Source organism: Acerihabitans sp. TG2 (assembly GCF_035013185.1).
In the GTDB taxonomy this organism is placed as follows: Bacteria; Pseudomonadota; Gammaproteobacteria; order Enterobacterales; family Enterobacteriaceae; genus Acerihabitans.
Window position 1 is genome coordinate 1 of the sequence record NZ_JAYGJO010000020.1, and the last position, 57,671, is coordinate 57,671.

Below are 57,671 nucleotides of genomic sequence, written 5' to 3' on the forward strand. Positions count from 1 at the left end.
ATATATCAGTACGTAGAGGTACCAGTTTGTAAGCACCTCAGTTGCTACAAAACTGCCAAATAGTGGTGTCTAATAGGAAGATGTCACCATATATCTATATCAGTATATTGATGCGCCGGTTAGCAAGCGCATCAGTAGGCGCAAAGCCTAAAAATAGTGATGTCTGCTGTGGGGTATCAGTAAATGGTAAAATCAATGTGTGGTGATATCAGCATGTAATGATATCAGCATGTAATGATATCAGCATGTAATGATATCAGCATGTAGATACATTGGTTTGTAAGCCAATCAGTTGGGACAAAGCTTGAAAACAGTGGTCTCTGCTAAGAGAAATATCAGTATATAGGTATATAAACATATGTTGATATCAGTATATACTGATATCAGTATCATAGAGTTTTAGCTGGCACCAAAAAAAATAGAGGTGCCTGCTCAGGATCGATTATGAAATCCAAGTCAGCCGATCTTGATGACACGATATAAATCATAAACATTGCATAACTTGTTGAAAAATATCATGTGTGTAACTATGTGATCCTTAGTGATATATAGTGTTATATTGTGGTTAGTAGTGTGTTTTGGTGTAAATAAATGCATTATAATGATGAAGTGTGATTGTGGGTGAGGTATAGTGCCATTGACGTATTGTCTTGAATCGAGGGGGCTTTATGCAGGGTAGGGCGCACTGGAGTAATGGAGCTAAGTCTCCAAAATTTTTCTTTTTGCCAGCGGCAACAGTTTTGTTTGTGCTTCTCATTCTCTTTTTCCCTGGACTAAAGACATTTCTGGTCGGAATGTCGGGGATAATCTTGACCATCTATATCTATTCGATAAAAAAAACCACATATGGTGCTTTTTTCAGAAGTGTAAAAATGTGGATTACCGGTGTTACTGTAACCACTGGCAGTGTGTTGAAAATTTTTCGTAAATAATTAAAAAGGAAGAAAAAATGGCAACTAAAGTGACTGAATCCATAAAATATGCGGGTGTTGATGATGGTTTTTTTTCTATAAAAGTTGTTGATGAAGAAGGGAACTGCTTCTCAATTCCTTCTTGTGCTTCGCATGATGTCGTGATCGGTGATATGGGAAATGAATCTGATAAATCATTTATTTTTGAAACCAACGGTAGAAAGTACACTGTTGATGAAAGTGTACCTTCACCGCTTGATACCAGAAATTTAGCGCAGCCTTATCCGCTAAGTGATCTAAACCGTGTCCTCGTTCATGCAGGTTTGCTGTGTGCTAGGTTTGCAGGTGAGAATGTACAAGTAACTACAGGTTTACCAGTTCGTGATTATTACCTACCAACTACCCTAAGAAATGAAGATCTAATCAACAAAAAAATTGAAAATCTGAAAGGTGAAGTTGCCTGTGGTATTAACAATGAGCTACCAATAGCCACAATCGTAAAAAGTTCTGTATGCTCAGAAGGTATTGCGGCGTATATAGACCTTCTCATTGATATCAAGGGTAAACCAACTGCTGAGGCCGAAAGTCTAAAAAACGATCTAACTGCTATAGTTGATATCGGTGGTCATACTACAGATGTGGCTGTGTTGCTTCCCAAGATGAAAATAGATATTCGCCGCTCTGGATCTGCCTCTGTTGGGGTGCTCAGTCTGTATGATGAGTTACAAAGAGTGCTAGCAGCTAAGTTCAACACTAATCCTGGAAACATCACAAAACGACAAATCGAGATGGCTATCACATGCGAAAAAGTGCTTATCAGTAGGCAGGAAGTAGATGTTAGTGAAATTGTCACTGCCCAAAAGTCCGCGCTTTTTGAAAGAATTGTAATGGCCGTTAATCAAATATTGGGCAATGATGAAGATATTGAACACCTGGTTATTGTGGGTGGCGGTGCGATTGTGTTCGATAAAAATCTTAAGGATCGTTATAAAGGTTGTATTATTCCTGAAAATCCTGAATTTTCCAATGCGCGTGGAATGATGAAACTCGCTAAATATCTTCAGTGATCGGTAGGGGGTTAATGTGGCAATCAAGCGAATTACTTTTGGCCTGAGTTTGAATGAGTCGGTTCAAAAGAAAAATGCCGAATACTTACGTAATCTTGCCGGTTCAAACCGGCAAAACATTTTACGGCTACTCTTGATCATAGGTTCTTCAGCTGAAAGGCGAAATGCCGAAAGTAGGGGGGACACTGATGGTTGATGATTATGAACGGTTTGAGGTGCAGCTAAGACTCGGTTTTCCTCTTGAATATGAGGTTTTCCGAGTGTATGAAAAACTGCCTCCAAGGAGTCGGAGTAGTGTTTATCGAAGGCAGATTCTTGCAGCACTAACACAGATGGCCAGTTTTGTTGAGAGCGGTGATGTTCCAGATGCATCGAGTGCATTATATGTCATGGCTAGACGAGTTGGGCTAAGTGATATTGAAATCAGTATTTACTTACCAAATTTTGACTTTGCATTAATGCAATCCTATGATATTTCAGAAGAAAATTTGAAAGACAATGCTACGCAAAATCTGAGCGTAAATGCAGGGATAAACCACGCAGATTTACCACAGCACTTGCATCTAGAACAGTCAAAAACAGATATTAAGCCGCTGACTGGAAAATTCAATACCAGTACTAATAATGCTAAAGAATCTATTGAAAGTGAAATTGACAATAAAAATAGCGATATGAATAAAGAAGATGATTATTTAAGCGGTGTTCGCAACTTATTAGGCTGGCAAGATTAAACGCTATAAAGTAAATTAAAGCCAGCCATTGCTGGCTTTAATTTAATGAGGTTCAATATGAACGATGCGAATAAAAGTGGCGGACAAGAAAACGAAGCCGCCTTGATGGTTATACCGTTATTGGGTTTTATACTAATAATTATTTTCTGGATGACACAACATTACTATATATCAATGGTATATGTTTATATTAGGTATGCTGAGTTGATTATACCAGCAACTATTGGAAAATTTATTGAACTCCCACCTTTTAGTACAGCTAAAGACTGGGTAGATAATTACTGTCAGCCAAAAGGTTGGGGATTGATTGGTGTTTGCTCTAAAGATTTTAATGCGATTAAATTTAAAAGTATTGAGTTAAGTACATTTGTAATTAATTTATTTTTGTTAATCCCTATTTTTTATATCGCCGGGAAAGGCTTTTTGAAAATTCAGAAATTTCATCCTTTTTTGATTTTTCGTAAAACACACGGAATTAAATCATTTATGGAAGAAAAACAATTAGAATACCCTCATCTTAAAATGTTTGTATACTTGGACTTGGTTGCGAAGGATTTAAGCGACCCACTATATGGAATGCCTCTTTCATCAAGGGATTTTGTTAAAAAATACGGTTTAATTGAAGGATGGCAAGAGAGCAAAGATGGAAAAACGTTTACTCCAACTTTAAATATTAATAAGACAAAAAACGTGTTAATTGAACAGTTAGGGAAATTATGGACTGGTAATAATTTCATGGAGCTTACAAATTCAGAGGTATTGATGCTTGCTATCTCGATACCTGTCGTAGCTGCTACTGATACCAAACTAAGTGACGACGAGTTTAAAGAAATAAAAAAAGATAGTCAGGAAATGATTATTTATTGCTGGAATCAGTTCATCCCGCCATCTAAAATAAAAAATAAAAAAGAAAAAATAAACACCAGTGATTCCATTAAAAAATCAGGTCAGTTCTTAAAAGAAGAGGAACAATGGTTAAATCCTGAAATTGATATTAGCAAAGCAAGAGATATAATAGTTAAGTATTATAAAAGAAGTGAAGAAGTTAAAAAAATATTTAAAAAGCATGCATATGTAAGTACAATTATTTATGGCTTGTTTAGTGAGGCACGTAGATTAGGTGTGTTACCTGCGGCTGATGTGCGTTGGCTTCGCTTCTATGACCGCCGGATGTATATATTAATATCAAATATTGGCAGACCATCTGCACACCCTGAAGGCTGTGCCATCCATGCGCATTATCTTTATGAAGCAACCGGTAATGTAGGTTATCCCGAACCGCTAGTTAACAAAGCAATTGATGCTTTACAGTCACAAATACAAAGCTTTAAGTATGAGGCAGAGCATGTTTCGCAATTTTAAATAAATTAAGGTTTAAAATGAAAAAGTCATTAATAGCTTGTAGTGTTATTTTTTCCATTTCGTTTGTACCATATATGGCTAAAGCTAGTGGGGCTGCGCCTCTGGTGTTAAATAATGAATTAAACCTTGAACAACAAGTCCAAACAAATAATCGTGATATTATTTTAAAAGGAGCGAAATTAATTTCTAAGTTTGGAGTTGTTGAAAAAATCTACAGCATTTCTGTTCCAAACGAATTACCAAGCAAAGAAATCATCATTGCCTGGCTAGTAAGTAATGGCACAAACAAGAAGGTGATATTTAGTAATGTAGGAACCGGCTATCTGTGGATAGGGGACACCTGGAGTAGCCTGAATGGACAAAACATCACTGCGTCCATCACAGTCGATTTTATGGAGAAGAATGGCTTACCGTTTAGCCAAAATGATGAAGGTGAAACCGGGATAAACCTCAATGCTGTTATGGGTAGTCCGAACAAAAATAACACAACAAGTGCTAGCTACATTTTGAAAGGTTCATGGACAAAAGCTGTTCCCGACATTATGAAAACGTTGGATTCATTAGCTTCTTTTAAAGAAGGCCCGGGTTCAATAGGTGATACAGTTTACATTTTTATCGATCCTAAATGTCCTTGGTGTCACAAAGCATATAAGAATACACGAAATATAGTCGCAAAAGGATTTACGATTAAATGGATTCCAACCAACCTTAGAGGAGGGCAACGCTTATCCTCAGCCATTCTCGATTCAGAAAATTCAAAAGTATTTAGTCTGATTATGAGTACTCCTATTAGCGAGCTTGATAATCTTGAAAGTAAAATGCCAAATACTACTACGCCCATCGAGGCTTTATATAAGAAAATTGATGATAACGGCCAGTTTTTAATGAATATTTTTCGCGAGCATCCAGAAATTGAATTACAAGGTGTACCAGCTGCATTGATGCTTGATCATACTACAGGCCGACCTCGTTTAGTAATGGGAATCTCGGAGCAGGAGGTGCTAGAAAATGTTTTCGGTAAATAGAAAAGTTAAAGATTTTAAATGTAACTTTATGATTGCAGAAATTAAAAGTAAGTTATATTTAATTTTCAAGACAGACAGTGAGTATGACCTAAATTATAACTCTGGTGTCACCATAATTCCATTTACAGAGGGTTTCTACTCAGCTGAAAGAGATCATATAAAACTGTTTGTTCGTAAAAATGATCAGCCAAGTATTGCTGAAGGAAAATTTATCTATGATATTGTTTTTGATCTTGGAAAGAATGGTCAAAAGATAATTCATAGTATTCATATGGAAGATACCCTGCAATTTCCATTTTCTAAAATAAAAAAAACAATTGAAAGTCAGTTTTACAATTCCCTCACTGAGTTTTTAGGTGTGAATTCTGGCGTTAAAAAAATCATAGAACTTGATGTAAAACAAAAAACTGTCCTAGAAAGTACGAGTGCCACTAATTATTTATCTAACACAAAATTCATAACAGGTGTAATTTCAGCAATTGTTTTTGGGTTTTTAGTCATTCATTTCAGTACTGAAAAATCCGATGTGCAATCAGAACCGACAGCCAGCTATGATTTATCAACTAAGTCACAGCCTTTTCATGAGGCACTTAACCCGGCTGCGCCAGATCAACAACCTGTTAAAACCAAATCAATAAATAATGTTCATGATGTCGATACAACGAAGGGAAAAAATTTGAGTGATTTTTTGCAAAACACGCCTACTTTATCTGATGTTAACAAGGTTCTTAATACTCCGTTCCAGGACGCTGATGCCAGTAAGCAGCAAGTTGAGTTAACCTCTCAAGTTCTTGACCGTCTTAAGCTACCTCGCGGCCCACAAACGGATACAGGTTGTTTCAGTGAGTAGGTTAGATGCCTTTTTCCCCCATGCACTCATAAGTTGTGACGAAATTTATGAATGGGAGCATGGACTCTTTTCTCATTTGTTGAAAGTTCTGCCAGATACAATAAATAGTTATTCGGATAAACAAGGAAATTTAGAACACTGTTGCTTGATGTTACAACGTCAGGGACTTTCATTAACTGAGATAGTCAGTTTGTTGTCGAGGTAAACTAACCTTGCTACTCACATGCGATATTAATAAACGGAAAATTCAGGCTACACTATTAGACATTGATCCAACCTGGAGTTATCCTGTTGAACACTCAAAGTTAGTCGTAAGAGCAATATTTGAAATCGTTCTTAGATGTGAAAAGAATGTTGCGGTAAAAGCTTTGATTCAATCTCTATTAATAGAGTTACCAGGGTATGATGAAAGAAATTTAATTACTTGTGTTGTGGCATGTATTTCTTTATTAGATATTGAAATAAAAAAAATTAGGGGAATATATTATTTATGCCTTAGACAAGACATTACATCTAAACCTGATTTGACGAGATCCTACAATGATTTGATGACAGGGTTGTTTGAGCAATCAAGCGACACTGCTCGCAAGAGTTTAGAAATGAACTTCAGATATCTTTGTTCAGTTATTAAATTACTTAACGTCATTGAAAAAGTACACTTAATTACATCAACAGGAAAGATTTTAACTAAAAGTGAAGTTATTAATCAATATAAATTAAGTGAGCGTGAATATAAACGCTTCAATAAATTATATACTCATGTGTCAACTTCTTTTGTGTTGAAGCGTACAGGGATGAATATAATTTCCATCCCAAAAGCCAAGGCTATCATACGGCATGATTTGAGACAGTTCAGCCTGAGCGATCAAAATTTACAAAAAATTAGAATTTATTCTCAAATATTCAAAGAGTCGGATGAGCACACTTTAAATCGTGTGGTGAGAGAATTCTTTTTCGTTCAGGAAAAGACTAAACGATTAAGAAAAAAAAGAGGTTAGTATGGGTGAGAAAAAAAATCCAGTTGACCAGTTAAGCAAACAAGATAAGGCTCGTTTGAGCAAAGCTTCCTATCTGATCTCAGGCATGTCCCTTTTTATGAGGTGGGCATCTTCCTTTTCACAATACGAAATGAAGGATCACCCTAAACACAACCAGGTTAAGCTATTTTCACCAGTTCAATCTGGCCGCTTTTGCTTAGCATTTAGTGAGGGTCAAGCCTGTTTAGGTGTCCAGCCTAACGAGGCGGTATGGCTAAAAACTATTCCTTTTGACTATGGAATTGCTGATGATAGGCTATACCTTACTATTCCTGGGGTCGAAGCTGTTGATATCAAGTTTCCATCAATTACGCTAGGTATATTAATTGAGAGCAGCAGTTCATTAGAAAATCTAAAAAACGCAGATATGTTATCTTTTGCTGAAGTAAAAGTGCGTAATGGGTACATTTCTGAGGTGATTGGAGACTTACGTGAGCCTGTGCCGCTTCTAACTATTGGTTTGAAAGATGGGTTGAATCATCGCCAGTCCATAGCTAATGCTCAAGTGACATATAACGATTTCCTATAAAAAAAGCCCTGCCAATAGGGTAGGGCTTATATAAATGATTTATTTTATAGTGACAGATCGCTCCAATCATTATCATTCCATTCATCACTACTGGAAAATGGTTGTGAGCGTTCTTGCTGACTGTCGCTTGATACCCATTCTTTATCAAGATTGTTACCCTGAGCGATGTCTTCGAGCATCAGTTCCTTTGAGATCAAGCTGTTCATTAGATTGCTGATTTTCTCCTGAGGTAACGGCTTATAATCAGCAACCATATCCTGTACAACATCTGGAGGCATCAGTTGAAGAGCTGACTTCAACGTCGAGCTGTAATCAACTAAATTACTTTGCCGCGAAGACAGTGCTTCTTTACCATCTGAAGAGTAAAGGGCGGTCATCGTACCTCTAAAATCGTTTTCATGAAGCTTCATTGTAACTCCTTAAATGTTGAGACCAGAGTCATTATTTTCGGGATCATCAACGTCATATGCCGCGAATACTGATGCCTGCACATCTTGCACATATAGAGTTTCAGCTATTTTCATCAACATATCAGAAAGTTGTTCATTTCCAATTGCGAAAAAAATTTCGTTTCGAAGTGTACTTTCTAGCGAATCGCCAACTTCTTTACCACTATTACTGGCTTCAATTTTATGAAAAGATTCTTTTATTGCATCTTGTACTTTTTCTTGTGCCAGTTTACTACCGGCTAAATCTTGAGCAGTCAGTCTTGCTAAAGATGCAGCATGCTGAATACTGCTTGCTGCTTCTATAAACTGATTATTTTGTTGTTGATTCTGTAATGTGTTTAACAGTCTGGATTCGGTTTTCCCATTTTTTAAAATTGATTCCTGAATTACACGGTACGAGTCCCCATTACCTGTGGCTGACATTAAAATTTTGTCAATTGGCGGGATGCTGCCGTGTCGGTCTGCATACCGGTTGCGAAAAACTGATGCTCCTAATAGAGCTTGAGAGGCTTCCTGAATTGAAAGTGACATTTGTGTCCTCTGCATTAGTAATTTTATCTATCATAACATGTCTGATGAAATCAGGAATAGTAACAGTGAAATAGACACTTATCCTTTATCTAAAAGATTCTACTTAACTCTTTAATATAGTAACCTGTATTTAATTTATTATCTTTCTAGGTGGCATATATGACAATGCCTTTTTCGCCATGTACCTCTGTGGGTACTGGTGAGTGCCAGGATATTTCTGTAAATACTCTAAAGCAAGTATTTGGCCCAATTATAGATCAACTTGTAATTGGTGGTGATCCTAATAGTATTTCTGCAAATTCAAATGTACTTGCCTCCATGTTTTCAAGCTTCAACAGCGCTGCACTTGTTCTTGCCTGTTTGATTATTACAGGCTCACTATTTGTTGGTGTTGCTAATACAGCTAATGATGGTGAAGCTATGGGTAAAAGCTGGTCTTCTGTCTGGACATCAACAAGGATAGTGACATTCGGAGGATTGTTATTACCTACAGGTAGCGGCTATTGTTTCTTACAAACCCTCGTATTAATGATCGCTTTATGGGGGGTAGGGGCAGCAAATACTGTGTATAGAGCTGGCGTTGGTGTAGGTATCGTTTCTCCTAATGCAATTGTAGGAGGCATTAATAAAACTGGCGCATACTATGGTTTGCGCGATTTGGCTAACAAATATCTTGCTGTTTCATATTGTGCAAGGTTAGCAAATAATATTTATGCAAGTGACACTGTAAAGCCACAGGTAGAATTAAGACATACCAATTCTAATTCAGGGGATATCTCATATGTCATGGCTGATTCAAATGGCTCATCTAATCTAGCCGGAGGCCTTGGCTTTTGTGGTGGAGTCTCGCTTAGTAGCTACGCTGCCAAAAATTCTGATGACCAATCTGAAAAACTTCTTGAACAACTTCATCAAAGTCTACAAAAGGTGAAGCAACAGACTGCATCTCAAATGATCAATAATATCGATAGTTGGGTTGCAACATGGCCTTTATCATTGGATTCTCAGGACTGGAGTAATGTTGATTCAGCAAAACTGAACGACATTATTGCTACTGCTGAAAATGCTGTTGTGGGTGCATCACTAAGCCAGGGTAGTCAGTCTGGCTCTAGTTTAAACAACATTATGAAGCAGTATGTTGATTCCATCACTAACAAAGGATGGGCCGATGCTGCGGGATGGTTTCAGCGTGTTGGGGCAATTCGAAGTGCTATTTCAACGGTGACGGCATTACCAGCAGGGCAGGTTGTTCAGCCCTCTTATGTCCTTCTGCCAGCTGATAGCAGGACGAGTGAATTAGTAAATACAGTTAATACAGTTACAGAAACTATAATCAAAAAGGCAGATGAAAAAGATGCAAGTAAAGACAAAGCTGTCGCTCCAACGGATATTGTAAATTCTATACCTAAGAGTGCTGATTCAATAGATATATCTGCTCTTCAAAATGATATTGACGATAAATTAAATAACATGAGTGGTCATGTTATGAATGCCATTGTAGATACGCTTATTGACGCCGATGGTAATTCAACCTATTTGGGTTGTGGTACGGCTGGACAGATTGGGGGTTCACTCAACAGGATAAAGTGTGTTGGAGATTATTTAGCAGTACTTCAAGCAAGTACCAGCGCGAGCATTGTTTTGATTAAAACGGGGGTATCTGCATTGCGCGTTACAGCAGGGGCGGCTTCTTCTGTCAAGATTATGGGGATCGGGGTTGATGCTGATAAAGTAACCACACCTCTATGGGATTGGGTGCTTAGCGTTGTCGTAAATTCCCTGGCTACCTTCAAACAAGCACTGTCTTGGATGGCATTATATTTTTCAGTGCTAGTTCCTTCACTGCCTTACGGCATATTCATGATCGTTTTTGTTGGTTGGTTATTAGCGGTGTTTCAGAGTGTTGTGGCAATTGTTCTTTGGGGTATCATGCATATGACTCCAGAACGAAGCTTTATTGGTTCTCAAACACAGGGCTATTTGTTGCTTGTCGGCCTGTTTGTACGTCCGTCTCTTTCCGTCCTTGGTCTATTCGCTGCGATCTTGATAAGTGACCCGGTCATTGACTACATATCTCAAACCTATTTTTCAATACAAGGTGCTGTGTCAACATCAACCGGTGCGATAGGAAGCATTGCCCAATGGGTAACATTTCAATGGTGGATGGGCGGCTATGCTTTCATCTTACTATCAGTGCTCTACATGGTTTTTGCACTTCCGCAGATTTTGCCTGATCACGTTCTTAAATGGATAAACATTGGTATTAGCGATTTAGGTGAAACAAGTGCATCCTCAAATATGCGCGGAAGACTTGAACAGATGAGCATTATGAATGCTGGTTCGCCTGCTAGTGCTCCACTACAAATTGGTAGTCAGAAAGGTTTGGAACACGCAAATCCAAATGGCACAGATACAGTTGGTGCTGGTAGTAATCAAAGGCGGGTGGATCAAGTTATTGAGATGTCTCCGGGGGTTAGCTCATCGGGTAATTCGAATAAAGATCGAGATTATTAAAAAAAAGCCCTCATGTAAGGGCTTTTTTATTTACTCAAAATAGTGGCGAGAAACTTATGAGTCTTTGGAGCCAGTTTTTGAAATGAGGCCGATTTCACAGGATCAGTCCTGATGTCGCCATTATCGATTGCTATCTGTGAGTGCTTAACATAAAAGCCTCGAAATATCTTTGCTATTAGGCTGAACGCAGCGGGATTTTGTGTAACCACTGCATCGAGTGTATCTCTTGTGGCGCTTAATGCTGCCATCGCTGTGTGCAGTTCCATATCCTTTGTTGCTAAAGCTGCTTCAAGATTACGGATGTGGTTTGCCTGTTCTGCGTTAAGATCATTCAGGTAGCGAATGCGACGGTTTGCTTCTTCTGTCAGTTTGTCGAGCTGAAGATTAGCTTCCAGTGTTGCCTGGCGGATACCAGCCTGACGTCCATAATGAAGCTGGGTATTCGCGAAATCTTCTGATTTATAGTAGTCGGCCATTTCATGCTCCAGCTTCTGTTTCTGTGTCCATGGAGAGACTTTAAACCAGACTTTTCCGCGACGCAACAAAAATTTAAAAAAAAGATTGAAAATATTTCTTTTATATGATAGCGCCCTCTATTAAGGGCGCTTCTCTTCGGCGGCTGTGATGGCTTTGTCTACAGGCAGATTAAATGATTGTAGGCGATATAAGGCTGACAATATCCAGTCACCGGAAATAGCGCTGTTGGTGAGGACAGACTGCAACGTTATGATCGGTACACATTGTTCAGGGTTACTGTCTACATAATACGCCCCGCACCAATCCGGCAGCATAAAGGGTAGGTCACCTCGCCGCTCTATTGTGAATGTAAGAAATAGCTTACCGGGCATATCGACTACACGGTTGCTTCTGATGCGATCAGCTATCCAATGAGCAATATATCTGAGTTCACCGCTCCCAACGGTCAGAATTAGAAGACACTTCGTGTTGTCTGAGTTCACATAGACTCCTGACAATAAACTATTTACATCTACCAGTCTATCCACTGTAAGCGGAAGTGTTCTTACCTCTCCTTTCTGTTCCAGAACATAAGAAAGAAGTGAATAGCATTCAGTAACTGCTGGAATATCGAGAGAAAATGCCTTCCCTTTTTTATACATTAGTTGAATAAGACCAACATGATCATTTTCTGTGTAATCTACTACATTCTGTGATAGCGCTGTCTTGCACTGATCCTCAATAAAATCGCGTGTGATTGAAAAATCCATAAGAAACTCCTGGCCAACTCATCATGATTTCCATTATACCACTCTATCTCTTATTCAAAATAATCAGGTTAAAAAATAGCTCATTTTGACACTTTTTTGACAACCTTCACCACGGGTTGCGTGCTATGTCTGATCTTTGGTGGCCGCGAGGAAGACGCGCAATGATTTTTCACCCTCTTTTGCGTCATTCCGGACATGATAATCCTGTGAGATGACGGTTCCATAATTCATTTATTAACAAGTATGGTGATTGTCATTTTTGACGACCCTAAACACATTTCATTTTTAGCTTGGCTGTTAAAGGCCATTTTAAGCGATCTCTAGGGTGGGTGTAGTCATGACGAACCTTGAGATAGTTATCTTATGTTCAATATAAATGAACATTTTTCATTTACAGACATTAGCTGTAAAGGATGTTCAAGATCGACCGATAGTGATTACTATGCTTATTAATATTAAACATTTTAGATGGAGGGTTTAGTTCTGATAGCACTTTTATGACTTCTCAGTAGAGCCTTTTTGGCTTACATCTTGAGCAATCAAACGAGCAGTAAGCGTCTTAGGTTTTTTTCATTAATTTTGAAAAAGATCCATTTTCTATTTGAATAAAATCTGAATAGCATCAATTGAAAACCCAGTGTTTTTATTCAATATTTTTTTATGATAATTTGAAAATAAATTTAAAAAACATTGACAGATTGACTGTTTGGCAAGTTATACTAGCTCACCCCCACCAAGTGGTGTATTCAAACTAAACTTTCTTTTGGCGAAGGAATAAAGTTATGTATAACGTAGAGCTTAACATTGAAAAACCGGTACAGAGCCTAAGCGGCTTCATCCGTGAATTGCGTAAAGTTAACGAAGAGCTGGGTTCTAAAACTGATGCCGGTGTTCGTCTTTCCCCGAAAATTATCCAGATTGATCCAGGCTATAACACTCGGTTTGAGGGCTATAGCTCTCCAGAGGAATATTTTGCTGTACCGCTTAATCGTCAGTACTTGGAAAAACTCAAAGCTGCTTATCGTGGCGATCCAGACACCACGTTACCGCCGCCGATCCAAATCGAGATCATCGATAGTGTGCCTTACAACCGTGACGGTAACTCTCGTTTGTTCGCTATAAAGGAGCTGTACGATGAAGGGTTCGAAGTTAAGCTGCTTGATGTAAATGAAGTAAAATGCGAAAGCGGGGTACAGCGTGATCTGCTGTTGCTGCGCGCACAGGATGGAAGTAAGTTTTCATCTTTAGCCATTGGTGCTCTTCTTTGCCGACTTCTTAATAGCGGCTGGTCGCGCCAGGCTCTTGCTCAAGAGCGCGGTATCACAGTGAATTCGGTGAACAACTTTATCGAATCGTACCGTTTGCCTCAGCAAATTAAACGCTGGATTGCTGACGGCATTATTTCGCAGACTTTAGCCCTCGAACAGGTTCGTAAATATGGTATTGCACCAACTACCCAAAAAATTGAAGAGGCTATGAATCGCCGTTTTGCTGAAGTTCAGAAGGAAGAAGAAGCCAGACGTCAAAAAGAAATTGAAAAGCAAAAACGCCTGGAAGGTAACGATCAGGCTGAAGCAGGAGACCGCACTGAAGTTCAGGGTGATATTCCGGGTACAAATGCGCCATTGGTACTTGATGGCGGAAAAAATGAAAATACTTCAGACCGTGCTTTATTGCGTCCTTCTGATCTGAAACCTAAATCTTTACCGAAAAAAATTGCTGAGTCTTTCCACAATTCTCTGTTGGATTTAGTGTCGCTGGATGATGAAGAGCGCTACTGGCGTGATGAAGCAAGTAAAACGGTTGTAGTCACGTTGCAGGCAGATGAATTCGATAAGTTACTCAAAATGCGCCAGGACTCTGTTAATTTTGATAACGAAAATTTCAAGCGGCTCGGCGGTACGATCGACGAGACTGTTAGCGATGTAGATGAGTTAGATAGTGCTGACACGCACAATGCCGAGGCTGAACAATCGACCAGCAATACCGAAGTTTCCCAATCTGTCGCCTGACCTTCATTATCAAGGAGAGAGAAACTTCTCTCTCCAGAACAAGTTTCCAAACAATTGTTTTAATATTTTCTAAGGAAATATAATTAATGAATTGTTATACATTGCGACTGGCTTGCCTGGGGTTTGCGCTTCTATTACCTCTCGCAAAACCAGTGTTTGCTTCAACCAACGAAGGTGCAGGAGAGTCATCATCCATTGCCCAGGGCTGTCCAGAGTGTGTCTCTTTTGATGTGTCTGTCTGGAAATTTACGCCGACACGTCCTGATGCTCTCAAAAATATTATTCACTCGCTTAAAGGACTCTCTGGGGACGGGCTGGGCGATGGAGATGGTCAACGGGTGATTTCGCCTGGCCAGAGTGCAATCGTTGCCGATATGTTCCGTCAGGCAGGGGCATTGGAGCGGTTGCTATACTGGCAGGCAGTGTCGGTTCAGGGGGAATCAGTGCCGATGGAATCAGTATCGCGTTCCGGTAATTTCAGCGCCGTACTCAAGATAAACGGCGTAACATCATCACCTGTCGTGACTTCATCACTTCGCGATTTAGCGCCTCCGGCACTTTTGAACTTTTCTTATAAAGCAGATCAGCCAGGAAATAGCAGCAGTGGGTTTAATACCTTTGCTGGCAGCGGTCGCGTTTTGTTGCGAAATGGTGGTGCTCTACTTAATATCAACCGCCAGGAGCACTGCTACCTCATCTGGCTTGTTCGCGTAGCTTATTAAAAGTGACATCGAACCAGCGCGGGCCGTCAGTAAAGCAAAGCAGCCCGCTTCTGTCATATCCTTTTAGAAATGAAAAGGCCACAACCGAAGCTGTGGCCTTTTTCTTTTGGCGAAGAAAACCTAGTCGATTTTCGATGCATGTTCGAAATATTGACTGGGGAAAAAATCCTAACGCATCATTTTGTAGATAGCAATAATTCACTGCTTAATCAGATTAATCCGTATGTTGATTCAAGGCGGCTAATTTTTCAGCGTCTTCTTTTCTGTGCTTACTGGATGTTTTGGCATAAATCCGTGTTGTCTGAATACTGGAGTGGCCAAGTTCATCGCTGGTACTGTGAAGGCTGGCTCCTGCCATAAGGCGATGAGTAGCGTTGGTATGTCTTAACCAGTGAGTAGTCATGTTTCGTATCTGCTCCCGGATGTGTGGGTCATCACACCTGGAAACCAGAAATTTTGATATTTCCCTAATCAGACCGGACAACAAGCGGGTCGATAGATGTCCTTTACGCCCCGATTGCACGGAGCGGAGCAATGGTGATTCCTCTCCTGGTGAAGGGTAGTCGGTAATCAGACCTATAAACCTTCTGTACCTGACCAGCTCCTGCATCAGGACGCTGTTAAGCGTTATATATCGTGCTTTGTTACCTTTCCCCACTACGTGTAGTGACCAGACACCATCGCTCTTTTTAATGTTGGCCATAGCTGCGTAAGCGGCATCTTCAGCTCGCATCCCTGTATGGTAAAGTAGAGCAAATACCCAGCGGTATCGTACTGCATTACGAAGCAGGCTGTTATCGCCAGATGAGGCACATTGAAGCTCATAGTTCACTAGCTTACCCCAGCTCCATTGCCATGTAGCAAGATCTAGATATCGTTGCTGTGTCGTTTCTTTGATAACGCTCCGCTCAGCCGTAAGGATGGGGGGATTTGTCATAGCGTAACCCGCATCCTGTAGATAGCGGTACAGGTTAATAAGCACGCGTCTGGTATATGCGATGGAACTTTCAGAGAGGCCTTCTGGCTTAAGCAGCCTGGTCGTGAATGATTGGTCATCCCGGTGCCTGGATTTAGGCTCATGCCATGAGAGTGGAGGGCGACGGAGTAACTTGAAATACGACTCTATATCTTCAACTTTAACTGAGGTAAGCGACAAGTTCTGTGTAATGAGCCAGGTCATAAACCGGCGCAATTCTTTCTGGTATGCCCGATATGTGTGTTCGGACTTCCCGGAACGAGAAACCAGCCAGGTCATTGCGGCATCGAGGTCGTTAGTTGCAGAAATCGCGATGTGTGGGCTACCAGGTGCGGAGCTGGACACAATACCCTGACGAAATTGAGCCATTAAAGCAGGGAGCTTTTCCAATTTAGACCTCGTATCAAATCTCGACTGATACGATACCATAACGGATCTGTGTACCAACCCTTTAGCAAAAAAGAACTTTTATTCGGCATTGACCTGGACGCGCACCGGCAACCCCGCGTCATAACACACTTGATACCAGGTGGCCACTTGTAGCGCTGGTAAGCTGGACAGGGCAGCTGTACCGAAGTGATGAATTGATCCCTGCTGGCCGTCTTGGCGGCCAGTGATCTGTTGTGTCGTGACAGCGGCTCACCTTGTCACGATTATTCTCTATTATCTGTCGGAAAACTTCATATAGCCGCATTTTATTAAATAGGGTTCAACTGAATAATACGCCCAGAGTGCAGCTAACGTAGGGAGAAAATTTTCTCCCTTCTTAATATACATATCAACAAGCGCTGATTGTTTGTCTTTTACCAGCACGTCATTGGCCAACGCCTGGCGCATAGCGTCTTGAACGTTATCGGGTGCCGATTTATATATTTGGGACGCGAATACATTTTGTGTCAGCGCTATAGACAGCTCATTATAATTTTTACCATCCCCTTCAAACTGCATTACCGCATCTGCGGCCGCCTGGGTTAATGGCAGCGCAGTGGAGTGACAGTAGTGTTGGACATCAGTCAACTCGCTATTTTCAGATGCCGTCACGCTAAACGCGAGAAAAATTAAGGATGAAAAAAATGCCTTCATAATCGCCTCATTTGTTTACATTAGATTGTGGATCATCGGCAGGATAGTCAGTTTCATGAGGGAAAATTTTGTTCTCAATGGACACTCTGTGCTGATCACCCTCTGTTTCCCCTGTTGTGCAAAATCCCCGTTGCTGTTAATGTCAGCGGCTTAAGACACTACATGCCGTGTTTCCAGGGCTTCTAGCCCGCGCACGCGGCGCGGCAGCGTTTTTTCTTCGGAATTATGCTGTATAGCATAAAATATCTGAAACGATGATCGGTCAACTAATGATTATTGTTAATGCCGGAAAGGGCAGTTAGCACAGGTTTTTTCATTTTAAAAAATTTGTTTTATGGACTTGGCCATAATGTAGTTTCCACTTGTTTTATCGGCAATTCCTCAAATTGTTCTCATAAAGCTGTACATGCCAAAGCTGTTTAACCCTCGCAGCCTCTTCGTGATTATCAAAATGAGCCAGGGGATAGATGTCTTTGCCATACTTGCCAAACACAACGTAAGCATAGGGTTCTGTGGTCGTTAATTGACCGTCTTGATTGATAGATGAGATATAGAATGCATCATAATCTGCATTGGCACCCAAAGGGAGGTCATGAATTACGCCGCGAAGTGGACGCACGATCTCTTCGGTTGATGCACGGCAAATATTTTCTAAACTTTCTGGGAATAACGAGCATAACTCCCGCACTTCTATTTCTGAATAAGGGCGCTGGCTCATCTCAGACAGTAACCATAATGCACCTTGCTGGAATGCCTCATTTTGAGAAATGGCGAAATTTATATCAAAGATAATGCACATTTTGACCTCGTTGTGGGTAAGTGGCCTAGTTAGTAACTCTGTTCATGACGTTATAATCGAAATATGAAATTTTATTTAATTTATATAATTCAGCGTGATTGATAACAGTGTCTGCTAATTCTTTTTTTTCTTTGCAGTTAATATGGTTTCGTAAGTGTTTGGTATTCACTTCGGCACTTAGAGAAGAAAAGGCTAACGATTGAGGAAGGCTAACATGCGGTTCTCTCAGATTAAGAACATAATAATGCTCATCTGCATCAGGGTTTGCTGCCGGTTGAAGCTGTTCAACAGGAAAGTGTTCCAGATACTCCTTTGTAATGTTAAAGCAACCTGATTGTAGGATGCCCTTTTTCATTAAGGAGTAATAAGCGATCTCAATCTCTTCCTCAATCCCACATACATCGAGTACAGTCTGAGTGAACACAGCCGCACTCAGCGGTGAGAAAGAATATGCAGAATCAACCCTATCCGGCGTATAGAAACTTAGCTGGAGTCCTTCTCCACGCTTGTCATGCACATATGAGCCAATAAAATTGAAACCCAATGCATACTTAATCAGGTTAACGTCACGGAATTCAGTGAATCTACCGTTTTCTGTTATTATCGACGAAAATATTTGTGTAGACAGTGATTTTTTCCGTGAAGACAGCTCAGCAAGCATATTGGGAGCATAAGCCACACGTTTAATCATTTTTAACGCATAACGAGCACTGTTGGCCTGCATAATAGAGCAGGGGATAAACCAGGTTGCCCCAAAATATGAACTTTGCATTGGTCTGTCCTGACGGGAAGTTATCTGTAGCTGGAAATATAATCCAGCGACAAAGTCTTGTCAATGAAAAATGTATACTCATTAGATATACTTTTAGTTATGTCAATAGGTAGCGCCTCTTTTAAAAGATATACTCATTGAGTATACTGGCGGAGTTGTTCTTTATAGGAGAGTAAACCCTTGTCTGACACATTGATCTACGAACGAGAGTTGTTGCCATGGGGAAACGTAAATGGTTTGCGTATACCGAAAGCAGCCTGGATGAAAGCTGGGCTTGAACCTCTCAAACCGCTCGTCATCGACGTAAGCGCCGAGGGGGTGTTTATTCGATCTACAACCAAACCTCAATGGGAAGGCACTGTTGTCACACATTTAGGTAGGCTTACGCGTTGGGGCAATTCTTATGGGGTTCAGTTGACAGGCGTAGCCAGGCTAGTACCCGCTTTCTTGCCAGGGGAGTTTCTTAAGATCTATGCGTCAGAGTACGGACTTTTAGTAAAAAAAGTCGTTAGTAAAGTTAAGCCATCTGCATAAGAATTATTTTATAAATAATTAATAAAGGTCAGGTTATGGATCTTTATTAAATTAGTCAAATTCCTTGTTAATTGCATAAATCTCACCTTTTAGTATCGCTCTTATTTGTTTATATTGTGTAGCACACAGTATTAATATTAGGTTATGTCTATGTACTATCATATCGTTCCACGACTCATAAATGCTTTAAAAAATAGATGTAAGCTAATAAGCATCGAAGTTCCAGAATTCAGTTTCTCACTCCCAGCTGACGATATCAGCACGGTTAGACCTTTTCCTAATAAAAATTTCTTTGTGGGCATGAAAAAAGGTCGGAAAGCTAAGGTCGGACTACTAATCGAATCCCCAGTGGAACATAAATCATTTACAGTTATATCCAAATGGTATGTAGAGAATGTCGGAACCATTACCCATACAATCACTACGTATGTTTCTGATTTCAAATACGACATGGTTTCACAAGATACGATGCTGTGTGTTGGTTATGGCGGTGGTGATCCAGAAATCTGGGGCTATCGAGTTCACCCCGATTATGAAGGGGCTGCACCGGGTGTCATCGACCCAACGGCTGAGACAATTCGAGGTCGTGAAAGAGACCTTAGTCATGATGTATGGACGCCTTATCCATGGGGCAACTTCCTTAATAGCAGAGAAGAAGCATATTTGGCTGTTACAATACCATCAGCAAGGCTTAAAAATGAATACGGTATTTCTTTTTTTGAAAACATGCCTCAACTTGAAAGTGCTCATAAAATCTAAATATGACTAATTCGACATTTTTGATAAAAAATCCTTAATTTTTACTCGCTGACATAAGATTGCTGAGCAATTATTATAAATAATGCACCATTCTTAATAGTATAATCTAATTCTCATAAGTTAAAGTTGAATAGTACTGGCGGATTATTTAATGGGTAAACTAACTCTGGTAGAGCAAGTATTGCAGCTTCATAAAGAATACTATGGTGAAAATAATTTCGGCACTGTAGTAAAAGATTATGATTATTATCCTAAAGTTGCCGAAATAGTCATTAATCGTAAAAACAAAAAAATATATTCTAATCTTGATGTTGAGCCGATTAAGTCGAGTGTCGTCCACACAGGTAGCAGCCCTGTTATGACAAAAACAGGCAGAATTAAAAAACTAATGTTCAAAGATGGTTCTGGAGCATATCGAGTCCATCTAGGACAAAATGAAGTAGTACACATTATTCGTTTTATTCTTAACTCCAAAGTCAGAATGGAATATGCTGTAGGTACAGCAAAGAGCATGTCCATGCTTCATAATTTATGTGAGGCTGGTAGAGCGAAGCTTAACCGTAACTTACCTCGTAAGGGGATTTGGAAACTCGGAAATTATGAAGGTGTTTTTTATCATGGCAAGGCGAGAAAAGATGAAATAGAAAATGCTGCACGTTTTGCTGTTCACCCAAAATTTCAGGAATTAGAGCGAGATTTCAATCAATTCTTTTCTGATATTGAATTTTACACCCGCTATGGTCAGTCAGGAATGCGTAAGGTACTTTTTACTGGCCCTCCAGGAACAGGGAAAACTACTATTGCGAAAGCTTTAGGTGCTAAATATCAAGATAAATATGTATTCGTATATGCTGATGATTATTTCAAAGAGGTATGTTATGCAGCTTCGCACAAAAAAATACCTGTTATCATCATTGCAGAAGAAGTTGATGAACTTTATCGTGCAGATGCTGGTACGTTGAGTTTTCTTGATGGGGCTGATTCCCCGAGAAATGTAGCCGGTACATATATAATTTTTTCAACAAATTATCCAAAGCGTATTGATCCCAGGATCAGAAAGCGCCCTGGTCGTATTGATCGGGTGATTTCTGTGGGAGCATTTAGAACTAAGGATGCTGCGAATTGCGCTCAAATGTATTTACCAGATGATGTCCTTCTTGATTCCAAGGAACTAGGTGCGGCATTGGATAGAACTACTCCAGCGGAAATTAAAGAAATAATCAACATTGGTATAGGGATGATTCGAGGCACAAAAACAGACCTGTCTGTTGATATAATAAAAAAAGCGCGAGCTTTTCTTAAAGGTACTCTTGATATTAGCGCAATGGAAGCTGATGAGGATATAGATGAGCGAGAGAGTATTTATAAAAATAATGGGCCTCGCCCAGACTATGAAAGCTATCTTGACGACTAACCTTTTATTAATAGATGTACAATAAAGGCCAAATACTGGATCGTATTAAAAAAGCCCTAAATAAGGGCTTTCCTTAATAATCGTTCTGGTTGAACTGATAACCTGCCAGATTATCAAAACGTGAATGCGCCCCGTTGAATAGCAATCTTACTCGGCCAATTGGCCCGTTACGTTGTTTTCCAATAATTATCTCTGCTGCGCCTTTATCTTCACTGTCATCGTTATAAACTTCGTCGCGGTAGATGAACATGATCACATCCGCGTCCTGCTCAATTGAGCCTGACTCACGTAGGTCAGAGTTAACAGGGCGTTTATCGGCGCGTTGTTCAAGCAAGCGATTGAGCTGTGACAAAGCAACAACAGGGACGTTTAGCTCCTTTGCTAGCTCCTTTAATGCACGCGATATCTCTGAAATTTCCTGAGTCCTGTTACCGGCATGTTCAGGCACTCTCATCAGTTGCAAGTAATCAACCATAATTAGGCTAAGCCCACCGTGTTCACGGTGTAGGCGTCTCGCACGGGATCTAACTTGCGTCGGTGTGAGTCCGCCTTCATCATCAATATGGATATTGTTTTTTTCAGCAAGGATTCCAACGGTGCTTGCTAGCCTTCCCCAATCCTCATCATCAAGCACGCCAGTGCGAATTTTGGTTAGATCTACTCTGGACTGAGAAGCGAGCATTTTCATGGTCAGCTGTTCCGTAGGCATTTCAAGGCTAAATATCATTACAGGCTTGTCATTTTCCATCGCAGCGTTTTCGCATATATTCATTGCAAACGTTGTCTTTCCCATTGAAGGGCGAGCAGCGATAATGATAAGGTCTCCTGGCTGAAGTCCGGATGTCTTTGCATTGATGTCTGCAAAGCCTGTATCTATGCCTGTGACGCCGTTGTGGGGCTTACTGATAAGCTCTTCTATTCTGTTGATCGTAGCGGTCAGTGCGGTACTTATGTCTACCGTGGTTTTATGAGAATTGGCCCGGTTTTCTGCAATCTGATAAATTTCTTTTTCAGCGTAATCAATAAGCTCATCACTGCTTTTCCCTTGGGTATTCATTCCTGCATCTACGATACGATTACCGGCGGCGATCATTCCTCTTACCACTGCGCGTTCACGCACAATATTTGCGTATGTTAAGCAGTTGGCTGTACTAGGCGTGTTTTTAGATAGTTCCGCGAGGTAGGCAAATCCTCCGACAAGCTCTAACTGTTCTTTTTGTTCAAGCGAATCCGATAGGGTCAGCAAATCTATGGGGCTTGATTTTCTAACCAAGGCACCCATTGCGGCCAGGATAATGCGATGGCCCCTGTTAAAATAATCGTCTTCAGAAACTATTTCAGCAACGGAATCCCACAGCTCGTTATCCAACATCAAAGCCCCTAATACAGCTTGTTCAGCTTCAAGGCTGTATGGTACAGACTTGAGTTGTTGAACAAGCTGTTTGGTCAGAGTATTCGGATCGTTGTGGGATTCGCTCATTTTGCTGCATCCTTTGAAGTATTGTTTTATTGCTTTAGTATATCATAACGATAGCTCAACTTGATACGCAACCTGTTTTTCTGATAAAATTTATCACAACTTGATTCTGGTGCATTTGCAGGTTTTAGATGGAAAGGAAAAATTTTACAGTAGGGCTATTTGATTTCTACCCGACAGACGGCCATGAGAACACCGCTGAGGCTTTTTACTGTGGGCGCTATGTCACAACCGTCAACTTAACGCAGCCAGACCGGATACGGGACGATGAGTATTGCGCGTTACGCGAATGCTTTATTTCCCAGGTCAAATCTGTACTGGTTCGGTCTCAGTATCAACTTATTGATTCTAATGCTAATCTCCTCGCACATTTCGCCGCTCATCGCTTTGTGTCATCAGATATGAACCTGACAGATGAAAGTAGGCCAGAGTCCTATAATTTACTTGTTGATGGCCAACTGATCGGGCCAATCTCCATACAGGCTTTTGCAAGGCTAGATGCTCTCTTTCGTGAGCAGAACAATGGTTTCATCACTAGCCTGCTTCCGTCAGACACTCTGACCAGAAATGCTGATAAGTGGCGCTCACCCACACGGTTTGAGATAATGCACGTATCTGGGATGCATAGCCTCACCGGCATCACACACGATAATGCTGCAAACATTGCAGGAATAACTCCCAGCAGTTATCGTAAATATGTTGCGTCAGAAACAGCAAAAAACCGGGCAACTATCAGCTTTGCAACCTGGCATTTTTTGCTGATTCGTTTAGGGATCACCGGAGCCTACGATGACTATTCAGCGTAAACCGACATGTTCTGCCTTCGAGCAGATTGATAATGAGTCTACTCTGGGAAGGCTTAAACGACGTGCTTTAGCCCTTAATAAACTGACCGCTGAAATGAAATCATACCTGCCACGTTCGACCAGAAACTTTACGCGCGTAGCTAACTACAATGGTGGAAATCTCGTGCTTGAAACAGCATCTAACAAGGCCAAACTTGATATTTCAATGCATCGCGATGAATTGCTCAAAAAAATGAAAGTATCGCTGCCAAAAGTAATTAAGATCACTGTAATTGTTAACCCTAATCTTCATAAGAAAAACGTTCAGTCAGTGGGGAAAGGCCTCTCTTCTCAAACCGCTGAAATGCTGATTTCAATCTCAGGTATAGTGAAGCCAGAATTGCGCGAAGCACTGCTTAAACTCGCCAACGTAAGTAACAAATAAATAGGATTAATATGGTGTTAAGAAAATATAGTGAGCGATTAGCTGAGTTTGACATGCTAACCAAACGGCTACTACTTTCTTTTCGCTCTCAAGACGATCAGGAGATAATTGCTAATATTCATTGTCTTTCCGGCTTAAAACTTTCTTTCTCCTATATTGAATCAGACTTGTTCTTTCACTATTTCAGCTGTTGTGGATACCTTAAAAAACCCGATTTCATTGTCTTTGCTTTGTTAATTCAGAATGGAGTGACTATTTCTGGAGAGGCGAGGGCACTGTTTAGTAAATTATATCTTGAAAATAAATCTTTCATGGATATTAATGATGATGTTTTTCAGATAACAAAAGTCATCAATAGATGAGTCCAATACTCGTCATTTTTTTGCCAATACCCCCTCAAGTTGTGTTTATCACACGTCAAATCAGTATGTCATGAAATGCTGATATCAGTACAAATAGGGTCGTTTTTCTATCACCGCTCTCAATCCCAAGGTCATTGAAGGGGTATCCTTGAATTGGATTTCATGTAGTAATTCTTATTGTTAGCATTAATAATAGTATATTTAATAACCTATTGGGGATTCATTCGCATAAAAAAAGGCCATTGTGAGTCGCGAATAGAAGAAACTTGCTCATGTTCAATATTTTCAAACAAAACCCTTCCAACATTTTGCTATAAGTTCTGTCAATTGAGAATGTTTCACGTCTTAAGAGATAGTGGTCAGCACATCAAAAAGTGTTGGCGTTTAACCAAAAACCTGCCAAAGAACGCTTTGATGGCTGGAAAGGTAGGTTTTGAACCTAATAAACGTCATTACATTACCGATACTCAAACGGTGAAGGTCTTTGTGCAGGCATATTTTTAAAGACCTTATGTGACACCAACTATGATCGGTAGACGGTTGAAAGCTGCTAGAAAGCTGAAAAAAATATCACAGGAAAGATTGGGACTTGAAGCAGGAATGGATGTCTCTACGGCCCGGTCGCGGATATCTCAGTATGAGAATGACTCAGTAAAACCTCCATTCGAATTAGTTTGTAAATTTGCTGATGTTCTAGGTTTTCCTGACAGTTATTTTTATACCAGAGATAATGAGTTCGCAGAGCAAATTTTAGATATTTATAAAAATAAATATGAGAAAAAACAGATTGGCAAAAAAAAATAAAAATAATGAGATGAGCGCCCGGCAATGCGTATGTTTAGTCGAGCGTTCTAAAAAATAAATGATTTAATTTTAACTTATTCTTTAAAAGTTAAACATTTTTTATTCGTTGCACTTTAGATAGATAATTTTCAGCTAGTCGTTTAATGCCACCACTGTCTGTTTCCAGCTTTTCAAAAAGATTGCTGTTTGGGTCGCGAACCCCCTGTATCTGACTGCGTTTAATACCAAGTATGTCAGCGATTACAGGATCAGACCCACTATCAGCAACCGTAAAATAGGCTGCTATGCTTTTGTCTTGTCCATCTCTTGCTAGTCGCCCTATGCACTGTTCGTGTACTCCTGGCGACCAGTCAAGCTCGCCAAAAACAGCAGTACGACACCTTGGATGGTACTGAAGGCCATCTAGTCCAGCGCCAGCGCGCAGCGAAATGATTATCACCTCACTCTCTTCATTCAGAAAGGATTGTTTGGCTTGTTCCTTCCTTGCCGGTGATTCTGAACCGGTATACATCACCGGTTTGTGTTTAGCTAATCGCTCAAGCCATATGTTGTAGACTTCTCGGTGCCAACCGTACAAGACTACAGACTCACCGCTTTCAACCAGTAGGCTTACAAACTCTGCGACATATACCGCTTTGGCGATCCCCGTTGCCTGGCGCATCATCACGTTGAATTCTTCTGTCGCACGCATCTTCTGCCCACGGAAAGCTTCATTGGCGCTCAAGATGATTTTTGCTAACTCAACTGCACTACCTGTAATCTGATCAAGGATCGTGGCATCACTCTCCACAGGGAGCACAATCGGTTCTACCGGCGGTAGCTCACGATTTACTTCCGCTCGCGTGCGACGAAGCATCAAGCCTTCCGACCTCAAATATGCGCCGAAGGCTTTCGGATCTTTAATTTTCTTTTCCCCCGTACACCATTCGCGCTGAAATTCGTCGCGTGAGCCTAGGCATCCAGGCCGAAGCACATCGAGCACGTTAAAAAATTCCGCGCCCATGTTGTAGATTGGTGTGGCTGAAAGTCCAAGGCGTAAGTCAGCACCACTCGCAACATGCCTGGCGGCATGATACTTCTGGGATTCTTCGCCAGTGCGTAACTCCTGAATTTCATCAAAGACAACATATCGAATGAAGTGCTTGAGGATTTCAGCCCAACCCCGGAGTTTAGAGTAACTGCAAAAGATGACATCTGGCATTGGTTCGCCGGGTTTAGCAAGAGGGTAGGGTGTGCCTTTTTTGATAATGTGCGGTCGGTGATTAGGCAGAAATTTTGCCAGTTGAGCCTCCATTTGACGGGGAAGGTTAGGCAGAGTGACAAACAGAGCAGGGAGATTCTCTGGTAAACACATTGCCAAAAAGCTGGTCAGCGTTTTCCCTAAGCCAACATCATCTGCAAGCAGTAAACCTTTAACCGTGAGAAGCATTTCGCTGCCGGTTTTTTGATAGTTCCGTGCAGGCTGAGCAAGTTCGAAATCACGTAATGAACAGTTGTTATCTAGTATTGCGAGAATACTTTTTCCCAGGAATACGTGATCGTTTGCTCGCTGCTTCAAATAGTCAATATCTTCGATATCCATCGGATAACGTTCCATAAACCATAGCAAATCTCGGCAATTTTCGATGTTATCGCTGATAGTTATCGTGTCTGAAGCATACTGCGTGACCTGAGGAAATACCCGGCGCATACGATTACGAACGTTAGGCTCGCACTGAATGAACCATTGATTTTGTTCCCGAGTAATTTTACCAACTAATTTCGTGCTCATCTCAATAGGCTCCCAATGCAACGATGACTCCATACGGGTTTATTATTTAAAGATAGAGGTAATTGATTTATAAAATAAGGCGTCCCAGCGACTAATACCCCAAATATTTCATTATGGTTGAGATAGCGATTTATCTGACGTAAAAGCGCATTTTTAGTTCCTCCTGTTTTTATTTCAAGTGCAACTTTCCCACAGTCAAGCTCAAGGACGAAGTCAGGCTTATCTTTTGCGGACAGACGTACCTCGCGGGAAAATCTAACATCTTTTGAAATAAGCAATTTTTCAATAGCATCTTGTAATTCAATCTCATCAGTAAAGTTAAAACAGTACGCGTTGAATAGCGCTTCAATTTGAGTAATGTTTAAGGTCATTTTTATTCTGCCTTTAACAGATAAAATTAGCTCAGGAAGTGAATACATTCATAGATAAGAAGTTTGATTGATAAATTATATAATGATGATGGTATTAAATGAATTTAAATTTACTCACAAAATTTATTATTTGAAGCAAGTTATACTGTGATTGACTGTCATAGGGGGTATGTTAAAATTTAGACAGAAACATTCACTGTAGAGAGGAAGTAGCTATGAGACCTTCAGATGTACTAAGAGAAAACAGAGAGCTGATTCTTAAAATCATCTCGACCTATCCAGTTGCTAACCCTCGCGTTTTCGGTTCGGTTGCAAAAGGCACTGATACTGAGGAAAGTGATCTGGACATCCTGGTTGATACCCTACCCAACACCAGTATGTTCCATATGGGCGGTTTGTATCAGGAGCTGCATGATGTCCTTGGTATCGAGTTAGATGTGCGCTGTCCAGGTGACATAACTTCGCATTTTCGCGACCAAGTTCTCGCAGAGGCACGTCCTCTATGAGCAAGACAGAACTAAAGGTGCTGATTGATAACATTTTGAGTTCGGCGCAAAAATGTCAGCTGTATATGGATGGTCTTGAGCAGATTGATTTTTTCTGTGATGACAAAACACAAGATTCAGTCCTGATGAATCTGATCGTGATTGGCGAGCAGGCGTCTAAAATCATAGCTTTCTACCCTGAGTTTGTTGAAGCCAATAACGACATACCCTGGCAACCGATCAAAGGCCTCAGAAATAGGGTAGCGCATGGCTATTTTGACGTTGACCTCGGAACGATCTGGAACACTGTCAAAGATGACTTGCCTTTACTTAGAGAAAAACTTTGCAATCCAAATTACCCGTCACCTGGCGAAGATCCTACACCGTAAATATACAGCATTAAAATACCGAATATTTTCAAATCCCGTGACCTTTATCTCTAATTTTATTTTTTAGTGCTTGGTCAGCCCATATATTAAAATCGGTGTAGGTACTAAATTTTTTCCCAAACACGCGCCGTCTAGCTGAATTTCCAATTAGGATAACGGGTAACTTATCATTAGGTGATAAGGGGGGAGTTAGCCCACTTCTGTCGGTGAGCAACCAATTTAGATAATAGAAAAAACAAGGTTTCCGCAAGCCAATTGTACCCGCTACTGCACTGGAAGCAAGGAACTCGCCAGTATTGGTTACTATCGAAGATGGCTCGACAAGAGTTTGAGAACGGGGTAGAACGCTAGGCCTGCATACACTATCTTCATATATACTGAACTTTGTTCTAATATTATTAGAAGACGTGATGTCTTCACCCCACATAATATAATGGCACTGCCGATGCCATGATCTTATTTGAGGCGTAGCTATGAGCCCTTCACAAAGTTTGTAAACTGCTGTTTTTTTTGACTCGTCCTTTATGTTATATATTCGAGATTTCATTTCGACGATAAAAAATATATCGCAGGCAGTAAACATATTGTCGGCATTGAAATCACGGTCACTACCATTGAATGATAAAGTTAGGTCATCTATTCCGTTAAGCATGCAAGATAAGCGTAGTTCATGCCCAAATATTTCCGTGACGCTACTTTCAATTCCACGTTGTTTCATTTTTTTTACTCAAGCAGTCTTAGATGGAGTCAGCTAATTTGTTTATTTCTACAGCCAGCACCCTAAGGAAATCAGGATCACGAGGAAGCTGTATTGTTGAATAGCTGTCCCCAGCCTTGTCCCCGGCATAATTCATAAAAATTGTCTCGTAATCCCATGTAAGATACAGAGCTTTAGCATCCATATTGAAACGTTTTCCTCGCTGATCTGAAGCTCTAACTGAGTAGCTTTCATTGGGGAAGGGGACATAGATACCAGATTGGTTTTTTTTCATCTTGTTGATCTCATCTTGATAATAATCTGATAATTATTATCAAGATTTGCTACCTAATTCACAAGCGACTGAATGCAGAAATTGGCATTAAATACTAAAATTAACCTGATTTTTCAACATTTTGTCATTCCGTTTAACAGCGGGGCAGCAAGTATGGCTAGTAGGACTGGAATACATAGGTAAAACCTATCCATCCAGGGCGGCCGTGCCTTCAAAACATAACCCTTGGTTCTTGCCTTAAATATTTTAATTGAGGTCACAAAGGTTAACTTGATCATTCCATCCTCGAGTCTCAACGCGCTTAAACTCGATAACCCAGACTCACTGGTTAGCCTGCCAGCTTTCGGCGCCATAAAGTAACTGCCAGAGACGGCTAAACACTCTTGGTACAGACATGATTACGCGGGAACTGTGTTCTGAGTGCGTAGTGTGTAAAAGCCCGATTTACGGCCTGCGTTGATGTAAAAAATCTTAGTGGCAATGCTAGGATAAACATTTCCAGAAATCATAAAACCTCCAAAAAATGCAGATCTGAATCAGATTGTAGCAAGCACAATAACTTCTGATAATAGAAGTTATCAGAAGTTTTATATTTTGTACATTACAAATGTAATTTTATACGTACATACGTTACACTTATGAAAATCTTAAACATCCCACCTGAATGCTCACTTCATGCGCTGAGTGACCATAAAACAAGCGGATTTATTCAATTTAGTGATGTAATATGTACGTATCCGTATGCTGGAGGCTCGAATGCCTGTTAAAAACGAAATTAAACACAAGCTCATACGTGAATTCTCTAATGCAGATGCCTATTCGGGCATGAACGCCCTTGAGCTTTCTCAGAAATGTTGTGAGCAACTGGCACTTCTAGGAGAGCCATTGCCAGGCTGGCAGGAAATCAGGGAAATTATAGGTAAAGGCTCAGCTACTGACGTAAACAAAGGAAAGCACCTGTATCAGGAACGGCAAGGAAAGCTACTCAGTCAGCTCGCTGAGATGCCTGGCGTTACTGAGGACATGGTTGAGTTGATGATGCAGCTTAGAAAGCTGGCGTTTTCTGTAGCCACGAAAAGCTTTGCGGAGAAAGTCCAGAATTGGGAATCTCTCGTAACAGAAGCTAACCGCCTCGCCGACGAATCTGACGATCGATACGAAGCCGCTATCCGGGAGCGTGACAGCTGGCAAAGGCAGACGCAAGACAGACAGGCGCTAATTGACAATCTGTCAGAACAACTTGAGGACAATAAGCGAGCTAAAAATGCTGAAGTGTCACGGTTGGAGACTGCACTTCGCGAGGCAAGAAGCCAGGCAGAAGAAGCAAATCAACTACTTGAGAATGCCCTCAACAACTTAGAAACTTTGAAGCAAAAAAGTGAAGGAACAATAGATCGTCTCAAAGCTAACCTAACTGAAAATGAGAATGCGTGTGATCGATTAAAGCGTGATAAAACCCATATCGAAGAAAAATTCGCTGCACAGGCCACTGAACTAGCTGAGCAAAAAGCTATGTTGACCATGTCAGAACAAAGAGCTAAAGAGCTTGAAATTTCTCAGAAAGAGCTGATTACTTCAAGTCTACAAAAAGACGAGAGAATTGCAGAAAAAGACCGCCGCTACGAGATCACGCTCCAACAACTTGATGAAAGTCGTCAGGTGTGTTCTACGCTTGAAACCACTCTTGCAGCTGAGCGACACTCAAGCAAAACGCTGACTGAAAATAATGATGCACTCACTAAACAGATCAAAAAATCAGAGCAGCATGTGAGCAAATTGCTTACAGCTCTAAATCCAAAAAACACAAAGTTTCAAACAAAATAAACTGTTAGGAGAAAAATAATGATAAATCAACAGATAGTCAACTTGAATGCTCAAGACATATAGAGGATGTATAATGAATAAAAACTATTCAAGATGCCGATTAGCACGAGGCGAGGCAAAATGCGATGAGACTTTACATAATAGGAAACGGGTTTGATATTCGTCATGGTCTGCCTACAGGGTACAAACACTTTCAATCATACGTAGCAGAGCGTGACAAAGAACTATATGACGCGATAGAAGAATACTTGCCTGCTGGAGATAAGTGGAATGATTTAGAACGTGCTTTAGGTCAAATCGATTACGACCATATTCTAGAAAACAGCGAGATGTATTTGGGTTCGTATAATTCCGAAAATTGGAGTGATGCCTACCATCACGATTACCCGTATGAAGTAGATAAAATCACACGACTGTTATCTGATCGCTTGAAACAGCACTTCACTGATTGGGTGAAAGGAATCGACATTACTGATGCACATACACCTACTCAATACATACCTCCCCTCCCAACGGAAAGCCTTTATTTTTCATTTAATTATACTAACACCTTACAGCAGGTTTACTCTATTCCAGCGTCGCACATCACACACATCCACGGTAATTGTAGTTACGATGATGACCTCAAATTAGGTCACAGCTTTACAGTAGACGAGTCATTGAATCCTTATACAGGGCCAGATCAGGATACAAGAATTGCAGAAGCATACAACAACATAGACGAATATTTCGGCACAACATTCAAGCCTGTAGCGGATATTATCAAAGAAGAGAGCGATTTTTTCACTTCGCTTAAAAATGTGTATGAGGTCTTTGTTTTAGGCCATTCGCTTGCTGAAGTTGACGGCGAATATTTTGCCAAAATCAACAAAAGTATTCAGGAAAATGCTCGATGGGTAGTTGCCCTATACAAAGGTGAAGAAAAGTCAGGCAGCCTAGATGACTACGGTATTAGAGTCTCTAACATTTCCTTTGTGCAGTATGAAGATATCTGAGGATGAGATCTTAAAAAGGAAATGAAGCAGCCAAAATACCCGCAAAACTGCGTATAGCGCGGGAGCACACCCTATTGCGATAACGGGGTCTGTTCAAAATCAGGCTTACCGTACAATATTTTTCGATATCCAAACTGACCCCAGACAACACATTCTGTCCAGTTATCCCGCACTTATCCCCCGTTTCTGTGGATAATCAATATGTAGTGCCTCATGTGGTTGACTGGAGCACAAGATATTGTGTTTAGCTCCCCGCCTGCCTGATCCACCGTTATTACGCGTTTTTAGCCTAGACGTTGCGGCATTGAGTGACAGATACCCGTTTCCGATATCGCTGGATGAAATCTGGCTCAGTTCGTGGGGTATTATGCCCAATTTTTTAATCTCCGCACTCGGTCAAAACCCCCCAGACGCGCCCGGGAAAACCGCCCCGGACTTGTCCAGCCCCTCCGCGCCCAGGACAACCATGTCCCGGCCACGTCACGGCTCCCGGTGAAAAACCCCATCGCCCTAGTATGGCGCAAAGGGATGCCCTGTCCGATCACAATAATTCCCTTTTGCCCTTGCGGCAACTTGGACATTTTTTCCGATAGTGCCGTTTAGTCCAGTAAAAAAACGGCGGTCGGGAGCGCGTCGACGCCCGTCTTGATCTGCAAAACCCAGATGTAGGCACGAATGTGGGGGTGGGCACCAGATATGGGGCCAGTATGATGCATGTTGTAACTACTGTAAGTCATAACAAAAGATGGACAGAATTACCGGAATGTCTAACTGGAGGGAGAATTATTAATGCGGGAACGTATCCGGGCAACGGTAAAACCATTCCCGGACTTGTCGGAACATGCGGAATGAGGTACGTCTGCCCAAAGCGACTACTTACCGTTTGGCACGGCGATAAGGGTCGGACGACGCTGTGTGCGCTTGAACTTTTCTACCGCAGCCCGGCCAGCTGCAACTGACGCGACATCAAGCATTTTTCCTAAATACTGATCCATACCGCCGTTCTTGCTGGCCAGGTAAAGCGTGGCGGCGTTACCGTGTAAAACGGTCTTGTCCGGTTTTACTACTTTGTCTGAATTACTCATGTCGAAAATGCCTCTGGTTATAAACGCGACTACAGCAGCCGTGTCATTACCATGCATTACCCCTCTCGAAAGCGCAACGTAAATTTGCAAATTTAAAGTACGTGGCGCTGCTTAACTGGAATGGCGTACAGGGATATGGGCAAATAGCGTTGCCGACGCGTAACATCGCCTGAGGCCGTTAATAGGGGGATTTGGATGTGTTATAAAAAGGCCACAAAAGTGGCCTCGGACAAGAGATTCAACTCTGAAAGTTACGGATTAAGCTCTGAAAAGAGCCTCAAGCCAAGCCGTTACGCGGTCATAACCTGCAAATAAGCGATCCTGATTGGATTGCTGAAATGGGGTCGGTTCACCAACGGTGGCGTGAGCCGCGAGTGCGTTGCTGTAAAACGCCTGTGCCGCCTTAAGCGCTGCGATTAGTTTATCATTACTCATTAAATAATCTCCTTATGTGAGTAGTTTATGCTCAGACTCCATGTCTGGCTCTGGCAGTATAGAACACATCTGCGTTTTGTTTTACGAGAAGTATAAGTATAAGAGCGGGACATCATCATTTTTGATAAGAGTGGCAGTTGGCTGCCGCAATGAAATGCCAGCAGATTTAAACTTGGTTAAGCGGCTGCAAGTTCAGGTAATGATGGTGCTGGTCTGAAGATAGGGTATATCTGATCCGGGAAAATGACACCCCCGCGTCGGGGTTTCGCAACCGGAATCGGTTCGCCAGTACCGCCCCGCCACGTCCGGGCGCGTGGGGGATCTTGTTCAAATAAACTGGGCCGGTCGCAGCTGCGAAACGGCCTGGCCATCCCGATCTCAGGGTTGCCGGCGTTTTGATGAAGTGTTGTTTTACAGTGAGTTAGTTATCTTTTTGTGCCAAATATATCGGTGAGTATTTTTGATGGAGCCAGTAACGGCGGTACGCTACGTGAAATCTGGCGTTGAGTTAGGGGGAATGATCTGTAAGGCGTTGCTTTTATACTTACATTCTAATAAATTAGAATGTGTATTCTATTTAAATGCCAGCCTGAGTGGACAGAATAACCTTAGTGTCCAGGTGGCGCGGGAATTACGCTTAAACACGCGGGGAACGCCTGGATGCTCCCCGGATGGAGATCACATTAATAAAATACAAAAAAGAATTTACATACTGATTATTTCAATGCTGCTCATTTTCTCAATAGCCTTTTTATATTTTAAGCCTTTTGGCATTGCTTGCATTATGTGTTTTCTAACTACATCGTTTATACGGCACCCAAAAATTATTGACTCTATAAAAATTGGGTCATAAGAGACTTTTATGAATTTTTTTCCTGCCTGGATAAAACCAAGACCGTGAACTCTATATTCTGATTCATATTCCCATTCATCAAGTTTTGTTCGCAAAGCAACTAAAATTTGATTCCCTAAATCCTCACCATCGTCGAGTCCAAAGAAGGGACGGTGCATAGCCAATGTTTTGATTTTCGGGATTGTTTTCTGATAGACCACTTTTTGAGCAGGCACATACTCTGATTTAAACTCTATACAAAATCCAGTGTGAGAGCCTGCATAGTGAGACCACATCAGATTGTTGGTCGCATTGCTAGAAACAGAAAAGAACGGATAACTATCAATAAGCTTGTTGAATTCCTCCTCTATTTTTTTGACCATCTCCTTTCCCAGTGGTGTAAATTTCCCCTTGTCAATCCATTCCGACAGATATTTTTTATCTTCATTTTTAACCAGTTGTCTTAGCTCCTTAATATCATGTGGCGTAGGGGTAATTAGTTCTATTTTTGAATCAAACAGGTCGTTAAAGTTTTTTCTACTGGAAAAAACTGATTCATTATTAACAAGTGCTTCTATCGCGTAATCTTTAGACAGGTTTTCGTTGTTTGAAACATTTCGGTACTTGTAAAAAAATTTTGGAAATTCATCGCTCACAGTTTTACCCTTCACGCGAATTCTTTATTGGAAGTAGATAACGGTTTTTCTCTGATACGCGCTGTACCAGTGGCTAACGTCAACGTGAGCAGACATATCTGAATAGTTAGAATAAGTAGATCTGCCAACCATCCGAAACCGTTGATTTGTAGATCGCCCAAGCAACGGACACGCTTACCTCTTTTGTAAGCAATTAATAAACCATCATAAATTAGTCTTAATTTACAAGGCTTTCAAGAGGTATCGAAAATTGCTTATGTAGTTTTCTAATCATCGGTAGTGTCAAATTGCGTTTGCGGTTTAACACTTCTGATACCCGCCCAGAACCCCCGATGGCTGGTTCTAAATCCTTCATTGTAAGGCCCATTTGTTCCATGCGAAATTTGATGGCTTCGACAGGTTCAGGCGGTGCAATCCGATAATGCTCATTCTCATATGCTTCAATGAGTAATATCATTATTTCCATATAATCAAATTCTGGCGAACCAATTTCTGGTTGATTATCAAACAAATGCGAAACTGATTTTAGCGCCAGCTTGTGATCCTGTTCATTTCTGATGGGTTTAATATCCATTTTGCTACTCCAGATCTATAGTGTTAGCGTCAATAGCATCATATTGCTTGTGTGTACCTATGAATTTCACATACATCCAACCAACTGGATAGAAGATAGAAACAATTAGTCGATAGTTATTCCCTTTAATGTTAAATACCACGCGATTGTTTTTAAGGATACTAGCACTTCGGTATTTTTCTTTGATATCTGCTGGCGTTTTCCAGCTAGCCTTCTTGGCCTCATCCACCCATGATCTGATCGGCGCTTCTGCGTCGGGATAGATTTTCCAAAATTCTTTAAGAATCGCTACTGAGATTATCTTCATGCAACTAAGTTTACTCCCACTGTGGGAGAACACAAGAATTTATCCCGTGGTGGGAGAACTTTTTTTTAAATGACTTTGGAAGGTATAGGGTGCTCGCGGGAAAAACTTAACAAGGGGAAACAAGGGAAGAGCACGGCGCGATCGGTGACGTTGCCCCGAGGCCGTCGCGCCGTTGTGCTAGCGGCGGTTAAACCTCTAATACGGGATGATTCTATCCAATCTCGGTCTGGAATGGAAGAGCTTGTCTGGATACTAAAGACTTGTCGATTATCTTGAACTGCAACTGAATTCATCAACACTCAATAAGATGGTGAAAGTCAGTAGTGGCGACTCATTCGTGGAAATGCCAGATATCAGTGAGAAATTCGTGCAACAGACGATTGCTATGCAAAAAGATGAATCGTTGTTACTGAGTGCGAATGAACACCTTTTCCTGATTATTCCTTTCGTTCAGCCCTGAACATGAGCCAGAATAAAGCACCTGTATAAGAAGGTACTTTTTTAAATCAATTATTACCGCGCTATTTGGCTCTACTGCCAAGGTGCTCATTTTATCCATCACTAACCTCTTATTTCACTAGTCTCCATACTTCTTTCGGAACGTTTTCATAATACCGTCCAGTAGCTAACTCAGCTAGCCGATGGTCAACAGCGCTTCTGAATACAAAAAGATCACTGCCCACCAAATCTCTTTCAAACCCCGCGACCATCTTGTCAAAGGTATCCATTTTAGTACAACGTCTTAATTGCATCACATAGTCAAATTTTGTCTTTACGACAGTAGTATCCATATAGCCCTCATGGCCCGTTTATCACAAATTATTTAAGGTGCTTAAGAAGCGGTCACTAGCCAATTACATCCAATTAAAAGATTACAACACCTAGCACAATAATATAAAATAAGTATCTCACAATATAATTCAGGTTAGAATCATGTCACTAAATAAATATTTATCTTTATCAATACTAATTCTAATTAACTCTTGTTCTTCCTTTAATTCTGTAGCTGGCCACAATGATAATGAATATAGGCTATCACAAGCCGTCACCTGTCAGACTAATACGACCCCAGATGAATTTATTGATCTGCTTAAAAGTCAACACGGTGGGAATTTGATTTCAGGAAATCAGGGCGCAGAAGAGGATGGTGAATTTACTGTATCTAATCCCGTTGACATCTGGGGTATAAAAGTCCGTCATTTTTCATTTCATAAAGGTAGCAACGAAGATGGCGATTTCACCGAGTATCGTGCAATCGTGCCTGCAACATCCAATACGATTTCAGCTCAAAGTTTAGCCCAGATCGGTAATGTACCGAAAATCGCAGATGGATATTTCTACAAATCAGTAGGCAATAATGACCTGTTTATCCGTCAATACGGCGACGATATCGTTGTCAGCTGTGCTAATGATGTTCGCACAACCCGCAAATCAATAAATCGATTCATCCGTAATGTGCAGGAGAAAACTGAATGACAATGCGCATCCCTGCTCAGGCAATCAATGCTCTAAAAGCTCTTAAGGAGTACTCTGACCTTACTGTCAAAATAATTTTGTCACCTGTACTGCGTCCTTCGCTAATCGGTGACATTGATATTGCCAAAACTCGGATATACAATAATCGCCAATGGGTTAAGTCAATTATTGCTCTCGCGCAAAGCGAAGACTCAAACATACATGCCATTGACAATCACTGGCTCGCAAACAAGCTAACTCAAAGTGCGCGAGCCGCAAAACGCCACAGCCCTACGCAGATCCCAACGTCACAAATTCTCCGACCACATAACTCTGTAAGAATTGAGGCCATGATAAAGGTATCGGATACTGTCCAGGTAGAACACTCTTCCATTTCCATTATTCATCCTGATGCCATCAATGCACTGGCTGGCTTTTGCTTGCTAAATTTCGAGCCAATACAGGGTTTTCAGCCACTTCTAGATGCTGATGGTGCCCAGGTAATCAGTTGCTCCCTGTCAGCAGCTGATTTCGTCAAGTTCGTGGCCTCATCAGCGCAGATGATCTCTGAATCTGGCGTCACAGAATTCCTTTACAATGCACAAAAGTTGGGCGATCAACTTGCCAGCTTTGATATTAATTTCCCTTACTGAACGTTGTAGGCCAAAATGAAATTTCAGGTAAATGTGAGCAACGCTCTAAACGGCATTGCTTTTTTTAATGGTGAAGTTCTCATTGATAACGATGTTATTGATAGTGATAGCAGAAGTGAAGTTGAAGTGATTAAGGCAAGTATCAGGACTAATTTTTATAAATTATACGGTGCTGACATGGTCGTTGCCGTTGAACGATGCTGATGAAGGATATAAATGAATCGTAGTAGACTGGTCGATGCGATGGCCATCCGGTTAACTGAGACTTTTCCTTTAACATGGAGCCAGCTTACAAAGCAAGATAAGGCCGACATTACCCCTCAAATGGCTGAGCAGCTGCTCAGGGCCACAGATGAAGTCGGTGCTACCCGAACGCCAGTTAAAGATGCTTACGTTCTTAGCAGCGTTTCTAAGTGGGTTAAATCACCTTTATCAATCGTTTTAATGCCACAGGCTATGCCGACTCTCTCAAATACTGACTTCCTGCTTGATTTGCCAGTAAGCTGCCTGGATGCAGTTGCATACATGAACCGCACTTTCCTGTTAAGTTTTCCACAAACAGCACACCATGATACAGGTAAATTTAGTGAGTTGATCGTCACGCTGATTAGCAATTCCAATTCCGCGCTTTCCCTTGAGATCATCAAATTTAGTGCACTACGATCGCCTAAAATAATCCCTGTACCCCTTATAAAAAATACAATCAGAGAATCTATAATCAGTACGGCACTATTGGACGCGAATATCAATACAACTGATGCATTGTCAAAAAACACCACTGAAATAATAGAACTAATTAATATTGCAATCACCGGAATGAGCGCGTTGCGGAATACGGATATAACCTCATTAAAAACTATATATTTAGATAAAAAAGATGTTGAAGTAATGCATTTTTAACTCTAATATATATTTATTACGTTCCTTCGCCAATGTTAAATTGTACTCACCCACCTTGAGTAATTCAACGCCCACTTTAGTGGGCTTTTTTTTATGGTTTAAAATATTGTCTTTTACCTTCTCCTTCATTATCAGCCACACCAGAATTAAACTCTGAAATAAGTGCGGCTTCATTATCTGCAACATCATCGTAATATTCATTATCCCCTGTCGCACAAGTAATACTAAAACCAACCATTTCTAGCTTTTTAACAAAGTCGAATAAGAAAAGATGTGCCTGAATTGTGTGGCTTTTTGACCAGGACTCAATTTCGCAACGGTCACTTTCCTTGATATAAAATTTATAAAATGGTTGTGCTAATGGAACTAATAATTCTGATTTAACTTTAGTGTTTTCATCACACGCTCCTTCTTGTATTATATAACCCATTTGAACAAGGCTTATCTCCATAAAATTTAAGAGGGATGAATAAAGCGGCACTTTCTTATGGAGAATAATTTTCTTTGCCACACCATCGGTAAAAACTTCATTTTCTACACAGAAAAGCATTTTTTCACCTCAAGAACATTATATTTTTGCGCAATCCTATTCTGAATAATTAATTTCAGATCAAGGCTGACTTGATTAAACGGACACACCCTGAGATGTGTCCTCTGCGAGGTATATTTTAAATTGAAGGGGAACTGTCAACCGTTAAATCCAGTGCATTTCCCAACGGCCTGAGAACTTCCTCATCTACTTCCTGATTTTGGCTGCGCCCTTGCACCGGACTTGCTGGCGGTTCATCAAACACTGGCAAAGCACCGTTAAGCTCATCAATGTCGGATTCAGGTTCTTTTACATAGGGAACATCATCATTTTCATCATCCAGATCATATCGATTACCAGATGGCACAGATGGTGGCATTTCTGTCACTTCTGGTTTTTCTTCTGCCGGATAATGCCGTTTTTGCCACTCTGTAAGCAATTGCGGGGGGACATGCCCCATTACAGCACATCGGTATGAGTCGATGCTTACAACAGGCTCTCCCTCAGACATGAAGGCAGAACGCATTAGTTTACCTATAACGTCCTGGTGATGTGATAGATCGGTACTGCGTTTAACAACTTCAGCCACTTGAGCGAAATCTTTGCGGTAGGCTAAAACACCATGCAGAAAAGCTTCACGCCCCTCACCTGCGCCGTCACCGATAATGGACTCATCAGCGTCCCACAGGGTGCGCATTTGCTTGCAGAAATCCCCCCAATACCCGTGGATTTCACTCGCCCGCTCCCATCCCTGAACAACCTTGGAGGCATATGAATCAACTTCTTTCTCAGTGATATTGTCCAGTGTTTTCAGATGCGCCTCAAACATATCTTTTTCGCGCTCTTTTATCTGTGTAACGTACTTATCGCTAAGATTCGCGTCCATACATTTACTGTGGCTGATTTCACAGAAGCGTTGCCAGGCATCAACTGACGTTAGTACAGCAGCCGAAATTTCAACTAAAGACAGAGGTTCAGGCTGAGTAGTAAAATCAGGAATATCGATAGGTTTCACTCCATCACTCTGGATTTGCTCTTTAACCTGCCCGTTGTGCAGATTATTGGCTTCAATGATATTTCCCTCCAGTATCTCTCTGAGTTCAGGATCGAATTCAAAAAGGTAATCAATGATCGCCTCAGCATCTTTTGCTGCTTTGAAGAGAACGTGCTTACCGCCATTCTCTGCGCGCATAAGATTCAGGTAATGCGTCGTGTAAGCCGCATGACTTTCAACGTCAGCTTTAAGACCAAACATAGAGGTGAGGATGCATGAGCCGATTTCAGCTCGAAGCTCTTCTGTCGCATATTCAACTGAATCATGGCTACGGGTTTCACCCGGTTCCCGTCGACGAAGGCGATCTGCGTGACCTGTCCAGTGGCAAAGCTCATGCAAAAATGTTGCATAATAAGCATCAGCACTTTCAAATGCACCTTTCGGCGGCATAACCAACATATCATTTACATGGTTGTAAAAAGCAGCATCTGTTTTAAAGTCTTCAGCCAATGCCGTTACCGTTCGATGCTGGTAACTGACGCCTGAAGCAGCGATAAGACGCTCAATCATTTCATGAGGTTCAAAATCGGGGCGCTCGTAATAAAGCTCTGGAAGACCTTCAATATCAGCCCCGTTAAACTCTGCATAAAAACGGGAAAACATAATTTTTTCGTCTTCATCGTCAGCATCTGATGATTTGTTTTGCGGTTCATCAAGACCCTGCGTCTTTTCTTTATTTTTGTTATAGAAGCTCCAGTACTCGACATAAGCAGCACTTGATCCTTTGTTTAAACGTAAACCGGACTTTTTGATTTGTCCAAACGTCATCCAACGTGGATCAATAGAGGATTTAATTGACTGTTCTAACAGTAAGTTAAGAACGTTTCCGCCTTTAAAGCGAGTGCCTGAGTAGGGATTAAAAGGTCGAACCATGACATTGTCCCATTTCTGACGCCACGGCGGGGTTTCACCATTTTCAAGGATTTCAATCACACGGTCTGTCAATTCTTTACGTATGTCTTTCTTATTACCAGCCATACAACCCCCTTTATTCACTTATTTTCGTTGTGGACGACAAGAGATTTCCCATCAAATTCAACAGAGCAATTAGATGTAATAAATCCACTGTCCTTTTCGAGGGAAAATGGTAATTCCTCACCAGTATTAATAATTTCAATTTCGTCAGAAGATAGATTTAAATCAGATAAGTCATACGCTGTACACATCATATAAAACCCTTTTAGTAAAGAATGAACCGTAAAGAATGAAAGCCCATGCATTTACATGCATTGATTAGGGGAAAAGCAGCGCGAGGGGAATTAACATTCTGCGCTATTAATATCAGAATATAATATCAATAGCACAGAAAAAACAACAGAAAGGAATAATTATTAGTCACGAAAATTAAAACTAATTGCACCCGTTTTTTTATCTAGATCAAGTGCTGTGGTAAATGTACGACCCGCTTTACTTTTGTATCCAGCACGAGCATCTAAAGTACCCGTTTCAATAAGTTGTTTAATTTCATCATCGTTCATTACCCGATTTGCAACTATACCATTAACCAAAAAACTACAGTTATTGCATCTGAATTTTATAAATGGATTAGTTAATTTAATTACATCGCCGCTGCACCCCGGACAACTACAAAATTTATCCCCCTCAACAATACTGGCATTGGAAGATGAATATGGAATTAAAGGCTTACCCGTAATTTTAATAGCCCGGTTTTTAATGATCTGGACACATTCTCGAGTCTGTTCGGCGATGCCAAACATAAAATCTTGCTTACGAATGCTACCATCTTCAATCAGTGCCAGCTTTTGCTCCCACTGCCCGGTAAGAATGGGGCTGGTGAGAATTGAAATGCCCGTTTTCTTCAGAAAGGAAATAAGGTCAATGGCTTTTGATGTTGGCACAAACTCCTGTCGCTTGCCTTCACATACCATGTACGGTTCCATGGATTTGCCACCCGAAGTTTTATTTTTTTGAAGCTGCTCAATGATCCCTGCACGCGTTGCGTCAGTACCGAGACCACAGCCTTTCATCGCTGTCGCTAGCTCCTCATTATCAATAAATTTTCCGGCAGTCTGCATAGCGCCAAGCAGAGTATCGGGGTTATACCGGGCCGGAGGCGTTGTTTCCGATGCTTTAAGCCCAATTCCATGGTTCTCTGCGTTCTCTCCAGGCTGAAGAGCGCAAAGCTGAGTATCATTGGAAGTCTGTGGGTATAGCGTTTTCCAGCCCGCGTTTATCAAAACTTTTCCACTTGTATAAAACACTTCTCCAGCGATATGCGTATGGCGCTTTGACTCATTATATTCAGCCGAGGGGAAGAAGACGGCCATAAATCGGCGCACGATGAGATCGTATATTTTTCGCTCGTCGTCCGTCAGTGCGGATACATTACAACGCGATCCAGGTGCCGGGATGATGGCAAAGTGATCTGTGATTTTTGAATTATCAAATATAGCTTTGTTATCACCATTCACCCAACCACTGCTGACAATCTGGCGAGAAAAATCTTCATACTGCGTCCCTTCAAATGCCGTGCTGAGCGTTTCCACCACCGACTCAACATCACCCTCTGGTAATGCCTGCGACGATGTGCGTGGGTACGTGACTAATTTATGCCGCTCATAAAGAGCTTGAGTTAAATTCAGCGTCTCCAGCGCACTAAATTTATATCGACGGTTCGATTCTCGCTGGAGTTCTGTCTGATTAAATAATTTGGGAGGCTTCTGGCGCGTCACAGCCGAAGTTTCTTCTACTCGTGTCGGTACTTCATTACGGCACTTATTGAGTATCGCTTCTGCCTGCTTTATATCGTAAAAACGATTTTTTTCATCTTCTCCATCCTTTGTCACTTCGCTCCGGGAATTAATCCACTTGCCAACATAATCCCCGGTATTGACCCCAAACTTGCCGAGGATCACCCAAAAGTCACGCGGCACAAAATTTTTGATTTCCAGCTCACGATCTACAATCAAAGTAAGAACCGGCGTCTGCACCCGACCGCAGCTGCTAACAGTTTGCTGCCCTGTTTCTACCCTTTTTAATGCAGACACAGCACGCGTCATATTCATGCCGAGAAGATAGTCAGCTTCAGCACGGCTACGAGCAGCCTGATCCAGGCGGTCATAATCTTGCCCATCATGCATGTTTTTAAATGACTCTCGCAGTCCTTCGTCAGTCATCGACTTGATCCACATCCGCTTGACCGGTTTGCGTCCACCAACCATCTGATAAATTAGACGGAAAATTAACTCCCCTTCTCGTCCAGCATCACACGCATTAACAACCATGCTCACATCATCACGTTGGATTAATCGTTTGAGTGCTGACAACTGCTTCGCGGTGGCTTTTGTCGGGCGAATAGAAAATTTATCGGGAATAACAGGCAGGCTGGCTAGGTCTCCAAATTGAAGCTCCTCAAGCTCTGATGAAAATATTTCAACAAGATGACCAAAGGCGTAACTTACAATCGCGTCATCACCTTCGAAACAGTCCGTTTTTTTCTGACAGTGACCAATAGACTTTGCAATTTGCGCAGCAACCGAGGGTTTCTCCGCGATAATTAGTGGCTTTTTCATAAACCCTCAGTTAATTAACCATATTTTCCCGAGCTGACTTAATGTACTGAATAATGCATACACGCAACTCATTCAACATTTGTTGCTGCTCTTTACTGCTTTTTATCGCATCATCAATAACATTGAGACTAAGCTCCTTAGTTTTTTCTTTACTCAGACAGTCCAGTGATCGAATGATAAATAACGGATCATTTGCCTCGTCATTCATTTCTTTACGAACAAGGACAGATAACAGGCGGTTATATGCCTCATTTAGTCCATGTGTTTCAACAAACTGAGAAATACTGCCAAGCAAGACCGGCTTAAAACTTTTGTGAATAAGATAAGGTGTCGCAAAGCCAATCACTACGCTGTCAACTGAAGTAATACCATCCTGACATACAAGCGATATTTTTCTACCCGAAAGCAGATCATCAAGCTCTACAAATGCCCCAGGCGGGAATTTATTAATTAAGATTGGTTGTGTATTCATCATCAGTGTCTTCCTGAATTTCATGCCTCTCAGGCCCGGTTAAATCCACAGAATTAGAAACATCAAGCTGACATATTTCCAAAAGTGCTCTAACCATTACTTCTGGCGATTGATTATTTACTTCAAAATACTTCTCTATAATATTCGATATATTTTTATTGTGGAATATTTCTTTGTGATTACTAAGCCAAATTTTACCTTTATCTGTCAATGAAAAGTCAGTATTTATAAGGCAACGAGAAAGAAACTTCTCAATATGGACAATAACTGTAGATGGCCGACCAAGATGAGTCTGTTGCATAAAATGAAGAAGACTTTGTTGTTGAGTCCATTGTTTAAAATGAGGCGGATTATTTTCATTCCACAGACACAATCCCTGAATATCCTTACGGTGCCATTGGATATTTTTTAATATTTCAGGTAATTGTGATAATGACTCGCTATTCGCAAAGGTCATTTTGCACGGCAAACCTGATTCAACCTGGTTTCTGGCGACTAATAATTTTACTGCCGTCTCAGCATCTGATAGATCATTGACCTGCCGGTTAATAGGAACATCACTTTCGAGAATTGTTGGTGCTTCATGCCCTACAGCATCCGGCCTTCTGACATTCCTGACAAGCTCAGGGCGGAAATTGACCCCTTGCATTCGCGCAATAAGCTGTGTTCGGTTAACCGAGTTACAACTGACAGTACGCTGTGACGAACGCGGATAAGTCATCTGACCACGCTCATAAAGTCGCTGCATGGCATCGGCAAGAGATACAGGAGATTGTCCGGTTCGGAGGCTACAGTTCAGTAAAATATCGGTGTGGTTCCATGTTGTTGACACTGATGTGTCTAAGCTGGCCCCAGGTGATAGCTGTAATCCATTACATAATTCATTTATTTCATCAAAGTCAAAAGACTCGCCTGCAAAAACAGGCAATATGCCAGTAAAGGCGCTCCCGCCATCACTGGACGGAATTTTCAAAACAGCAAGACCGGTAACAGGCGTTTGCAAAGCTAATTCGATCAGTATCGAACCCTGCACCCTACCAATCGCGCCTTGTCGGTTAGAAAGAGTACCAATAAGTCGATCCAATACACGCCGGGCATCCCCCTTGTTTGCGTCAGGGCTAAAAGGCTCTCGCTCAGAAATGGCACGACGAACTTCGTCGATGGTCATAGCTCTCAACCTGACACGGAATAATTTATTTATGTCGACACCATCAAGTGCCTTCTTGACAACATCTCTTGCAATAACATCGCCCTCGTGGTCATCGTCGGTCGCAAGATAGATCTCATCTGCAATGCGGGCTGCGACCGCAAGGTTTTCAACAATTCGCCGTCTTTCAGGTCTTACCTGATATGAATGCTCAGTAAGGGAGTTAGTGATCCACTCAGTGCCAAGGTTTGGAGGGTTAGCGCAAATGTGACCTACAGTTGATATTACTTCACAGCGCTGTTTATATACCTGATAAAGTATCCTGTTGAGAATACTCTCTTTGCCAGGTGCCTCAATGATAAATAATCTGTTGGCCACAGCCCCTCACTTAGATCACATTAAGTAATTTATAAAATTGAAGTGCCTTCTGAAGCTCATTAATCGCCTTAGAATTATCCATAGTTAGCGTGTAATTCGCATCTGACATAACATCAGACGTAACAATAATCTTAGATACACCAACGTCATCATTCATAACAAAAATAATGTGGATAATATTTTCGGAAGATAGACCGTCTGTTGACTGGATGGAAATTTCAAAAACATCATCATGATCGCTGAAGGAATGTTGATGGGTAACGCCGACCTGAGGATATTTAGCCCATTCAAAACGAATGCCATTTTCTACAGGAAGTTCATTCTCGATCGCTTTCACGCAAATATTTTTTATAGCCTCGTGTTCAAGAATTATCATGTTCACACCCTTGCTTTAAAGTATTAATTAAACATTATACTTCTATACACAGAAAGATACTCAGTTATCTTTTCAAACGTCATCTCACTTTCTAATGACTTTTGTAGCGCAATCATTATATCCTCAGGATAACACTGAGATATAATACGATTACGTAAATGCACGGGACATTTCTCAAAAATAGCAGAAATATTACTACTCAAAAGTTCAGGTTTCATATCCTTATAAATTATAAATCCTCTTTTCGTATTGCGCAAATCTGCAACTGTATACGCGAGATCTCCTAAATCTTCTACAATAAACCGCTTAACCCTAGTGACGTACCGGCCCAACCCTTTTTCATCCAGAACTAAATGCTCAACGGCAACCCATGCCATGTTGGGACAATCAAAAGGAATTCTTTCCTGCGATGGAATAAAGGGGAAAGAAGAAAAATTTAAAATGAGACCTTCAGCAGATAAAGGATTACTGTACATTTTCTAAACCCCTTTCTTTTTTAATGTCATAGCGGAAAGATTCAGATCATAATGTAGCTCAGACGTGTCATTTATAAAATACGCGTGACACTCATTAATAATGACTGCACCTAATGATTCACTCTTCGACATCTTATTTATTTCATTTAACACCATGTTATTTAACATCTTGGAATAGGAATCCATTCCTGCATTAGTAAGGTATTCTATTACACCACCAACCCTATACATCAGACTTAGGAAATAATAGCGGTATAACTCCAAAGGAATAAACGAAACAAGGTCAGGAACATTAATTAATGAAACTAAATCCTTCAAGTCTGAGACAAGGGAATCCGACTCACTCAGACAGTATGCCTTTTTCATATTTGAATAAGTAACGATATCAAGCCCTCGGTGCTCAATCTTCTCGGATTGATAAAGTTCTTCAACTCTTTCATGAATTGCTGATTTATCCTGTACAAAAACTGACGAATCCGAAGTATGCAATAGTTCAACTAACTTTTGCTGAAATCCAAAAAGTACAATCTCCCGCAATGCGGGATCATCTTGGGTCTGAAATGTTCTTAACTCTTCTAAAAATAAGTCGGCATTATCTTCAGCTAATTGAACGCCCATTGCTCATATCCACTTCTTGTTTTGTTGCATTGATTAATGTGGCTGACTTAATACTATTATACTGAGTTACTAGCTCAGGATGCCTTTGTTGTAGATTGAAGCCAGGCTCCAGCACACTACCTGCGAGCTGATACACAACCGAAAGTTCGCCAGCATAAGGAAGTATGTGCTCTTCAAAGACATAGCTGACAACCGGCGCTATAAGGGAAAACATCGTCGCTTTGGCCTGAGGAACAGCAGACAACGGGAAAGGTGACAAGTTGCCAGAACTGCGCTCCATGACGAAATCCAGATTGGTGTCAGGTAGCTTATAGGCCTTCATATAGGCATCTGCGATGCAGAGTATAGAATCAGTAAAAAAAAGGGCTAATTGTTTATCAGTTAACTGCTCAGCATTAAGAAAATAATGCGCGTTTTTATCTTGTGCCATCTGTTCAATTAATACTTTATAATCGCGGTTAAACGACATGTTAAACTTCCTCATAATATTGGGAGTAATAAACATCCATTATAAACTCTACATGATCTGTAACCTGCTTAGAAGCGGCTCTGTAGTGCTTGCCAATGTGAGTGAATGACATTCCTTCTGTTTGATAATGCGAAAGAAGTACGCTCTTATCTATGTCACTCATTCCCTTCAATTTAATGACATCATCTTTTGCCACTCGCTTGTAAACTTCACACATTAACCCCACATTATTATTATAATAATCTGCGACCATAGCGAAACTTACTGGCACGGCAGTATTCATTTTAGCAACAGCCTTTAATTGGCGCTCAGTAACATCCATAACTTCATTAATTAAAAAACGAATAATTACGTTAAATTCACGATAAAAATAATCAAAGATATTTCCAAGACCAGTAAATTTGATAGCGGCACTCATTAACGCTGTACGTCTAACTTGGTCGGATGAAAGCAAGGGTGATTCATGAGAAAAACCAACTTCCCCTGAGGGTGAGAATGAAATAAAATCGAGCTTCTGTGATATAAGAATAGATCTCATAAAATCACCTAAATCTTTTTCATTCAGACCACCCTTAATCACTTCAACTCCTGCGGCTTTCAGCCTGATTTCATTTGTCATCAAATCAATGATTGCATTATTCATCATTTGAACTACATAGAGATGGTCGTCCGTTGCCGCTCCTATTTTCAAGAAATCATAGGCCGCGTTAAATAACGTCGAAAATCGCTTAGTTAAAGCATCCATGGCGTTAATAAAGTTGTTGTCCGGTGTGATCACTCCTTGCATTAAAACCAGTGAAACGATGCGCGAAGCAATTCGGAGGCTAAAACAACGCCTCATATTTTCCTCACTAGCACGTATCTGGCTCAACTCATCCATGACATAAAGTTTATCTTCTTCAAAGGACAGGTCAGAATTAAACAATAAAACCGGATCAAATGCGTCCAATTAAGCCTCCTTAACATCGCAATTATTTATTTAAAGTAATACTATATCACAAAGCTTATTCAAATCATCAATTAGAAAAAAGGCCGCTTGTGAAAATAACCTTTGGCTACGAATCATGGGCAATAAAGAATGACAACAAGAAAGTACCTGTTGAATGGAACAGCAAAACAGCTGTAAATCCACATATGGTATTGATTGGAATGTCAGGGGCAGGAAAGACATACAATTTAAAAAAAATGGTAGCGCAAATGTGCAACTCGTATGACTACCATCATCAGTTACGTGTCCATGTGTTTGACGTTCACGGGGATATTGAATTAGAAGGAGCCAGCACTGTCTTTTTCTCTGAACAAACTCGCTATGGCCTTAATCCCCTTGAAGTTAATCCTGATCCAGACTTTGGTGGCGTCCGAAAACGTGTTCAGAGCTTTATGTCCACAATGAATAAAGTGATGCATTCAATGGGAAGCAAACAGGAATCTACACTCCGAAATCTTTTAATTGATTTATATGCACGCCATGGTTTTGTTCAGGATGATCCAAAAACATGGAAAGCTGAACCGGTTCCCGAACTACTGACATCCCCAGAACATGCAGATCGTGTTTATCTAGATGTACCTTTCGAAGATAAATCAGATGCAAACCGCCTTGGAGCACAGTGGGATGGAATTCCCGGCATAAAAGCATGGTGGATACCCGAGAAGGAGTATACAGGTGGCATAACCCGCTGGCCTCCGAAATCCCTGCGAAGAGCAAACCCAACGACATCTGACCTCGTGCGATTTTCCCGGCATGTTCTGCTGAAATCATTTCTTGGAACCAGTCAGGATGCAGTCACTAAACTTGAAGCGGTAAACAAGATCGCCCGAACGATTACTAAAAGAGGAATCGATCTTCAGAAGACTGCTAATCTGGGCAGCTATGACGAAAAAATATTGAGCGATTTTGATAAGGCAAAAGACGAAGCGCTCGACAGGTACAAAAGCTATCTCGATAGTCTGTCCACTGGCATGGAGCTGGAAGATATCATCAAATACTCATCTACAGATGTGCTAAAGTCAGTATTAGAACGCATACAGAACATTGAGGCAATGGGCGTATTCAAACCAGAAACCCCGCCTTTTGACACCTCTAATCCTGTATGGCGATACAATATCAAAGCTCTGGGCCTCGAAGAACGTCGCCTGTTTGTCCTCTTCAAGCTTGAAGAAATTTTCATGCGTGCAGTAGAGCGAGGAGAGCAAAGTGACGTTTGTGAGGTCATCGTGCTGGATGAGGCAAAAATTTATCTTGATTCAGATCCCGACAACATCCTCAACAAAATCGCTAACGAGGCCCGTAAGTTTGGCCTTGCATTAATAGCTGCCGGCCAAACGCCAGTACACTTTACTGCCGATTTTATAGCTGCAACCGCGACTAAGGTGGTATTAGGAGTTGATGAGAGTTACTGGAAACAAAGTTCAAACCTGATGCGCATTGATGAAAAACAGCTTAAGTGGATCAAACCTAAACGAACTATGATGGTTCAAATCAAAGCCTCCGGTATGACAGCCACAAAATGGGAATATGTTTGTTTACCGCAAACCATATAACCATGATTAACGGGAAAATAAGAAATTTTAATTGGCCCGTATCAAGATAAATAATTGCGCCGAATAAATTGAAAACTGAACAGGAGCTTGTCACTCAATGGGCTGAACAAAGAGTGACATTAAGATGGTAAAAAGAAATGGAACGGCGATATATCTTAACTAAATATCGCCGTTCAAAAAAAACTGAGGATGTTTATAGGATCACAGGTACAATCTAAGTTAATAATGCAAGGTATATTTCATCAATATATGATACCCATTCCGAGACCAATAATGGAGGACACGTTACCGCCCGCATCACAAAAGATGTGTATGTCATCACGGGCCCCGACCCCGCCTGGGTCTTTATTACCAAAAACGTTAAAATACGCATTTCTTACGCGCTGGCTAGTATCATACAAATTGATACAGGCTATTGAATTGCCGGGACTTTTCCACACACCATCTTGGCAGTTAAGTATTGCCCCTGAGCCATTGCGAGCTATAGCGCCATTTGCGGGGCAACCATTATCAGCTCCGACGACCATTCCAGAGTACAGAAAACCGTTAGCAACGATATTACCGTTGGCCTGAACATTATTCCGGGATTGAACTGTACCTCCCGTTACTGTTCCCTTGCCAGTAATACTTCCGTTCGCATCGATGTTGCCCGTTGAATTAACGTATGCACCATAAAATCCACCTGCTGTTTGCACGTTTTTATCACCATATGCTTTGATAGTTGAGGAATCGCCCATATACCAGCCACCGCCATATTTTGAAAAGTAAACACCACCGTCACCCGTTGTTCTGAACCAGCCTCCTGTATATGTCTCACCACTGGTATTGGTTGTAGTACTTTTGAGTGTGGTTGTATTTGTATTGTTAACGTTATTCAAATCATTTGAATTAAGGTCAATGGCTGTATTCATCCGATTAACTTCCGGGTGTCCAGAAACAGCTGATCGGTACAAATAATCGTTATCTATTTGACCATCAGTAAAAAATAGAGCAGAAGCAAGATGACCTGCATTGTTCCCAAGCTTATAGTTGGAAAGCGCCGTACTCCAACTGCCATATGCTCCTTTGACTACACCTGGTGTTGATGACGCGATATATCCCGCTGAAGCACCCGCTTTGTTGGCAATTTTGACCAAGCTACCGTCATTAATAGCAGCACCACCTGAACTAACAAGAATCGACTCCAACTTATTAACCGAGGGTTCTATAGCGTAGAGTTGATATGTTTGCCCACGGGGACTAGTATCACCAAAGGAAGCAGGCAAATACTTTGTGGTTTTCAACATTTGCACGGTGATAACAGCAGGTGTTGTAGGTGACGCCACTGCCAACACAGCATCATAATTATCACTGATGTATTTTTGCGATGCCTTTGTCAGTGTATTTTGATACTGTGCAGTAGCAGCATTCAATAATTCTTCCGCTTGTTTATTCTGATAATTCCAAACAGCGATTGTAGCTCCAGCGAGAATGGAAATCCCCCATATAACTTCTAAGAGAGTCATACCGCTATGAATTTTTTTTAAACGCTTCATAAAAATACCGCCATATGGTTATATTGGCATGTAAACAAGAACTAACTCCACTGCTCTTGATTTAGTTGCTGTTGTATATCATTTTCTAAGGAGGTGAATTTTCCTTCTTTAATTTTAACCCTTGCCGCATCAGTTATTCGAAAACATATTGTTTCTAATACTTTATTAGTGATCACACCTTGCGCCCTAGTCGATGTCAGAGTTTGAAAGATGACAAGGGTTAATCCTTCGGCAAGCGAACTCGCTATTTCATGACCGGCTAATGCACAATACTTTTCTATTGCCTCACGGATACTTCCTGCATGAATTGTAGAAATGATTAAGTGTCCATTTATCGAAGCCACAGCTGTTTCCTTTGCTGTATCCGGCTCGCGTATTTCACCAATGAAAATCAAATCTGCCCCCGACCTAAGAGACCTGATCAGGGGTTCTTGATAACCACCATTAAAACGACTAGCCTGAGCCTGTATGCACCTTCCGCTTCCGTGGATACCCGCGAGCAAAGTTTCTGTTGGATCTTCAATAGCCACACCAATACCACCGAATTTATTTAATCTATAGCTAACTATTGATGCAGCTGTTGTGGTCTTACCGTGTCGCATCTTACCCGCAACTAAAATGAGTCCTTCCTGTTCTTTTATATTCAGAAGGTCAATTGTTGAATCGACCAGGTTTAGCTGGCTTAACTCTCTAATTTCAGATTCAATTTTTCTTAGAAAAAAAACAGGACAGTCATCAAAATCCTGTATTACAGTGACACGATATCTGACGCCATCATAAAATAATGAAAATTCAGGATTGTTTCTAGACTGGTTTTTTTCCAAGCACTTGGATTTAATATTTTGAATTTCCGTATGAAGATCAGTTGGAACTGAGAAACGACCTTCTCCATCATGGTAATCTGAGAAATCAGAAGCTATGTATAAATCGATGAACTCAAGTTCACGTAAATTACTTGCCATTGAAGTACTCATAGAGTAAAGGAGGGTTAATGTATCCCTAAAATAAATGGTTTATAAATTAAATAGTGCTTTTCCAGACCAATGTGTTTGAATCTGAGTTACAGGCTGTTGATGATAGCGCAGGTGTAACTTCACCTGTTAATACTGTACCGTTAACCGTCGTTGTGGAAAAAGTACTGCTTTTCGACATTTGCACGGATAACTTATTACAAGCTTGCTTAGGTACTGAAGAATAGCTAATTGTATAATAAGTGCTTGCTCCCGTAGCCAACACGGCACCACCATAGCTGTTTTTGATACCTGTCCCGGTATCAGTCATATCACCAGGAATCAAATTATTGTTCTTCAGATATGTATATAAATCACCAGTTGGATAGCCGCTCGACGTCCAGAGGTTCCCGGAAATGCCATTGCTGAGCATAGCAATATGCCCCTGTTCAGCGTTAACTCCAGCACTTTCGTTTGCAGTGCCTACACGCCCCATGATCGCATAGAGCATCCCGCCCAGAATAACGATTCCAGCAAGAATTTCAATCAGTGTCACCCCAGCGTGGAGTTTCTTTTTTTGAAAACGCGTTAATGTATTCATAATCACCTATTGTTAGTTTGAATAACCGCATGATGCTAATATAATATATTCTTTAATGAAGTTATTTATTATAATTCACCGAGGTTAACTAGAGTATATTATTTAAAGGGAAATTATTAAATATAATTCATTACGGATTAACAACCATGTTAGCCATGTCATTCATGCCTAATGTAACGAATAAAATAGCGGCACCAACCAGTGCAATACCTACGTTAAAAAGTACTGATGCCATCAGATCTACTTTAACTACGCTTTCCTCCAACCATTCCCGCGCATAATCGTTTAGTACCAAATCTAATTTACCACCATCGGAAATGGCTTTTATGAACTGGATAGCCTCTCTGTCTGGAAAATCATAACCAGAATTCGCCAACGCATCACCAAACTTAACACCACTATTAATACCAAATAGAGCAGCATGAACACGCTCTTTGTACCATGGAGATGCTTCCTGCATAATTTCAGCAAGCGCAACGTTGAGCTTTACACCAGATGATACCAATGCCGAAAGAGAAAGAAGGAAAGACGCCCCAATTACTGTACGATATATCGAATAAGGTGGAATTCGATCAAGCCATACTCTCAAACTTCCAAAAGAATACGGAAATGAAGCCATAACTAAAAACACAAAAAATATCACTACGATCAAAAGATATATACCATAATTTGTAATGAACATTGACAGTTCATAAAGAAATTTGGCATTTCCTTCCCAAGATGCTGGATTACTCATTTTCGCAAAGGGTGGAATTAACTTATATGAAATAAAATATAAAAGATATCCAACCGACAAGATCAGAAAAATAGGATATCCTACAGCCTTAGCTATTGAACCTTTCATTTTCCCTTGTGTATTCAACACGTCAATTAAATCATTTAACTGAGCAATCAGTCGACTCCCCTTTTCACCTGCACGAAGCATACTGGCTTCATGGTGCGGAATCCATCGACCTAATGCTGTCCCTAACGAGTCACCGCTACCCACAGCCTGATAGCAGTTTAGTAAAATAATTGCGACTGAGTTTGTTTTTTTCTTACCACCATTACTATAAATTTCATAAAGTCTGAAAAGTGCTTTTTGCAGCTGGACTTCATTCTTAAGCATCACTGCAATTGATTTATAAATACGCTTACGACGCTTCGTATCAAAGTTTAATTTGTGCCAGTTATGGTTTACTACTTCAGCGAAAGAAAAAAGACTCATTGAAATCATTCCTCATCCAGCAAGCAGGCATACTGTTCTGCAATATCAGGATCAATATCACCACTATTTATTTTCTGAATAAGGTGATGACTCAATGGTTTTCCATGTTCTGTATTGATCCAATAATGACGCGCCGCTGCGTTACCTTCTTTTTTAAATACATTGAGAAGTTCAAAACTTGGCATGATAATTTCAGCTACAACGGTTCGACCTTCAATCCCACTGTAATTACATTGATTACACCCCGGCCCCATCAAATAAATATTACCCTTTATATATTCTGTTCTTTCTTTTATACGAAATAATAAATCTTCTTCGAGTTTATTTTCATTTTCCTTGGTCAGCTTTATTCGACATGATTTGCAAGTTACTGGTACAAGACATTGGTTAACTAGTCCGATTACGAGTTTTGGATTTGATAGAAGGCTCATTTGGATACCTTCATCTTCTAGGCGATCCAATATAGATGTTGAATCGTTAGCATGTACAGTTGCATACACCTGATGTCCTGTCATTCCCGCTCGGAAAACAGCTTGAGCAGAAGCTTTATCCCTTGCCTCACCAACTACCACGATATCTGGGTCGAGACGTAAAGCACTTGAAATTGAACGCGCCCACGAAGCACTCACTTCTGCTTCATCATCAAAATCCTCACATAAAACAGGAGTGTGATTGACATCATCAATTGAGTTTTCTGGCGGGTTTTCAATAGTAAAAATGTGTTTAGTGCCTTTAGTAGATACAACTAATTCGCGCATTATGCATTCAAGCGTTGTGGTTTTACCTGAACCTGTTTCCCCTGACAATATGATAATGCCACGCCTTTTTTTCTGCATCTTACGCATCATGGCAAGATGGTAATCAGCATAACCCAGCATTTTAATTGTGAGATCTGACTTAGAATTATCTTTCATAAGTCGTATGACCATCAATGAGCCAACATCCGTAGGAGTCGTCGATACACGCGCACCTATAAGACCTAACTCTTTGAGAATTTCTTTCCTGATTCGGCCATCCTGTTTTTTACCTTCTTTATGGTGGGTGTCAGATACATCAAGCATTGAAGGATAGATAGTAGGAATGAGCTGTTTTACTCTGTCAGTTCGTGAACTCAATGGTTGAGCTATAAGATTACCGTTAATTCTAAATTTAATTACACTTTTACCATCGCGATCAATTAAATGAATATCTGAAGAACCCTTCTTCATTGCATCTTTAATAATTGATAACACTATGGATTGGTTTGTTGTAGCATCACCATGATTTTCAACTTCATGGGTATATGCAGCAGAAATACTCTCATAATTAGTAATATTTATTTCATACTGGACATCCTGGCGATCAAGACGATCCATAAATGAGATCACATTTATATCAGATTGTTTTCCATCACAAATATGAAGAAATTTATTTTCCTCATCAAATATACATATACCACGAAGTACTTCATTTGTTGCGGGAATATACCAGTTAGAATTTTCATTCGGAACAATTATCTTATAACTTGCACCCGTATTAATTGGTACTAATTCAAGAGCCGACATTAATCACCTTCCCATCTTGCATTAATTGAACACGATCAACCGTTACGGATTTCACTACATAACCACCAGGCAAGGTGTCTCCGCTTTTTGCCTCAACAGACGAGCCATCAGATAATTTAAATAACGCGGTAAGCTTCACACCACCATAAACTGCCGCTAGCCGTGGCACTTTGCTTTCCACAGAATCCTGGGTTTTAGCTTGTGATGCAGTCATTGGTGGAAGGCTGTACATCCCTGGCATACCTGTCTGGTTTTGAGGTAATTGAGCATCATCAAAGACACCTTTTCTTGCCTTACCTAATTTGTAACGTGCCTTCTCCAGTTCAAAGAGTTCTTTTGTATAATTTATCTGCTGTTTAATATTAGTCATATCCATGACCGACAGTGGAAGGCCATTATCTTTCTCCTGTGACGTATTTTCAGCCGCTAGGACTGAATTAATGAACAGCCATCCTATTGCTAGAAAAATAATTTTCTTCTTAACGTTTTGCATAGAGTTTGCCTATGGTTGTCCAGCTATAATTAGATTCACTAATATTCGTAATTATTGATTCAATTCTGACAACAGAAAGATTAGTGTTTGTAAAAATATTGCTTGGTTCAAAACCTGACTTCACCTCAAAAGAAGTAGTACTCCAAGGCGCTAACTGAGTCTTTTCTTCTGATACAGTTTGCCCCGGCAATTTTGGAAGTTTTTCAATTTCAGTATTTTTGAAGTTATATTCAGCCTCTACCTGTTGAAATTGCGAAGCAAAGGAACTCATCAGGTCTGTCAAAGACCCGGGCTCTTCATTTCCTGCTGGTCTCATTGCATTAGAAATAACCACATAACCCCGATTGCCATTTTGATCACCAGGTATGTCAGCCGCGACTCCAAATATACGCGTTACGTCGCGACGAAAATCGTCAACAGTTGAATAAACACCACGTACATAATCGAGTTTAATGTTTTTTTCCTGACAATCAATTTTTATGAGTGCCCACCCCCCCCCCATATAAGTTGGGATTTCTTTCAACCTTCGGTGACAAATATCCAGAAACTCTCTAACACTTGGTTTACTCACCCATGGGCGTACTAAATCATTAATTTTTACGTCTGAACCAGTTGCCTCCCTGATTCTTTTCCGCTGTAAAGCGATACGATCGTTTTCTGCTTGTTGTAAACGCTGAAACTCAATTTCTCTCAGATGAGCATTATATCTGTCATATGAAATATACATACAACCTATAACAATAAGTAAACCAACGACGCCTATCTCGCGCTTGGTCATTCCCCATGTAAGTTGTTTAAGTTTATAACCCTTATTAAGACTCGCAGGCGAAAGTAAATCACTTAGAATG

General features: G+C 40.8%; 61 protein-coding genes and 1 pseudogene (1 of these 62 running past the window's edge). 25 read left to right on the top strand and 37 right to left on the bottom strand.

Annotation, left to right across the window (positions count from 1 at the left end):
* Positions 1–949: 949 nt before the first annotated feature.
* From parM to SJI19_RS16570, 7 genes are all read left to right on the top strand, one after another.
* Positions 950–1,978, top strand: coding sequence for a ParM/StbA family protein (gene parM / locus SJI19_RS16540; protein ID WP_323479374.1), 1,029 nt, complete (start codon positions 950–952; stop codon positions 1,976–1,978).
* A 164-nt stretch (positions 1,979–2,142) separates the two neighbouring features.
* Entirely contained in the window at positions 2,143–2,709 is a 567-nt protein-coding gene (locus tag SJI19_RS16545; protein ID WP_323479375.1) for a hypothetical protein, read from the top strand.
* A 57-nt stretch (positions 2,710–2,766) separates the two neighbouring features.
* The gene (locus SJI19_RS16550) at positions 2,767–4,071 is read left to right on the top strand and encodes a type IV secretion system protein IcmP/DotM (protein ID WP_323479376.1); all 1,305 of its coding nucleotides are present in this window, start codon (positions 2,767–2,769) and stop codon (positions 4,069–4,071) included.
* A 17-nt stretch (positions 4,072–4,088) separates the two neighbouring features.
* A complete protein-coding gene (locus SJI19_RS16555) occupies positions 4,089–5,096 on the top strand; it encodes a hypothetical protein (protein WP_323479377.1) in 1,008 nt (335 codons plus the stop codon).
* The gene (locus SJI19_RS16560) at positions 5,080–5,946 is read left to right on the top strand and encodes a hypothetical protein (protein WP_323479378.1); all 867 of its coding nucleotides are present in this window, start codon (positions 5,080–5,082) and stop codon (positions 5,944–5,946) included. The genes SJI19_RS16555 and SJI19_RS16560 overlap by 17 nt, the downstream gene beginning before the upstream one ends.
* 212 nt (positions 5,947–6,158) lie before the next feature.
* Entirely contained in the window at positions 6,159–6,944 is a 786-nt protein-coding gene (locus SJI19_RS16565) for a hypothetical protein (RefSeq protein ID WP_323479379.1), read from the top strand.
* Between the two features lies 1 nt (position 6,945).
* Positions 6,946–7,512, top strand: a complete 567-nt coding sequence (locus SJI19_RS16570) for a hypothetical protein (RefSeq protein WP_323479380.1) — start codon at positions 6,946–6,948, stop codon at positions 7,510–7,512.
* Positions 7,513–7,556: 44 nt separating this feature from the next.
* Here the strand turns inward: SJI19_RS16570 and SJI19_RS16575 are convergent, their stop codons facing one another.
* Both SJI19_RS16575 and SJI19_RS16580 read right to left on the bottom strand, forming a co-directional pair.
* Positions 7,557–7,922, bottom strand: a complete 366-nt coding sequence (locus tag SJI19_RS16575; protein ID WP_323479381.1) for a hypothetical protein — start codon at positions 7,920–7,922, stop codon at positions 7,557–7,559.
* 9 nt (positions 7,923–7,931) lie between these two features.
* A complete protein-coding gene (locus tag SJI19_RS16580) occupies positions 7,932–8,492 on the bottom strand; it encodes a hypothetical protein (protein WP_323479382.1) in 561 nt (186 codons plus the stop codon).
* Positions 8,493–8,651: 159 nt separating this feature from the next.
* On the opposite strand from SJI19_RS16580, the gene SJI19_RS16585 reads away from it, so the two are divergent.
* The gene (locus tag SJI19_RS16585; protein WP_323479383.1) at positions 8,652–11,006 is read left to right on the top strand and encodes a DotA/TraY family protein; all 2,355 of its coding nucleotides are present in this window, start codon (positions 8,652–8,654) and stop codon (positions 11,004–11,006) included.
* Positions 11,007–11,032: 26 nt separating this feature from the next.
* On the opposite strand, the gene SJI19_RS16590 is transcribed toward SJI19_RS16585, so the two are convergent.
* Together SJI19_RS16590 and SJI19_RS16595 are read right to left on the bottom strand one after the other, a co-directional pair.
* The gene (locus SJI19_RS16590; RefSeq protein WP_323479384.1) at positions 11,033–11,482 is read right to left on the bottom strand and encodes a hypothetical protein; all 450 of its coding nucleotides are present in this window, start codon (positions 11,480–11,482) and stop codon (positions 11,033–11,035) included.
* Positions 11,483–11,602: 120 nt separating this feature from the next.
* A complete protein-coding gene (locus SJI19_RS16595; protein WP_323479385.1) occupies positions 11,603–12,232 on the bottom strand; it encodes a hypothetical protein in 630 nt (209 codons plus the stop codon).
* Between the two features lie 782 nt (positions 12,233–13,014).
* On the opposite strand from SJI19_RS16595, the gene SJI19_RS16600 reads away from it, so the two are divergent.
* On the top strand, positions 13,015–14,244 hold the full coding sequence (locus SJI19_RS16600; RefSeq protein ID WP_323479386.1) for a hypothetical protein: 1,230 nt from the start codon (positions 13,015–13,017) through the stop codon (positions 14,242–14,244).
* A gap of 86 nt (positions 14,245–14,330) precedes the next feature.
* Complete coding sequence (locus SJI19_RS16605; protein ID WP_323479387.1) at positions 14,331–14,966, top strand: hypothetical protein; 636 nt, start codon at positions 14,331–14,333, stop codon at positions 14,964–14,966.
* A gap of 214 nt (positions 14,967–15,180) precedes the next feature.
* Here the strand turns inward: SJI19_RS16605 and SJI19_RS16610 are convergent, their stop codons facing one another.
* From SJI19_RS16610 to SJI19_RS16625, 5 genes and pseudogenes are all read right to left on the bottom strand, one after another.
* Positions 15,181–15,903: a site-specific integrase gene (locus tag SJI19_RS16610; RefSeq protein ID WP_323479388.1), complete on the bottom strand. Its 723-nt coding sequence runs from the start codon at positions 15,901–15,903 to the stop codon at positions 15,181–15,183.
* A gap of 165 nt (positions 15,904–16,068) precedes the next feature.
* Positions 16,069–16,371 (bottom strand): annotated as a pseudogene (locus SJI19_RS24885) (site-specific integrase); the annotation flags it as partial.
* 234 nt (positions 16,372–16,605) lie between these two features.
* Entirely contained in the window at positions 16,606–17,025 is a 420-nt protein-coding gene (locus SJI19_RS16615) for a hypothetical protein (protein WP_323479389.1), read from the bottom strand.
* Positions 17,026–17,392: 367 nt separating this feature from the next.
* Entirely contained in the window at positions 17,393–17,824 is a 432-nt protein-coding gene (locus SJI19_RS16620; RefSeq protein ID WP_323479390.1) for a hypothetical protein, read from the bottom strand.
* A 25-nt stretch (positions 17,825–17,849) separates the two neighbouring features.
* Entirely contained in the window at positions 17,850–18,596 is a 747-nt protein-coding gene (locus SJI19_RS16625) for a hypothetical protein (RefSeq protein ID WP_323479391.1), read from the bottom strand.
* Positions 18,597–19,280: 684 nt separating this feature from the next.
* Between SJI19_RS16625 and SJI19_RS16630 the strand changes: the two genes are divergently transcribed.
* Both SJI19_RS16630 and SJI19_RS16635 read left to right on the top strand, forming a co-directional pair.
* On the top strand, positions 19,281–19,889 hold the full coding sequence (locus SJI19_RS16630; protein ID WP_323479392.1) for a DUF6012 family protein: 609 nt from the start codon (positions 19,281–19,283) through the stop codon (positions 19,887–19,889).
* 151 nt (positions 19,890–20,040) lie between these two features.
* Complete coding sequence (locus SJI19_RS16635) at positions 20,041–21,303, top strand: AAA family ATPase (protein ID WP_323479393.1); 1,263 nt, start codon at positions 20,041–20,043, stop codon at positions 21,301–21,303.
* Between the two features lie 73 nt (positions 21,304–21,376).
* Here SJI19_RS16635 and dnaB read toward each other — a convergent pair whose 3' ends face one another.
* Positions 21,377–22,783, bottom strand: a complete 1,407-nt coding sequence (gene dnaB / locus SJI19_RS16640; protein ID WP_323479394.1) for a replicative DNA helicase — start codon at positions 22,781–22,783, stop codon at positions 21,377–21,379.
* A 128-nt stretch (positions 22,784–22,911) separates the two neighbouring features.
* On the opposite strand from dnaB, the gene SJI19_RS16645 reads away from it, so the two are divergent.
* The 4 genes from SJI19_RS16645 (at position 22,912) to SJI19_RS16660 (ending at position 25,176) form a co-directional block, all read left to right on the top strand.
* Positions 22,912–23,586, top strand: a complete 675-nt coding sequence (locus SJI19_RS16645) for a hypothetical protein (RefSeq protein ID WP_323479395.1) — start codon at positions 22,912–22,914, stop codon at positions 23,584–23,586.
* Positions 23,570–24,010, top strand: coding sequence for a DciA family protein (locus tag SJI19_RS16650; protein WP_323479396.1), 441 nt, complete (start codon positions 23,570–23,572; stop codon positions 24,008–24,010). Before SJI19_RS16645 ends, SJI19_RS16650 begins: the two co-directional genes overlap by 17 nt.
* A gap of 11 nt (positions 24,011–24,021) precedes the next feature.
* The gene (locus SJI19_RS16655; RefSeq protein WP_323479397.1) at positions 24,022–24,372 is read left to right on the top strand and encodes a hypothetical protein; all 351 of its coding nucleotides are present in this window, start codon (positions 24,022–24,024) and stop codon (positions 24,370–24,372) included.
* 513 nt (positions 24,373–24,885) lie between these two features.
* Positions 24,886–25,176, top strand: a complete 291-nt coding sequence (locus tag SJI19_RS16660) for a helix-turn-helix transcriptional regulator (RefSeq protein WP_323479398.1) — start codon at positions 24,886–24,888, stop codon at positions 25,174–25,176.
* Positions 25,177–25,264: 88 nt separating this feature from the next.
* Here the strand turns inward: SJI19_RS16660 and SJI19_RS16665 are convergent, their stop codons facing one another.
* Positions 25,265–26,947 carry a DEAD/DEAH box helicase gene (locus SJI19_RS16665; protein WP_323479399.1) on the bottom strand — a complete coding sequence of 561 codons (1,683 nt, stop codon included), beginning with the start codon at positions 26,945–26,947 and terminating at the stop codon, positions 25,265–25,267.
* Positions 26,944–27,318 (bottom strand): hypothetical protein, encoded by a 375-nt coding sequence (locus SJI19_RS16670; RefSeq protein WP_323479400.1) that lies wholly within the window; start codon positions 27,316–27,318, stop codon positions 26,944–26,946. Before SJI19_RS16670 ends, SJI19_RS16665 begins: the two co-directional genes overlap by 4 nt.
* Positions 27,319–27,533: 215 nt before the next feature.
* Here SJI19_RS16670 and SJI19_RS16675 point away from each other — a divergent pair, with 215 nt between their 5' ends.
* On the top strand, positions 27,534–27,824 hold the full coding sequence (locus SJI19_RS16675) for a nucleotidyltransferase family protein (RefSeq protein ID WP_323479401.1): 291 nt from the start codon (positions 27,534–27,536) through the stop codon (positions 27,822–27,824).
* A complete protein-coding gene (locus SJI19_RS16680; protein ID WP_323479402.1) occupies positions 27,821–28,192 on the top strand; it encodes a DUF86 domain-containing protein in 372 nt (123 codons plus the stop codon). Before SJI19_RS16675 ends, SJI19_RS16680 begins: the two co-directional genes overlap by 4 nt.
* Positions 28,193–28,220: 28 nt before the next feature.
* Here SJI19_RS16680 and SJI19_RS16685 read toward each other — a convergent pair whose 3' ends face one another.
* Both SJI19_RS16685 and SJI19_RS16690 read right to left on the bottom strand, forming a co-directional pair.
* Positions 28,221–28,910 carry a hypothetical protein gene (locus SJI19_RS16685; protein ID WP_323479403.1) on the bottom strand — a complete coding sequence of 230 codons (690 nt, stop codon included), beginning with the start codon at positions 28,908–28,910 and terminating at the stop codon, positions 28,221–28,223.
* Between the two features lie 19 nt (positions 28,911–28,929).
* Positions 28,930–29,184 carry a hypothetical protein gene (locus SJI19_RS16690; protein ID WP_323479404.1) on the bottom strand — a complete coding sequence of 85 codons (255 nt, stop codon included), beginning with the start codon at positions 29,182–29,184 and terminating at the stop codon, positions 28,930–28,932.
* A gap of 756 nt (positions 29,185–29,940) precedes the next feature.
* Here SJI19_RS16690 and SJI19_RS16695 point away from each other — a divergent pair.
* Both SJI19_RS16695 and SJI19_RS16700 read left to right on the top strand, forming a co-directional pair.
* Positions 29,941–31,008: a hypothetical protein gene (locus tag SJI19_RS16695; RefSeq protein ID WP_323479405.1), complete on the top strand. Its 1,068-nt coding sequence runs from the start codon at positions 29,941–29,943 to the stop codon at positions 31,006–31,008.
* 125 nt (positions 31,009–31,133) lie between these two features.
* Positions 31,134–32,003 carry a bacteriophage abortive infection AbiH family protein gene (locus tag SJI19_RS16700; RefSeq protein ID WP_323479406.1) on the top strand — a complete coding sequence of 290 codons (870 nt, stop codon included), beginning with the start codon at positions 31,134–31,136 and terminating at the stop codon, positions 32,001–32,003.
* An 872-nt stretch (positions 32,004–32,875) separates the two neighbouring features.
* On the opposite strand, the gene SJI19_RS16705 is transcribed toward SJI19_RS16700, so the two are convergent.
* The 6 genes from SJI19_RS16705 to SJI19_RS16730 form a co-directional block, all read right to left on the bottom strand.
* The gene (locus SJI19_RS16705; protein WP_323479407.1) at positions 32,876–33,088 is read right to left on the bottom strand and encodes a hypothetical protein; all 213 of its coding nucleotides are present in this window, start codon (positions 33,086–33,088) and stop codon (positions 32,876–32,878) included.
* Positions 33,089–33,346: 258 nt separating this feature from the next.
* On the bottom strand, positions 33,347–33,523 hold the full coding sequence (locus SJI19_RS16710; RefSeq protein ID WP_323479408.1) for a hypothetical protein: 177 nt from the start codon (positions 33,521–33,523) through the stop codon (positions 33,347–33,349).
* A 705-nt stretch (positions 33,524–34,228) separates the two neighbouring features.
* The gene (locus SJI19_RS16715; protein ID WP_323479409.1) at positions 34,229–35,011 is read right to left on the bottom strand and encodes a DUF2971 domain-containing protein; all 783 of its coding nucleotides are present in this window, start codon (positions 35,009–35,011) and stop codon (positions 34,229–34,231) included.
* Positions 35,012–35,228: 217 nt separating this feature from the next.
* Complete coding sequence (locus SJI19_RS16720) at positions 35,229–35,585, bottom strand: transcriptional regulator (protein ID WP_323479410.1); 357 nt, start codon at positions 35,583–35,585, stop codon at positions 35,229–35,231.
* A gap of 4 nt (positions 35,586–35,589) precedes the next feature.
* Complete coding sequence (locus SJI19_RS16725) at positions 35,590–35,892, bottom strand: type II toxin-antitoxin system HigB family toxin (RefSeq protein ID WP_323479411.1); 303 nt, start codon at positions 35,890–35,892, stop codon at positions 35,590–35,592.
* Positions 35,893–36,461: 569 nt separating this feature from the next.
* On the bottom strand, positions 36,462–36,683 hold the full coding sequence (locus tag SJI19_RS16730) for an Hha/YmoA family nucleoid-associated regulatory protein (protein WP_323479412.1): 222 nt from the start codon (positions 36,681–36,683) through the stop codon (positions 36,462–36,464).
* Positions 36,684–36,825: 142 nt separating this feature from the next.
* Between SJI19_RS16730 and SJI19_RS16735 the strand changes: the two genes are divergently transcribed.
* The 4 genes from SJI19_RS16735 to SJI19_RS16750 are packed head-to-tail and all read left to right on the top strand — an operon-like array spanning position 36,826 to position 38,900.
* A complete protein-coding gene (locus SJI19_RS16735; protein ID WP_323479413.1) occupies positions 36,826–37,368 on the top strand; it encodes a hypothetical protein in 543 nt (180 codons plus the stop codon).
* Positions 37,365–38,000: a hypothetical protein gene (locus SJI19_RS16740; protein WP_323479414.1), complete on the top strand. Its 636-nt coding sequence runs from the start codon at positions 37,365–37,367 to the stop codon at positions 37,998–38,000. Before SJI19_RS16735 ends, SJI19_RS16740 begins: the two co-directional genes overlap by 4 nt.
* Before the next feature lie 15 nt (positions 38,001–38,015).
* Positions 38,016–38,204, top strand: coding sequence for a hypothetical protein (locus tag SJI19_RS16745; protein ID WP_323479415.1), 189 nt, complete (start codon positions 38,016–38,018; stop codon positions 38,202–38,204).
* Between the two features lie 12 nt (positions 38,205–38,216).
* Positions 38,217–38,900 carry a hypothetical protein gene (locus SJI19_RS16750; protein ID WP_323479416.1) on the top strand — a complete coding sequence of 228 codons (684 nt, stop codon included), beginning with the start codon at positions 38,217–38,219 and terminating at the stop codon, positions 38,898–38,900.
* Positions 38,901–38,991: 91 nt separating this feature from the next.
* Here SJI19_RS16750 and SJI19_RS16755 read toward each other — a convergent pair whose 3' ends face one another.
* From SJI19_RS16755 to SJI19_RS16800, 10 genes are all read right to left on the bottom strand, one after another.
* A complete protein-coding gene (locus SJI19_RS16755) occupies positions 38,992–39,450 on the bottom strand; it encodes a hypothetical protein (RefSeq protein WP_323479417.1) in 459 nt (152 codons plus the stop codon).
* Between the two features lie 118 nt (positions 39,451–39,568).
* The gene (locus SJI19_RS16760; RefSeq protein ID WP_323479418.1) at positions 39,569–41,461 is read right to left on the bottom strand and encodes an ArdC family protein; all 1,893 of its coding nucleotides are present in this window, start codon (positions 41,459–41,461) and stop codon (positions 39,569–39,571) included.
* A 353-nt stretch (positions 41,462–41,814) separates the two neighbouring features.
* Positions 41,815–44,016, bottom strand: a complete 2,202-nt coding sequence (locus SJI19_RS16765) for a DNA topoisomerase (RefSeq protein ID WP_323479419.1) — start codon at positions 44,014–44,016, stop codon at positions 41,815–41,817.
* Positions 44,017–44,026: 10 nt separating this feature from the next.
* Positions 44,027–44,491, bottom strand: coding sequence for a hypothetical protein (locus tag SJI19_RS16770; protein ID WP_323479420.1), 465 nt, complete (start codon positions 44,489–44,491; stop codon positions 44,027–44,029).
* Positions 44,463–46,013 carry a toprim domain-containing protein gene (locus tag SJI19_RS16775; RefSeq protein WP_323479421.1) on the bottom strand — a complete coding sequence of 517 codons (1,551 nt, stop codon included), beginning with the start codon at positions 46,011–46,013 and terminating at the stop codon, positions 44,463–44,465. The genes SJI19_RS16770 and SJI19_RS16775 overlap by 29 nt, the downstream gene beginning before the upstream one ends.
* A 10-nt stretch (positions 46,014–46,023) precedes the next feature.
* The gene (locus SJI19_RS16780) at positions 46,024–46,389 is read right to left on the bottom strand and encodes a hypothetical protein (RefSeq protein ID WP_323479422.1); all 366 of its coding nucleotides are present in this window, start codon (positions 46,387–46,389) and stop codon (positions 46,024–46,026) included.
* A gap of 23 nt (positions 46,390–46,412) precedes the next feature.
* A complete protein-coding gene (locus SJI19_RS16785) occupies positions 46,413–46,865 on the bottom strand; it encodes a hypothetical protein (protein ID WP_323479423.1) in 453 nt (150 codons plus the stop codon).
* A 3-nt stretch (positions 46,866–46,868) separates the two neighbouring features.
* Positions 46,869–47,483, bottom strand: coding sequence for a hypothetical protein (locus tag SJI19_RS16790; protein ID WP_323479424.1), 615 nt, complete (start codon positions 47,481–47,483; stop codon positions 46,869–46,871).
* Positions 47,464–47,952, bottom strand: a complete 489-nt coding sequence (locus SJI19_RS16795; protein WP_323479425.1) for a hypothetical protein — start codon at positions 47,950–47,952, stop codon at positions 47,464–47,466. The genes SJI19_RS16790 and SJI19_RS16795 overlap by 20 nt, the downstream gene beginning before the upstream one ends.
* Position 47,953: 1 nt before the next feature.
* A complete protein-coding gene (locus SJI19_RS16800) occupies positions 47,954–48,901 on the bottom strand; it encodes a hypothetical protein (RefSeq protein WP_323479426.1) in 948 nt (315 codons plus the stop codon).
* Positions 48,902–48,990: 89 nt separating this feature from the next.
* On the opposite strand from SJI19_RS16800, the gene SJI19_RS16805 reads away from it, so the two are divergent.
* Entirely contained in the window at positions 48,991–50,493 is a 1,503-nt protein-coding gene (locus tag SJI19_RS16805) for a DUF5710 domain-containing protein (RefSeq protein WP_323479427.1), read from the top strand.
* Positions 50,494–50,735: 242 nt separating this feature from the next.
* Here SJI19_RS16805 and pilV read toward each other — a convergent pair whose 3' ends face one another.
* The 7 genes from pilV to pilO2 form a co-directional block, all read right to left on the bottom strand.
* Positions 50,736–52,028, bottom strand: coding sequence for a shufflon system plasmid conjugative transfer pilus tip adhesin PilV (gene pilV / locus SJI19_RS16810; protein ID WP_323479428.1), 1,293 nt, complete (start codon positions 52,026–52,028; stop codon positions 50,736–50,738).
* A gap of 41 nt (positions 52,029–52,069) precedes the next feature.
* Positions 52,070–52,990 (bottom strand): ATPase, T2SS/T4P/T4SS family, encoded by a 921-nt coding sequence (locus SJI19_RS16815; protein WP_323479429.1) that lies wholly within the window; start codon positions 52,988–52,990, stop codon positions 52,070–52,072.
* 58 nt (positions 52,991–53,048) lie between these two features.
* The gene (locus SJI19_RS16820) at positions 53,049–53,579 is read right to left on the bottom strand and encodes a type 4 pilus major pilin (protein WP_323479430.1); all 531 of its coding nucleotides are present in this window, start codon (positions 53,577–53,579) and stop codon (positions 53,049–53,051) included.
* A 130-nt stretch (positions 53,580–53,709) separates the two neighbouring features.
* Positions 53,710–54,786 carry a type II secretion system F family protein gene (locus SJI19_RS16825; RefSeq protein ID WP_323479431.1) on the bottom strand — a complete coding sequence of 359 codons (1,077 nt, stop codon included), beginning with the start codon at positions 54,784–54,786 and terminating at the stop codon, positions 53,710–53,712.
* Between the two features lie 5 nt (positions 54,787–54,791).
* The gene (locus tag SJI19_RS16830; RefSeq protein WP_323479432.1) at positions 54,792–56,330 is read right to left on the bottom strand and encodes a GspE/PulE family protein; all 1,539 of its coding nucleotides are present in this window, start codon (positions 56,328–56,330) and stop codon (positions 54,792–54,794) included.
* Complete coding sequence (gene pilP, locus SJI19_RS16835; RefSeq protein ID WP_323479433.1) at positions 56,317–56,823, bottom strand: type IV pilus biogenesis protein PilP; 507 nt, start codon at positions 56,821–56,823, stop codon at positions 56,317–56,319. Before pilP ends, SJI19_RS16830 begins: the two co-directional genes overlap by 14 nt.
* Positions 56,810–57,671, bottom strand: the 3' portion of a protein-coding gene (gene pilO2 / locus SJI19_RS16840; RefSeq protein WP_323479434.1) for a type 4b pilus protein PilO2. 794 nt of this gene lie beyond the right edge of the window; 862 of the gene's 1,656 nt are visible here — the last part of the coding sequence; its start codon lies off the right edge, out of view — the gene reads right to left on this strand; the stop codon is at positions 56,810–56,812. Before pilO2 ends, pilP begins: the two co-directional genes overlap by 14 nt.

Bases quoted from the DNA above. Each gene is read 5' to 3' on its own strand.
- parM (WP_323479374.1), top strand. From the start codon at position 950: ATGGCAACTAAAGTGACTGAATCCATAAAATATGCGGGTGTTGATGAT.
- SJI19_RS16545 (WP_323479375.1), top strand. From the start codon at position 2,143: ATGCCGAAAGTAGGGGGGACACTGATGGTTGATGATTATGAACGGTTT.
- SJI19_RS16550 (WP_323479376.1), top strand. From the start codon at position 2,767: ATGAACGATGCGAATAAAAGTGGCGGACAAGAAAACGAAGCCGCCTTG.
- SJI19_RS16555 (WP_323479377.1), top strand. From the start codon at position 4,089: ATGAAAAAGTCATTAATAGCTTGTAGTGTTATTTTTTCCATTTCGTTT.
- SJI19_RS16560 (WP_323479378.1), top strand. From the start codon at position 5,080: ATGTTTTCGGTAAATAGAAAAGTTAAAGATTTTAAATGTAACTTTATG.
- SJI19_RS16570 (WP_323479380.1), top strand. From the start codon at position 6,946: ATGGGTGAGAAAAAAAATCCAGTTGACCAGTTAAGCAAACAAGATAAG.
- SJI19_RS16575 (WP_323479381.1), bottom strand. From the start codon at position 7,922: ATGAAGCTTCATGAAAACGATTTTAGAGGTACGATGACCGCCCTTTAC.
- SJI19_RS16580 (WP_323479382.1), bottom strand. From the start codon at position 8,492: ATGTCACTTTCAATTCAGGAAGCCTCTCAAGCTCTATTAGGAGCATCA.
- SJI19_RS16585 (WP_323479383.1), top strand. From the start codon at position 8,652: ATGACAATGCCTTTTTCGCCATGTACCTCTGTGGGTACTGGTGAGTGC.
- SJI19_RS16590 (WP_323479384.1), bottom strand. From the start codon at position 11,482: ATGGCCGACTACTATAAATCAGAAGATTTCGCGAATACCCAGCTTCAT.
- SJI19_RS16595 (WP_323479385.1), bottom strand. From the start codon at position 12,232: ATGGATTTTTCAATCACACGCGATTTTATTGAGGATCAGTGCAAGACA.
- SJI19_RS16600 (WP_323479386.1), top strand. From the start codon at position 13,015: ATGTATAACGTAGAGCTTAACATTGAAAAACCGGTACAGAGCCTAAGC.
- SJI19_RS16605 (WP_323479387.1), top strand. From the start codon at position 14,331: ATGAATTGTTATACATTGCGACTGGCTTGCCTGGGGTTTGCGCTTCTA.
- SJI19_RS16610 (WP_323479388.1), bottom strand. From the start codon at position 15,903: ATGACAAATCCCCCCATCCTTACGGCTGAGCGGAGCGTTATCAAAGAA.
- SJI19_RS16615 (WP_323479389.1), bottom strand. From the start codon at position 17,025: ATGAAGGCATTTTTTTCATCCTTAATTTTTCTCGCGTTTAGCGTGACG.
- SJI19_RS16620 (WP_323479390.1), bottom strand. From the start codon at position 17,824: ATGTGCATTATCTTTGATATAAATTTCGCCATTTCTCAAAATGAGGCA.
- SJI19_RS16625 (WP_323479391.1), bottom strand. From the start codon at position 18,596: ATGCAAAGTTCATATTTTGGGGCAACCTGGTTTATCCCCTGCTCTATT.
- SJI19_RS16630 (WP_323479392.1), top strand. From the start codon at position 19,281: ATGTACTATCATATCGTTCCACGACTCATAAATGCTTTAAAAAATAGA.
- SJI19_RS16635 (WP_323479393.1), top strand. From the start codon at position 20,041: ATGGGTAAACTAACTCTGGTAGAGCAAGTATTGCAGCTTCATAAAGAA.
- dnaB (WP_323479394.1), bottom strand. From the start codon at position 22,783: ATGAGCGAATCCCACAACGATCCGAATACTCTGACCAAACAGCTTGTT.
- SJI19_RS16645 (WP_323479395.1), top strand. From the start codon at position 22,912: ATGGAAAGGAAAAATTTTACAGTAGGGCTATTTGATTTCTACCCGACA.
- SJI19_RS16650 (WP_323479396.1), top strand. From the start codon at position 23,570: ATGACTATTCAGCGTAAACCGACATGTTCTGCCTTCGAGCAGATTGAT.
- SJI19_RS16655 (WP_323479397.1), top strand. From the start codon at position 24,022: ATGGTGTTAAGAAAATATAGTGAGCGATTAGCTGAGTTTGACATGCTA.
- SJI19_RS16665 (WP_323479399.1), bottom strand. From the start codon at position 26,947: ATGAGCACGAAATTAGTTGGTAAAATTACTCGGGAACAAAATCAATGG.
- SJI19_RS16670 (WP_323479400.1), bottom strand. From the start codon at position 27,318: ATGACCTTAAACATTACTCAAATTGAAGCGCTATTCAACGCGTACTGT.
- SJI19_RS16675 (WP_323479401.1), top strand. From the start codon at position 27,534: ATGAGACCTTCAGATGTACTAAGAGAAAACAGAGAGCTGATTCTTAAA.
- SJI19_RS16680 (WP_323479402.1), top strand. From the start codon at position 27,821: ATGAGCAAGACAGAACTAAAGGTGCTGATTGATAACATTTTGAGTTCG.
- SJI19_RS16685 (WP_323479403.1), bottom strand. From the start codon at position 28,910: ATGAAACAACGTGGAATTGAAAGTAGCGTCACGGAAATATTTGGGCAT.
- SJI19_RS16690 (WP_323479404.1), bottom strand. From the start codon at position 29,184: ATGAAAAAAAACCAATCTGGTATCTATGTCCCCTTCCCCAATGAAAGC.
- SJI19_RS16695 (WP_323479405.1), top strand. From the start codon at position 29,941: ATGCCTGTTAAAAACGAAATTAAACACAAGCTCATACGTGAATTCTCT.
- SJI19_RS16700 (WP_323479406.1), top strand. From the start codon at position 31,134: ATGAGACTTTACATAATAGGAAACGGGTTTGATATTCGTCATGGTCTG.
- SJI19_RS16705 (WP_323479407.1), bottom strand. From the start codon at position 33,088: ATGAGTAATTCAGACAAAGTAGTAAAACCGGACAAGACCGTTTTACAC.
- SJI19_RS16710 (WP_323479408.1), bottom strand. From the start codon at position 33,523: ATGAGTAATGATAAACTAATCGCAGCGCTTAAGGCGGCACAGGCGTTT.
- SJI19_RS16720 (WP_323479410.1), bottom strand. From the start codon at position 35,585: ATGGATATTAAACCCATCAGAAATGAACAGGATCACAAGCTGGCGCTA.
- SJI19_RS16725 (WP_323479411.1), bottom strand. From the start codon at position 35,892: ATGAAGATAATCTCAGTAGCGATTCTTAAAGAATTTTGGAAAATCTAT.
- SJI19_RS16730 (WP_323479412.1), bottom strand. From the start codon at position 36,683: ATGGATACTACTGTCGTAAAGACAAAATTTGACTATGTGATGCAATTA.
- SJI19_RS16735 (WP_323479413.1), top strand. From the start codon at position 36,826: ATGTCACTAAATAAATATTTATCTTTATCAATACTAATTCTAATTAAC.
- SJI19_RS16740 (WP_323479414.1), top strand. From the start codon at position 37,365: ATGACAATGCGCATCCCTGCTCAGGCAATCAATGCTCTAAAAGCTCTT.
- SJI19_RS16745 (WP_323479415.1), top strand. From the start codon at position 38,016: ATGAAATTTCAGGTAAATGTGAGCAACGCTCTAAACGGCATTGCTTTT.
- SJI19_RS16750 (WP_323479416.1), top strand. From the start codon at position 38,217: ATGAATCGTAGTAGACTGGTCGATGCGATGGCCATCCGGTTAACTGAG.
- SJI19_RS16755 (WP_323479417.1), bottom strand. From the start codon at position 39,450: ATGCTTTTCTGTGTAGAAAATGAAGTTTTTACCGATGGTGTGGCAAAG.
- SJI19_RS16760 (WP_323479418.1), bottom strand. From the start codon at position 41,461: ATGGCTGGTAATAAGAAAGACATACGTAAAGAATTGACAGACCGTGTG.
- SJI19_RS16765 (WP_323479419.1), bottom strand. From the start codon at position 44,016: ATGAAAAAGCCACTAATTATCGCGGAGAAACCCTCGGTTGCTGCGCAA.
- SJI19_RS16770 (WP_323479420.1), bottom strand. From the start codon at position 44,491: ATGATGAATACACAACCAATCTTAATTAATAAATTCCCGCCTGGGGCA.
- SJI19_RS16780 (WP_323479422.1), bottom strand. From the start codon at position 46,389: ATGATAATTCTTGAACACGAGGCTATAAAAAATATTTGCGTGAAAGCG.
- SJI19_RS16785 (WP_323479423.1), bottom strand. From the start codon at position 46,865: ATGTACAGTAATCCTTTATCTGCTGAAGGTCTCATTTTAAATTTTTCT.
- SJI19_RS16790 (WP_323479424.1), bottom strand. From the start codon at position 47,483: ATGGGCGTTCAATTAGCTGAAGATAATGCCGACTTATTTTTAGAAGAG.
- SJI19_RS16795 (WP_323479425.1), bottom strand. From the start codon at position 47,952: ATGTCGTTTAACCGCGATTATAAAGTATTAATTGAACAGATGGCACAA.
- pilV (WP_323479428.1), bottom strand. From the start codon at position 52,028: ATGAAGCGTTTAAAAAAAATTCATAGCGGTATGACTCTCTTAGAAGTT.
- SJI19_RS16815 (WP_323479429.1), bottom strand. From the start codon at position 52,990: ATGGCAAGTAATTTACGTGAACTTGAGTTCATCGATTTATACATAGCT.
- SJI19_RS16820 (WP_323479430.1), bottom strand. From the start codon at position 53,579: ATGAATACATTAACGCGTTTTCAAAAAAAGAAACTCCACGCTGGGGTG.
- SJI19_RS16825 (WP_323479431.1), bottom strand. From the start codon at position 54,786: ATGAGTCTTTTTTCTTTCGCTGAAGTAGTAAACCATAACTGGCACAAA.
- SJI19_RS16830 (WP_323479432.1), bottom strand. From the start codon at position 56,330: ATGTCGGCTCTTGAATTAGTACCAATTAATACGGGTGCAAGTTATAAG.
- pilP (WP_323479433.1), bottom strand. From the start codon at position 56,823: ATGCAAAACGTTAAGAAGAAAATTATTTTTCTAGCAATAGGATGGCTG.